The sequence below is a fragment of the Aliagarivorans taiwanensis DSM 22990 genome (assembly GCF_000429505.1).
GTDB classification, from domain to species: domain Bacteria; phylum Pseudomonadota; class Gammaproteobacteria; order Enterobacterales; family Celerinatantimonadaceae; genus Aliagarivorans; species Aliagarivorans taiwanensis.
In genome coordinates this window covers 288,358-329,024 of record NZ_AUBZ01000001.1, presented here as the reverse complement: position 1 = coordinate 329,024, position 40,667 = coordinate 288,358, and the positions used below count along the sequence as shown (strand labels likewise).

Below are 40,667 nucleotides of genomic sequence, written 5' to 3'. Positions count from 1 at the left end.
TTCGGCGTGCATATGCGGGTTGCCCAAGAAGCGGTTCATACGCTTGATGCTGTGTTTTACTTTGGTGTTGTTACCGATGTGCCTGCCCAGCGAGGTGAGCGTCAGCGTGTCGCTGCTTTGCAGCGCCTTGACAGCGGTTATAAGGGTATCGAGGCGCTTTTTGTGCAGCTCAGGGCAGTTCTGATAAAGCGCTTGATATACAATTCGCAACTCGTGCATCCCGTGAAGTCCTTGTATCTGCTGGTTTGGTTGCACATACCATTAGATCACTTCGCGGGTTGCACTCCAAGCGCAACACTCTGATTTATCGGCTAATTATGTGGGGATTCGTCAGAGCCAAACCACCAAGTGGGGAAGACCAACACCAGTGACTCGGCTGCTAACAGTTGCGAAATATCATCTTCGACATTGCTGCTGTCGTATGCATCGCCGTAGTAGCTTTGCCGCTCTTGAGCGGTTAGCGCGGGTTGAAACCCTCTGCGGTAGAGGTCGATAACCTTAATGGTGTAACCCTTATCTTTAAGGTGTTCGATGGTCTGTGTGCTCAGGTAGTGGCATAAGCTATCTTCGAGCGGATGGGCAACTACAACCAAACAGTTCATGAAGTTCTTCCTTGTGTGACAACGAGCCTTTATTAGAAGCTCTCACCGTATAGAGCTGACCAATATAGTAAGCAGAGAAAAATCAGAATGAAGCATGCAGGCAGAAGTAAGGCTCCCCACTTTTGATTTCTTGTCAGCTTTTGAGTCGTTATGTAAACCCAAAAGCCTGATGGTAACAAGGCGAAAGATAAGGGAAGTGCAATAGCGGAAACAAAGTAGCCCACAGTTTAAGCAATGTTATCTAACTTGAGAAACGCGTTACCAAATGGTTCTTACACTTGTGAAGTGTTTTCTCGCTCTTTGTTTTGAATGAGTGACGCAACTTTGGTCTTAGTTTTCGCGTCTTTAAAATATCTGTTAAAAGAGAAAGACTCATCTTTGTTTTGAGTCTCGATGACGAGCTCGGAAACATAGGATATGGCTAAAGGTACCAGCTTGATTGCCTCTTCGAAATTCAATCTGTCAATATTTCTCTCATCACAAATCTGACCTATTGCGAATAGAGTATGGTAGGCGCCATCTATGAGGAATAGATGGTCTAGCTCGAACTTCTCTTGCTTTCTAATAGATGACTGAAGTTTTTTCTTGATGCCCTCTATAACGTTAAGTATTTTTATTGAGCATAACAAATCGTCGGCGGTAAGTTCATCTGTGAATACTTGTTCATACAAGTCTGAGAATATTCTCCCTCGATCTTTTTTAGCTACTTCTGGCAGTTCTAGTCCATATGCCAAATGGGCTTGTCCCGCTGTCAACGCATCTATTCTGTAGGTTTTCGGTTTGTCTGAATGTTGATTTAGTTTACGTTCGTAGAACAGTCCCATTCCCTCAAAAGCTTCTTCAAGCTTCTTTTGAATATCATCGTTAGAACGCAAGTCACGACTCTTGATCGGTGTCTGGCTATTTGTCGATTCGGCGATGGCGAGGCTCACTGGCTGAGACTTTGTTTCAATTATACGTATAAGTATTAGTACGTCATCTAACTTTTCAGGTGCTATTTGGTTTGCTTCAAACAAAGCGTTAGATGTCTGTCCACCATTAACAATTTGGATGTTTTTTAACTCAACCATTGGTGCTCTTTTACCTTTAGGGTAAGAGAATGAATCACAGGTTATCGTGATCCCATTATTTAGGTACCAGAACAGTGGGTTGTCTTCAGATAGTGCAGTTTGAATTATTTTTCTGTTTATCTTGTTTGTTCTGCTTAAGTAAACTCTAACGTTGTCATTAAATATCTCTTTGTGCACGAGCTCTGGGTTTTCAGGATCGGTAATAACTCTAACAATTTCAGTAGCTTCCACTGTGCAGATGAGTCCACGAATACTGCCATCAGTTCGATCGAAATAGTCTTTGTCTACTACCTGTATCTGGTTGTTAATAACTGCAGACTTTTTATCAACAAACATTTCCACGATTGAATCTAAGCTGTGGTGATGAATGTTAAAGTATTTGAACTTGCCTAGAGATGAATCAGCTCTATCTTTCTCGTCATCTTGCATTGGTAACGTATTGCCGCAAAAGTGGACCTCAATAGATGGCTTAGGCTTATTGAGAGCAACCCACATCTCCTTTACTTTATTCCACAGTAATGGGTTGCAAGTTTTTTCCAGAGATTTATTCTCATCTAAAAGATCGTCAAAGAATGAAACTAGTTTGTCTATTTCCCCACTAGGAAAATTCTTTTTAGTATTCTCAAAATTATCGACGTACTTAAATTGAAACACATGAATTGAGTTGCGGCCATCTCTATCATCGACAAAAACGGCATCGACCCCTCGATCTTTTGAGCCATCTGTAATTGAATCTTCGGCCTCTTCGTCTGAAACACTCAACAATGAAGAAACCATCAAAACTGGAAAAGCTTTTTGCTCAGTATCTATGCCATTATCTGGGTCAAGGTATGCTTTAACTTTATGATCCAACGTGTTCCAATCTAGTAAATTTGCCATCCAAAGCCCTCTTTAAACAGAGTAGTTCTCAAGTATTCAACAATTGATGGATAGGTTATCACTTGGGTTAATCCATATTCAACAAAGGCTTATCTAGACAATTGAAAACTGTGAATGCGAAAGAAGGTATGGTCTCAGGTAAAAGGGATAGCTTCCCCGGCAAAAGCCTAAACCGGATGCGCCAACCACTGGCAATCGGTCAAGCTCATCTCAGTAAACGTCGCAGTAAACGATGAATCGGTGGGGCTGCAGGCATATACGCCAAAGCTCACTTTACTCTCAGCAGGCATTGGTGGGTTGCACTTACCCATCTCCGCGCTGGTTTCACCGAGTTTATGCAGGTGGAAGATACGCATCTGTTTAAACTCGATGCCATCGAAGGACGACTCAATCAGAAAGTCGGGGCCGCGGCGGCTTAGCCGGTACCAAATCGCTTGGGGTAGGGGAATATCGGCGGTGGCCCAGTCGGAGTAGCCCAGGTTTGTGACCACGCTGCCAAGGCGGGAGAACTGGGCGTTCTCGTACTCGATGGAGGCCTTAAACCAGTTCTCGTTATCGAGGTAGATAATCAGCCCACACTGATCGAATTGGGCTTGGTAGTCAAAGCTGACTTTGGCGGTAAAGGTGAAGTTATCGCTGGAGCGGATCTGCAGGGCTGGGGCATTGTCGTTGCGAAAGCCGTAGTAGGAGCGTTGCCAAAAATCGGTACCCGGCTCGGTGGTAATCGAGACGGCATCAGTGCTCACGTCAAACTGCTTGGGTGGGTTAATCCAACTGCCGCTACGAAAATCGACCATCTGCTTATCCTTGTTTCTTAGTAGTCATTACTTGGTGAAGCCAAAGAAAAACGCTCACCGAAAGCGCCAATATATCATCAGATATCGGGCTCTTAAGGGTGAGCGCTCACGCTTTATTAGGCTTTTTCAAGCTAGCGTTTAGAAACGCTCTGGACCTGCCGGTTTGTTCCCCAAGATCTCATCCACCTGCTGCCAAATCTCATCGCCGATCTGGCCTTTCAGGGTGAGCGCCTGCAGGTTGTCGTCTAGCTGCTCCAGCTTAGATACACCCAAAATCACACTGCTAACATGCGGTGTACGCAGGCACCAGTTAAGCGCTAAGTGGTGCAGCGGCATGCCCAGGCTTGCGGCCAGTTGGTTAAGTTGGGCAATCTGCTCAAGCTTGTTGTTCTCACCCATCAGCATATCGCGCAGCCATTCGTAGCCGGGCAGGCTCAGTCGGCTGTCCTCTGGAATGCCCTTCAGGTACTTACCGGTGAGTAGGCCGCTGGCCAGTGGTGAGAAGATGGTGGTGCCGAGGCCAGTCAGCGAGTACAGCGGTAGGTATTCGGCCTCCACTTTATCGCGGATTAGCATGTTGTACTGCGGCTGTTCCATCACTGGCGCGTGCAGGTTTTCGGCCTTGGCCACGGCCCACGCTTCGGTGATCTGCTGAGCGCTCCACTCAGAGGTGCCCCAGTACATCACCTTGCCTTGGCTGACCAAGTCGTGCATGGCGCGCACGGTTTCGTAGATCGGGGTGTCGATATCTGGGCGGTGGCAGTAGTACAGGTCGAGGTAGTCGACGCGCAGGCGCTTAAGGGCGGCGTGGCAGGCATCGAATACGTGCTTGCGGCTTAGGCCGCGCTGGGTGGGCTTGTCGCCGCCCCAGAACACCTTGCTCGATACCACGTAGCTGTCGCGGCTCCAGCCCAGCTCATCGATGGCCTGACCCATCAAGCGCTCGCTCTCACCGGCTTCGTAGCCCTCGGCATTATCGAAGAAGTTGATGCCCGCATCGTAGGCTTTGGTCATGATCTGCTTGGCGGCGCCCAAGTCGACCTGCTTGCCAAAGGTTACCCACGAACCCAGGCCCACTTCACTGACCTGAAGACCACTGTTTCCTAAGCGACGATATTCCATGTTTCACCTGTTAAGTATCAGAATTTACAGCAAAGTATACGCCGCTGCGGTGTGGGAAAAAGCCATTAAAAGTGAAAACACTGTTTGGTATAACAAACAAAAAAATTCGATTGTGTAGAATTGATGCGGGTATAGCAGGAAGGTATCGATGAGCAAACACCACAAAAAACTGGAACGGATGCTGCTGTTCTATGAAGTTGCCCAGCAGCTGAGTTTTTCCAAAGCCGCCGAGCAACTGGGCATCTCGCGCAGCTATTTGTCGCAGCAGATCCGCAGCCTGGAGCGCGACCTCAGCAGCCAGTTGCTGGTCAGAACCACCCGCAAGGTGCGGCTAACCACCGAGGGGCAAAAGGTACTGCTACAGGCGCAGGCCATGCACAGCGGCTTGGTAGAGCTGGAGCGCGAGCTGCAACACAGCGACCAAGATGTCGCTGGGGTGTTGCGTATCACCGCGCCCACGGTGTTTGCCCAAACCATATTGGTTAATGCCTGTCAGCAGTTTAAGCAGCGCTATCCGGAGGTGAGCTTCGAGATAGAGGTGGGTCATCAACTGGAAAACTTAAACCAGCGCAACTTCGACTTGGCGATTCGGGTTACCGAGCATCCGCCGCAGAACATGATTGCCCGCAAACTGATGCCCTATAGCCACTGGGTGGTGGCATCTCCCGAGTATCTGGCTGCCAACCCAGTTCCGCAGCGTCCGAGCGACCTAACAGAGCTGGAGTGCTTGGCCTTTCCCGAGTGGCGCGACTGGCAGTTCCAACGCTACGGCCAAACCGAGGTTATCGAGGCCCAAGGTTGGCTCTCGGTGGCCGATAACAACATCTTGCGCGCCGTCGCACTCAGCGGGCAAGGGGTGATCCGCATCCCCGAGCATCTGCTGTGGGACGATGTAAAAGAAGGCCGCTTGCAGCGGCTACTTAGCGACTATCAAATCGAGCCACGGCAGGTGTGGATGGTCTATCCACCTAAGATTGGTCATTCAACGCGCTTGCAGCTATTTGTGGAGTTTTTACAAGGGTATGTATCAACCCATGAGTCGGTTCGTTAGCCTTCTCGTATTCACAAGCTTGGCCGAGCATGGTCTTCCTGCTAGTTTGCCCAACCAACGAAAACAAGATTCTTTTGCCCCAATTTGCTCAGTTAAACTGGGGCTTCATTCCCTGCCATAACTGATCTCTAACTCATTGATATTAAATATGATCAATTAAAGTGCAGCAAATACTTTAATTGCATCAAAAATGAGCATTGTAGAGAAATGGCTGCTTGGTGCTGTGATGAAATAAATCTTATAAAACAACAAGATAACTTGATTGTATGCGTATGGGCATGCACTTTGTATACAATCTTGGGAGGAAAAACCTAACAAGGAAGAAACATGAAGAAGTTGCTTATTCTGGCGGGACTATTAGGCACCTGCTTGGTCAATGCCCATGCTGAAAATCGCGTTACCTGGACTGATAAAGCAGATATTCCCACACTAGATCCCTATGCTTTTGCATCTACTCAGGCGCTAGCGTTTCAAAACCATATCTATGAGGGATTGGTGGAATGGGACGAGAACTACAAGATAGCCCCTGCATTGGCCACCTCATGGCAGCAGGTGGATGAGCAAACCATCCAGTTTACCTTGCGCGAAGGGGTGCGTTTTCACAACGGCAATGCCTTTGATGCCGATGATGTGGTGGCTTCGATTGAGCGGGTAATCCATAAAGATTCAGGTATTCGCGGGAATGCGTCTTCTGTTACTGGCGCTACCAAGATCTCTGATTATGAAGTTGCCCTTACAACCGTCCCTTACTCGCCAATGGTACTAAATGAGCTAACCGGCATCTTGATGATGGATCTTGAATGGATGGTGGAAAATGGCGCACTGGCACCGAGCAGCATGAGCAACGGCACCGAGAGCTATGCCACCAACAACACCAATGGTACCGGGCCATTCAAGTTGGTATCGCGTCGCCGCGATGCTGGCATGACACTGGTGGTGAATGACGATTGGTGGAATAGCGCAGATAAGCAGCACAATATCGATCGGATTGATTTTAAGCCCATCGTTTCGGATGCCACCCGCTTGGCTGGATTAATCTCTGGTGAGTTTTCTCTTACCACTGATGTGCCATTGCAGGACATTCCTCGCTTGGAGCGTCAAAACAACATTGAGGTGATGATTCAGCCGTCGATGCGGGTCGATTTTATCACGCTAAATATGAGCGACTCGCTCATTGCTAGCAATACCTTTAATGAGAATCCACTTCAAGATGTACGCGTCAGACAGGCATTAATGCATGCTATCAACCGAGACCTGATCGTTGAGAAGATCATGCGGAAAATGACATCAGTTTCTAATGCGTATATCTCGCCATTGATCGCCGGTTATAACGCCGCCAACGATATTGCGCTCGACTATAACCCTGAAAAGGCCAAACAACTACTGGCTGAAGCGGGTTACCCAGATGGCTTCAACCTGGCTTTCGACTGCGTGCAAGGTGCTTATTTAAACGCTGAGCAATGGTGCGCTGCAGTTCAGAGCTTCTGGGCACGGGTGGGGGTAAATGCTGACTTGAACATGCATACTCGCAGCACCTACTCAGTGATCCGCGATCAAGGCAAAACAGATATCGGCGTATTGGGCTGGGCGAACCTGCCTTTGGTTGATGCTTACAGTATTACCCAGCAGCTTATTCACTCTAAAGATGGTGCGATTTTTGGTGCCTTTAACATCCCCAACTATAAAAATGCCATCGTCGATGAGTATATCGAGCAAGGCGTCCGGGAGTTGGATGAAGCCAAGCGGATTGGCCTGATGGAAAGCGCGTTGCAGTTAACCCAGCAAGATCTTCCCTACATCCCAATGCATTACGAGCCAGTTGTTTGGGTTGCAAGTGCCAACCTAGATGTCCCCCAGACCTCAGATAGTGTTGTTCGTTTATGGCGAGCAGCTGTCAAATAACACGCTAGAGGCGGTTAGGGTATGTTTGTATTTTTACTGAAAAGAGCAGCTCAAGCCATCGGCATCGTACTGGTGGTGGCATTCCTCTCCTTCGTGATGTTTCAGTTTGTCGGAGACCCCATCGAGGGGATGATCTCTGAAAACGCAACCCAGCAAGAACGGGATGAGCTAAGAGAGTCATTGGGTCTAAACGATGGGGTCATTGTTCAATACACCCGATTTGTTAAGAACATGGCTCAGGGCAACTTTGGGATCTCCTACTACAACAAATCTGATGTGTTATCGCTCATCATAGAGCGATTGCCTGCCACCCTGGAGTTGGTGTTTGTTGCGGTGGTGATATCGCTGGTGGTGGGCATTTTACTTGGAGTGTGGTCTGCCTATTCGCGCAATGGACTGATGAAAAACACGGTGCAGATCCTATCGTTGGTTGGGGTTTCCTTACCGAGTTTTGTTGCGGGGATCTTACTGATAGTGGTGTTCTCGGTATGGCTTAAGTGGCTCCCCTCCCATGGACGTGGTGAGATAGTCGAGTTCGGCTATTGGTCGTCTGGGCTGCTTACGCTATCCGGGCTGAAAGCGGTGCTGTTGCCCGCAATCTCTCTGTCTTTGTTCATGATAACCATGATCATGCGGCTGCTAAAAAGTGAAATACAAGAAACCATGCGTGCAGACTATATTCGGTTTGCCAAGGCGCGCGGCATATCTGAAAGAAGCATCAAGTACAAACATGTACTAAAGAACTCTATTCTACCTGTTGTGACAATCATTGGCCTGCAAGTTGGCGGTTTGATCGCCTTTGCGGTGGTCACGGAGACCATCTTCCAGTGGCCTGGGATGGGGTTGCTGTTTATCCAAGCGGTTAACTACGTAGATATCCCGGTGATATCGGCCTATCTGGTTATTGTCGCCATCATGTTTGTTGTCATTAACACCTTTGTCGATCTGATTTATCTGCTGGTAGACCCGCGGATAAAAGTCAGCTGAGGAGAAACTTATGAACGATTTGATAGCAACTCAAGAGCCTTCATTAAAGCGGCGCTGGGGCGCAAAAATGACGGACATTGTCTCCTCTGTGTGGGATAGCGATATTGTATACAGCCTACGCAATTCGAAGGTCACCATTGTTTCTTTCATTGTTATGGCGGTCATCCTTATCTTAGGTTTAGGCGCTGATTTGTTTGCGCCAACCAACCCCTTTGACCCCACTTCGTTTAGCTTGTTTGACTCGGAAATCCCGCCAGTTTGGACCGACAGCGGTGATAGCCGGTTCATTTTGGGTACCGATATCCAAGGGCGAGATGTTTACTCGCTGCTACTTTATGGCGTAAGAATTTCCTTGATGGTTGGCTTTGTCAGTGTGCTGCTGTCTCTGGTGTTGGGTGTGGTACTTGGGCTTATCAGTGGCTACTTTGGCGGTAAAGTTGATGCGCTCATTATGCGCATCGCCGATGCCATGTTGAGTTTTCCCACCATCATGTTTGCGTTGTTGGTTAGTGGTGTGGCGCGCGGTATTTTCCCTAAGGAAATGCACGGTGATATCTCGGTATATGTGATTATTTTCTCCATCACTGCAACAGGCTGGATGCAGTATGCTCGGACCGTTCGGGGAGCGGCATTGCTTGAGAGCGGTAAAGAGTATGTGCAAGCTGCGCGGGTTATGGGCAGTAGTTCGGCACGCATCATGTTCAAACACATCCTACCCAATACCATTAGTCCGGTTTTAGTGATTGGCACCTTACATATTGCTTTGGCGGTGCTAACCGAGGCCACGCTTTCGTTTCTGGGGGTTGGAATGCCGCCCAATCAGCCTTCGTTAGGCACCCTGATTAACGAGGGCAATCAGTATTTGTTCTCCGGCCAATGGTGGGTGGTGCTGTTTCCTGCGATGGTTCTGGTGGTGCTTGCGCTGTGTGTGAACCTGGTGGGTGATTGGATCCGCGATGTGTTAAACCCCAAATTGAGATAACAACATGGACGATAAACAAGTCATTTTATCGGTGAAGGGGCTGTGCTTAGAGTTCTCTCATCGTAAGGGCGCAATTAAGGCGCTGCGGGATATCAGCTTTGATATGTGTCAGGGTGAAATCCTTGGCGTTGTCGGCGAGTCGGGGGCGGGCAAGTCGCTCACGGGTTCGGCAATTATGGGGCTTTTGGATGACAGTGCTGCCATTACCGCTGGCGAGATTGTGTATCAAGGCCAACGCATCGACAACCTCGATGATGCCTCCCGACAGGCTTTGCGAGGCAAAGAGATCTCGGCCATTTTTCAAGACCCACTTACCAGCTTAAATCCTGTATTAACCATCGAAGAGCAGCTAACCGAGACTATTCTCACTCACTTACCTTTGAGTCAGTCTGAGGCGCTGGAAAAAGCTATTGCGCTGCTTGAAGAGGTCGGAATTGCGCAGGCAGCTGAACGTATTAAGCAATATCCCCATCAGTTCTCGGGCGGAATGAGACAGCGTATCGTGATTGCACTCGCGCTATGCGTGGATCCGTTCATTGTGATCGCCGATGAGCCTACAACGGCGCTGGATGTCTCGGTGCAGTCGCAAGTATTACAATTGCTAAAGAGGCTTTGTAAGCAACACGGCACCACCGTCATGCTGGTCACCCATGATATGGGAGTGATTGCAGAGGTGTGCGATCGAGTAGCGGTTATGTATGCCGGAGAGGTCGTGGAAATCGGCAAGGTGCACGATATCGTTAAACATCCTCAGCACCCCTATACCGTTGGATTGATGGACTCTATTCCTCGCATTGGTGTGAGGAAAAAGCGCTTATCGCAGATCAGTGGTTCCATGCCTCGGCTTACTGAGTTGCCCTGTGGCTGTAAGTTCCATCCCCGTTGTCAGTTCAAGCAGTTTGGCTGCGACACCACAACGCCTTGTTTAAAGCAAACCACAACTACCGCAGTTGCCTGCTTGCGCGACATAAGTATAGAGGAGCATATCTGATGGTTGAGAGTGTTGTCAGTGTTGAAAATCTTCAGATCAAGTTTGATGTCTCAGTGCCGCTCCTTTCTCGCTTGCTAAAGCGCAAGCCGAAAACCTATGTGCACGCGGTTAGAGGGGTAGATTTCAGTATCAAAAAGGGAGAGACATTCAGCTTAGTGGGAGAGTCAGGTTGCGGCAAATCTACGGTGGCTAAGCTTCTATCTGGTTTGCACAAGCCCTCTGATGGTTCGGTGGTGTTTAAAGGGCATGATTTGGTCTCACTTAGCCGCTCTAAACTTAAGGAGGTACGACGCGGCTTTCAGATGATCTTCCAAGATCCCTATGCCAGTTTAAACCCCCGTTGGAAGGTTGCCGATATTATCGGTGAGCCCATCGACCTGTTTGGTCTTGCCGACAGCAAGCAACACAAGCAAGCGATGGTTATTGAGCTGCTGCATCAGGTTGGTTTATCGGGGGAGGACCGTTTGAAGTATCCCCATGAGTTTTCTGGTGGCCAGCGGCAGCGCATTTCGATAGCTCGCGCACTGGCCAGCAAGCCTGAGTTTTTGATCTGTGATGAGCCCACCTCGGCACTAGATGTGTCGGTTCAAGCACAGGTGCTCAACATCATGAGCGAGCTTCAAGAGAAGTTGGGGCTTACTTACTTGTTTATCAGCCATGATATGTCGGTCGTGTCTCATTTCTCTGACCGGGTTGGCATCATGTATCTGGGAAGGCTAGTCGAAGTGGGAGAGGTGGCAGATATCTTTAATTCGCCCAAACATCCATATACCAAGATGCTGATGGAAGCCATTCCATCGATGGATGAGATCAACAAGGAGCGGACACCGGTCAGTGGCGAAGTGCCAAGTCCTCTAAACCCACCAAGCGGCTGTGCATTCCACCCCCGTTGCCCGAATGCAACCCATGCTTGCGCGAGTGAATCTCCAGTTCTGCGAGATTTAGGTGAGCGTTCTGTTGCCTGCCTCAACGTTTAGTTACATCGAGCTACCCGAGCAAGCTTCTTGAGGTTGTTTGGGTATAACTGCTTCGGGATTTCAAACGGTGAATAATCTCGAAGCACTTCCAAGTTAATTTGCGGTGAAGGGAGGGATTCCCTTCACTATCAATCAGGTAGTGATAATGAATAACGTGCTTTTTAAAGGGATTAAACTGCTGGAGGGTGAGCTGCCACGGGATGTGTTGGTAAAAGATGGAGTAATTGCACAGATTGCCCCGCAAATTCCCATCGATAATGCCACCGCACAGGTAGATGGCAGTGGCAAAGTGATGCTCCCTCGTTTTGTTGATGCCCACGCGCATTTAGATAAAACCCTATGGGGAATGGAGTGGTACCACAACGATGTGCCCAGCGATCTGCCAAGTATCATCGAAAATGAACGCCAGTATCGCGCTGAAAACGGCTTCGATAGCTATCGCCAATCTTCACAAATGATTGAGCAATACCTGTTAAATGGCACCGGTGCGGTGCGCAGCCATGTGGATGTGGATACCGAGATTGGTCTGGCGCACATCGAGGGGGTAATGGAAGCAGCTCGCACCTACAAGGACATGATAAACATTGAAACGGTCTGCTTTCCCCAAAGCGGGTTGCTGCAGCGAGCTGGCACCTTTGAGTTGATGGATCGCGCGATGCAGTTGGGTTGCGACTATGTTGGTGGAATCGACCCTTCCTCGTTCGATCGTGACCCAGTGCGCCACCTCGATCAGGTCTTTGGCTTAGCTGAGAAGCATGGCCGCGGCGTAGATTTGCACCTGCATGAGCCCGGGACGCTAGGCGCCTTTTCCGTGGAGTTGGTGATTGAGCGCACGCGCGCGTTGTCCATGCAGGGGAAGGTCACCATAAGCCATGGCTTTTGCTTAGGGGAGGTTGAAGCAGCTTATCAGCATCAGCTTGCTAAGCAACTGGGCGAGCAACAGATCCATATCGCTACAACCGCCCCAGCAAATCGCAGCGTGCCTCCTTTTGAATTACTCCGTTCTCATGGAGTGCATGTCGCCGCTGGTAACGATGGGATCCGTGATACGTGGAGCCCTTATGGTAGTGGCGATATGTTACAGCGCGCCATGTTCCTCGGCCTCAAGTATCGCTGGCGCAAAGATAAGCAGCTAGAGCACGCACTGTATGCCATTACCCAAGCCGGTTCTGTATTGCTGGGGTTAGAGGACTACGGGCTTGAGCAAGGTAAGTCGGCTGATTTTGTGATTGTCGATGCGCACAATTTTGTTGAAGCCATCGTGGCACAGCCGAAGCAACGGGAGGTTTACCGCAAAGGCGAGCGTATCGTGACCGGTGGTCGCTTGGAGGTGGCGCAATGATCACCAAGCTCTGCGGGAAGTGGGTTGTTGGCCACCAAGATGGCGCACACTGTCTGTTTGAAGACGGTGAAGTGGTATTTGAAGACGGTAAGGTAATCTTCGTTGGTTACGACTACGATGGTCACGTCGATAAAGTAGAGGAGCTGGGCAACGTTCTCATTGGCCCCGGATTTATCGACTTAGACGCCATTGTTGATTTGGACTCAACGGTACTGGGTTTTGATAACCATCCCGGCTGGAAGAAGGGGAGAGTGCCGTCGGCGCAGTGGGCTCGCCGAGAGACCTATAGCCCTGCGCAGCTCGCATTTAATAAACGTTATGCATTCAATATGTTGCTGTTAAATGGCATTACTACAGCGATGCCGATCACGTCGATTCTTTATCGTGAATGGGCAGAAACCTACGACGAGTTTATAGTCGCCGCCGATATTGCTGAAGAAACCGGGATCCGCGCATACCTTGGGCCTGCTTACATGTCGGGACATGCGGTTGTTAATCCAGACAAAAGCATCTCTATGAGGTTTGATGAAGCCAAAGGGATGGCGGGATTAAGCGATGCGATACGTTATGTCGAGCGGGTGCGCAGTGACTACTCTTCTCGAATCGATGGTTTCTTAGCACCGGATCGTATCGAAGGTTGCACGCCTGAGTTGCTCAAACGTACCGCCGAGGCTCAGCAACGCTTGGCATGCCCGGTCAGGTTGCATAGCTGTCAGGGGGAGCTAGAGGTTGAGATGATTACCAAGCTGCACGGTGGTATTAGCTCTATCGAATACATCCATAGAGCCGGGTTGATAAGCGATGGCTTGATCCTCCCGCACCTGCAGTTTTTGGGGGGCGCAGCGCCCACGGAGGCGAGCATAAAGCAAGATTTATCGCTGATTAGTCAAGGCGGAGCCAGCGCCCTGATTTGCCCCATTGTAGCTGGCCGACATGGCAAGTATTTTGATGGTGTATCGACGTTTAAGGAGTGGGGTATCAACCTCTCGCTGGGCACCGATACCTACCCGGTAGATATGATTCAAAATATGCATATCGGCTGCATTTTGAGCCGGGTTAGCAAAGGCGATATCGCGGAGGCGTCGGCGCTGGATTATTACAATATGGCGACACTGGGTGGCGCTCGCGCACTTGGCCGGGACGACCTAGGGCGCTTATGTGCCGGTGCTGCGGCAGATATCATAGTGTTTGATTTTGACAGCGTTTATACCGGGCAAAACTTCGACCCCATCACCGCTATGGTGATTAACGGTAATGGGCGCGATATCAAAGGGGTGATCGTTGATGGTGTAAAACGGGTTTGGGATGGGCAGCTGGTGAGTGGTGTTTCAATGCAAGAGTTACACCGCCAAGCACAGGCGCAGTTCAGCGAGTTTAAGGCCAGTTACCCTGAGCGGTGTTACGGTTCGCCAACCCTTGAAGACGTATTTCCTTTATCTTTGAACAAAGTAAGTAAGCAGTTGCCCTAGCCTCGAAGAGCCGGAGCGAGCACAAGCAGCTTTGGCTCCGTCCGGCTCATACACTCCTGTGTCTCGATTCTTCTATATGTTGATTCTTTTATTTGTGTTAGCTTTCGCATCCAGTGAAACATTCTTCAGGTAGCGGTAACAGCATTAGGCTGCCATCTAGAACAAACTCGCCTAAAGCCCAAATCTGTAACTGACCTGTCAGAGCTCAAAAGGAATAACGCGATGACGCAAATTACCCCTTTCACCATAGCGCTGGCGACCTTACTGGTGGCTGGGCAGAGCCTAGCTTGTGAGATCACAGAGCAAGATCCTCAGATGTGCGAAAACAACCCGAGCTACTGCCTACTTGCCGAGCAGCGAGACCAGGCCAAGTGTGCCTTGAAGGAGGTACGTGAGATCATCGAGGTGGGATTCGAGCATCAAGCTGTTTACCTCAGCGAAGAGGCGGCTATCGAGGCCCAGGCGACGCTGGCAAAGGCGGATCTGGACTGGCTGGCTTTTCGAGACAGCCATTGCCGCTCGGTATATCAGTCTGTCGGGGGACGAGGTGCACACAATGCGCAGATGGAGTGTGAGATTGCCCTGACCGAGCAACGTGCGGAGATACTCCAGTCCACCTGGAAGGTAAGCCACACCCAAATCCCCTGCCAAGTCGAAGAGTTGGCGCCGATACGACGACGCTTTCTGGAACAATACCAAGCGGGCGACTATCGAGCTGCACAGGCCATTCTCGAGGAGCCTTATGAACGTTGTGAGAGTCTGCCCTATGGGTTTAATCGGGAAGGCGAGAGCGAGAAGCTCAACGCCTACTACTGGTACATCAGTGATCTTATGTTGGCTCGCCGCCGCACTGGTGATCTGAAGGGTTGTATTGAGCTGGGAGATCAGATCTACCATCAATGGAGCTACTCCGCCTCAAGGCATTTCAGCGATCGTCTGGATAGCGCACTGAAAGCCAACCACAAGGCCTGTGAAAGTGCACTCGAAACCCAGTTGGCCGAGCAGTTTCCGTACAGCGTCCAGGCTTGTCCGATTGAGGGCTACGGAGGGTATTGGGCTTTACCCGAGCAATGGCGCAGTTTGGATGGGCTCTACCACGACTTGCTTTGTGTGCGCTTCCAAAGTGCGCTTAAACACGAGATCGATTTAGATGGGCCTCAACGCGAACCTTTGGGTCAGCCCTATAGCCCCTATTTTGATGCCCTCTACATCCGCCATATCGACCGCGATGGCCAGCGCCGTTATGAGACAACTCAGTTACATTGGGACTGGCATGGCTACTGCTTCGATCTGGCGCCGGAAGATCTGCGCTTTGGTACCGAGCCGGGTAGCCTGCGCATGAAGGTCAATGCCGGCGGATGCCGCTTCTCTCGCAGCGGCTATATGGGAGATGTTGAAGGTCAAATCAAGTTTCCCCGAGGCGTTGATATTGAAGAACAAGGCGCTCGGGCTTGGCGCTGATAGACGTAGAAAGAAGAGAAAGATGAACAATGCAGAGTTGTTTTTCCATGGCGACCCTCTGGCTATAGGTTTGCGCTGCCACTAATTGCTATTAAATCAACACTTTTCTCTCTTCGAGTCGCCAAAGCGTTGCGTTTTTTGGTTCGAGTGTCTCAGTGAGTCGCTTCGAGAGGCTCGGTGCCGCCTTTTTGAGCAAATACAGCGAACAGCGCTGCTGAACATGATGTAATGAATAAGAATTGACTGATATCAATACGGTTGATAATGATTCGCATTTAAATGCGGTGCTTATTCAGGTAGGCTAGCTGCCTGATTACCCATCCAACCACCTCCTAACTGATGAAAGAGCTGAAGGTAAAGCTGAAGGCAATGAAGCAAATAAAGTCTGCTGTGGTGCTCTGTGCACTAATGAGTTCTCCGATGTTGGCGGCTGAGCCGCTGGCGCTAAGTCAGCGTGTTGAAAGCCAGGCCATCGATGCCGCTAAGCGCTCGCAAGATACTATCGACCAAAGCTCCGATCGCGCCTTCGAGTTGCAGCGCGAGATCGAGATTCTGATGCAAGAAGTGGAGAGCTTGGAGGTTTACCGCGATCACCTAAGCCGGATGATCGACAGCCAGCAGTTGGAAATCGACAGCTTTCACCAGCAGCTTGATGAGATTGGCGCAACCCGCCAAGGCGTGGTGCCGTTGATGTACCGCATGCTAGCGGCCTTAGAGACGCACATCGAAAACGACCGCCCAATTCGCCCGGCGGCTCGTGCGCAGCGCCTGGAACAGCTTAACGCGATGATGGCACAAGCCGATGTGAGTGATGCCGAGAAGTATCGCCGTATCCTTGAGGCCTATCAGATTGAGCTGGATTACGGCAGCAAGCTCGGTAGCTATCAAGGTGAGCTGGAAGTCGCTGGCGAGCGCTTGCAGGTTGAACAGCTTTACTTAGGGCGCGCGGTATTGCTCGCTCGCAGCCTCGATCAGCAGCAACACTGGACCTGGGACCAAGCGAGCGGTCAGTGGCAAGCCATGGACCGCGCCGCAGGGCTTAAGGCCGACCAAGCCTACGCACTGGCGCGCCAAACCGCTGCGCCAAGCTTGCTGGAACTGCCAGTAAGCCTGAAGGAGGCGCAGCAATGATCTTTAAGCGAGCCTCTAAAGCCATCGCAAGCCTAGCACTTAGTGCTGTATTGGCCTTGCCTGCCGTCGCCGATAGCGACACAGATCTAAACGCCCAGCAACAAGCCGAAGCGCTACTAAAAACCACCGAGCAAGCCGCTCGTCAAACCGGCCAACAGAACAAACAGCGTGAACAAGGCTTTGCCAAGAGCGAAGCAGAATTGCAAGCCCAGTTAGATGCGCTACAAGCGCGCCAACAAGCGTTGGAAACCGAAACTGACCAGCTCTCTGAGCAGTTCAGTGCTAACGAGCAACGCTTAGCCGAGCTGGAGCAAAAACTGCAGCTAGAAACCGGCAGCCTAGGCGAGCTGTTTGGTGTGGTTCGCCAAGCCGCGCGTGAGCTGCAGGTCGAGGTGCATGATGCTATCACCAGTATCGAGCGCCCCGAGCAAAGCCAGTTACTCGACGAGATTGTGGCTGCCCGCGCATTGCCTTCATTGGCGCAATTGGAAGGGTTATGGCAGTTATTTGAGCGGCAGATCGAAGCCTCGCAGCAGCTATCTAGAGTGTGGGTGGTGGTCGCGAACGGTAGTGGCGAGCTTAGCAAAGACCGAGCCTATCGAGTGGGTTCTTTCGCCTTGGTTGGCCAGCAAGGCTTTTTAGATTGGGATGCGAATCAGCAGATCGCCAAGGTGTTGCCACGCCAACCCCAGTCGTGGCCAAAACAGGCTGAGCTTGAGCAGGTTACTCAGCAGCCAGTAAGTATGACGCTCGACCCAAGTCGCGGCGAACTGCTGCGTCAGTTAGGTGATACCCCAACCCTACAAGACCGGGTTCGCCAAGGCGGGGTAGTCGGCAAGATTATTCTCGCCTTGTTGGCCAGCGGCCTGTTGATTGCTGGCTATCGCGGCGTGCGCCTACTGGTGGCGCGTCGCCAGATCACTCAACAGCTCAAAACGCCCGAGCAGCCAGGGAATAACCCACTTGGTCGTATCCTGAAGGTGTATCACGAAGAGCAAGCCCCCAACGTGGAAGCCTTAGAGCTGCGCCTGCTGGAAGCTGTGATGGACGAGCAGCAGTCGCTGGAGCGTGGCCTGTCGATGCTCAAGCTGATGGCAGCGCTGGCCCCGATGCTTGGCCTGCTGGGTACCGTGACCGGTATGATTGATACCTTCCAGGTGATTACCCAGTTTGGTAACGCCGATCCTCGGGTGATGGCGGGCGGTATCTCGATGGCGCTGATTACCACTGTGCTTGGTCTGGTGGCGGCCATGCCACTGCTGCTGGCGCACAACCTGTTGAGCTCGCAAGCTGAAGGGGTGCGCAGCATCCTTGAGAAACAGGGCATTGGCTTGGTGGCAGCGCGCGCGGAGCAAGGCCTGCGTGGTGAGCATGAACTAGATCATGAGGCTAATGCTTAATGGACCTGCTTGTTGCTTGGCTCAGTCTGCCAGCGATAACCAACCTTAGCCAGTTTATGCATTTGGGCGGCCCGGTACTGTGGTGGCTGGCAGCCTTAGTGCTGGTGTTTTGGTGTCTCGCCTTTGAGCGGATCATCTACCTGTGGTGGCAGTTTCCTCGCCAGCAGCAACAATGGCTGAGCGCTTGGCGCAAGCGCAGTGACCACCTGAGTTGGTATGCTCGAGCCCAGCGGGACGCCGCGCTGGATGAAGCGCACCGAGCGCTGTTCAAACATGTCAGCGTGCTGAAGGTGATTGTGGCGCTGTTCCCGATGCTGGGGCTGCTCGGCACCGTAACCGGGATGATCTCGGTGTTTGATGTATTGGCCACCCAAGGCTCGGCGCAGCCGCGTTTGATGGCGTCTGGGATCTCGATGGCCACCTTGCCGACCATGGCCGGTATGGTGGCAGCGCTGGCCGGTATGTTCAGTTATTCACGCATTCAGCGCTGGGCCGATGCCCGCGAGCTGCATCTCGAAAAGCTAATGCGTAGTGAAAACGATGCGCGTCCTGCGAACGCAGAACTCGCTCAATCCAATCAAGAGAGGAACGAGAAATGAGGCTTGGCCAACGTCGTCGTATTCAAGATGAGGCCCAGGTCGATATGACCTCGATGCTCGATATCGTCTTTATCATGTTGATCTTCTTCATCGTCACCAGCTCGTTTGTGCGCGAGTCAGGGGTGGAGGTGAATCGCCCGGAGGCTAGCCATTCGGTGAGCCAAAAAGACGCGGGGATCTTTATTGCAGTTACCGCCAATAACGACATCTACATCGACAAGCGTTTGGTGGATGTGGAGCGGGTGCAGGCTAACCTGGAACGTTTGCTGTTGGAGCAGCCCGATCCCTCGTTGGTGATTCAAGCGGATTCATTCGCTTTTAATGGCACGGTCGTCGCGGTAATGGATGCCGCCAAGGGCGCAGGCATCAGCAAGATCGCCTTGGCCACGGAGCAGCCCTAATGGGACGCTTGTTGCTTGCCCTGCCACTAGCGACAGTCAGCTGTTTGGGACTGTTTGTGTTTATGTCCTGGATGGTGGATTTTGGGCGTGAAGGGGCACCAGAGCAGCTGGCGCCCGTGCGCTTTGACATGTTTATGATTGAGAACGAGCAAGCCTTGCAACGCCGTCAGCGCAGCGTGCCCGATCGCCCAGAGCCACCGATGACCCCGCCTGAGCCTCAGTCGGTCACCACCAGCATCAATCAGCAAGTGGCGCAATCAGCGATGCCTGACCTTCCATCCTTGGCGATGGATGCTGGCGTAAGTGGCTTAGCGATATCGTTGCCACCGGTGGCGGCAGTGGCGCAGAACCAGCAAGTGATGCCGTTGCAGCGCATTGAGCCGCGCTACCCACAGCGGGCGCTACAGCGCAATGTTGAGGGCTATGTAGTGCTGTCTTTCACCATCGATGAAAAAGGCTCGCCGACAGATATTCAGATTACTGAATCTGAACCGGGTAGGATTTTTGATCGCGAAGCGATCCGTGCCTTAGAGCGTTGGAAGTATCAACCCATGGTGGTGGATGGCGTAGCAACGCCACGGGTAGGCCAAACGGTGAAGTTGGAGTTTAAGATTCAGGCATGATTCAGTTAGTGACTCTTTATGTACGCCGCCAAGTTGCTCAGATTGCGATGTTGGTTGGGGCTTTACTGTTTGGCGCGAGTGTTTCGTTGCCATCACAGGCCAGCGAGTTAGCGGCCCCCGTGGCCAGAGCGGTGCATCGTGCGTATGAGCTAAATCAAGATGAAAAGCTCGACGAAGCGCTCAAGGTACTGGAAAGCTTGGCCCCCAGTCGCCAATACGACCAAGCATATGTACAACGCATGTTGGGCATTTTTTACTGGCAAGCGGAAAAGCCAGAGCAAGCTGCCGCGAGTTTGAAATTGGCAGCCGATGCGGGCGTGCTGGAAGGGGCAACCCAGCAGCAAACCTTGCAAGCCTTAGCAGATATCAGCCTGAATAATCGCGCTTACTCGCAAGCTGAGCGCTCCTATCAAGCACTGCTCGCTTGGCAAGGCGAGCCGGTGCCGACTCGCGAGCAACGCGCTAACTGGCAGTTGCGCCTGACCCAGGTGTTTTATCAGCAGGAAAAATGGAAAGCCTTACTCGCCAGTGTCGACGCCTACGAAACGCTGGTGGATTCACCAGACGATATCGCGCTGAACATGCGCCTGAATGCACAGATGCAACTCTCTCACTGGAAAGGGGCGCTCCAAACCTCGCAACGCTTGTTGGCTCGTCATCCCGATGAGATTGTATGGTGGCAGCAGCAAACCAGCCTCTATTTGCGGCTAAAGCAACCTAAGGCCGCGCTAGCTAGCTTGCAACAGATGGACCGGGCCGGGCACACACTTAGCGAACAAGAGCTGCGAAGCCTGAGTCAGCTCTACGCCAACCAGCGGATCCCCGAGCAGGCCGCCAAGGTGCTGGCTCGTTTGCCAGACGCTGACAGCGATATCGAATTGATCGTGAGCCAAGCGCGCTATTGGCAGCAGGCCCGTGAATGGGACAAGGCCTTGGCGTTTTGGCAGCGCGCCAGTGATAAGGACGTTAGCTACGCCTGGGACTATGGCCGTTTGCTGGCCCAGCAGAATCATTATCAGCAAGCGCTTGCTGCCTTAGAACGATTGCCAGAGCCGACAGCAGAGCAACTGCTGGCCAAGGTGCAGGTACTGTTCCGGCTGGAGCATTTTGAATCGGCCAAAAGCGTGGCCGAGCAGGCCCATCGGCTCAAGCCTTCGGACTCCTCTGCGAGCTGGCTGCAGTATCTGAGCAGCCTGGGTCACTAAGTTTTTCCAAACGCCCATCTATTTACTATTCTGTCATTATCAGCCCAGCCATGCTGGGCTGACCTTTTTTCAGCGAACCGCGTTAAGGAGAACAGGATGTTTTCATTGGGGACCCGCAAGATTGAATCCGCTCTGCAAGATATAGTGAACGACCAGCCGGTGAATCCGTCCTCCTCTAGTGACGGGCGAATGGCTGGGCTGTTGGGCGAGATCCAAGCCAAGTTTCAGCGTCTGCAACAGCAGCTTAGCTCCACGCAAGACCACCAAGAGCAGCTCGAGCTTTATCAAAACCACGCCGGTGTAGGGCTGTGGGATTGTGTCATTATCGATGCCGACGCGCTGCATCCGCAGAGCCGCTGGACTTGGTCAAACGAGTTCCGCCGCTTACTCGGTTACCGGGATGAAGCGGACTTTCCCAATCGGGTAGATAGCTGGTCTTCGCTGCTACATCCCGATGATGTGGATGCCACCGTTAACGCCTTTAAGGCGCATGTGGCCGATCGCTCTGGCACGGTGGCCTACGACATTAGCTACCGCTGCATGCACAAGACTTTGGGTTGGCGTTGGTATCGGGCGGTGGGCGGCACCAAGCGAGATGCGCTGGGCACGCCTCTGCGGGTCGCAGGCTCGTTGATCGACATAGACGAAGCCAAGACCCAAGAGTTAGAGATGCAGGCGGTGCGTCAGCATCAAGCTGAGATGATCGAGGCCGTCAGAGCCGGTATTGCCGAGGTTAATCACACCGCCGGTGAGATCCAGGGGCAAACCAGCGAGCTACAGCAGCGCGCCAGTAATGCCCAGCAAAAAGCCGAGCAGGGGGCCAGCTCGTTGGAGCAGATGCAGGCGCTGTTTAATATCGTTGCGACCATCAGCCAAGGCATCGACCAAGAAGTGGTGGAGATCCAAGGCATCGCCAATCAGACTAATCTGCTGGCACTCAATGCCACTATTGAAGCGGCCAGAGCCGGTGAGGCGGGGCGCGGTTTCTCGGTGGTGGCGGAGCAGGTGAAGGTGCTGGCCAATACCTCCTCAGAAGCGGCAGAGAAGATCACCGGGCAGGTGGCCGAGGTGATGGACGAACTGGGTAAATCTAAGGTCGCCATCGATGCGCTGCTTAGCACCATGGTTGAAACGGTGGAAACTGCCGAAGCCACCAAGAGCGGCATGAACAGCGTGGCCGGGCAGCTTGATATTCAGCATCAAGCGCTGGGCGAGCTGATGGAGCAGGTGCACAGTTAGCGCGTTGTGTTCCGCCTAGCCGCCGCGGTGTAGCCAACATGGCATTCGCACCTCGGCGGGCCGGCAAAGAAAATGGCGGAAACGAAGAGATTCGAACTCTTGGGGCGCAATGCGCCCAACTCCTTAGCAGGGAGTCACCTTCGACCACTCGGCCACGTTTCCAAATTTGGCGCCCACTCAAGGATTCGAACCTTGGACCCGGGGATTAGAAATCCCTTGCGCTATCCACTGCGCTTTCTGTTGCAAAGGGCGGGCTGATAAAAGAAAACGGCTTATCAGTTCCCCAATAAGCCGCTTATCGCAAAGAGTGTTGGGGACGATCCCCTCGTATCAAGAAGATCTAAGCCTGTCTGTGAGTCGACTACTCAACACGCGACTCGCCCTGAGATGTGGGTGAGTACAATCAAGCATGTAGGTGGTGGTTGAGTGCGTCATAACAAGTGCCTGGTTCGCTGTTGCTTCGTCTGAATGTGTTTTTACCTTAGATACCAAGAACACGCTCTGTCAAGCGGTATCATGAAATTAAATTCAATAAAAACAATAATTTAAGGTTATTTTGGGTGAGTGATTCCCTACCGAGAGAAAGGCATAAAAAAAGCTTCTTGGTTCCCCAAAAAGCCTCTTCACGCGCAGCTTAGAATGACCTTTCGGGGAGGCCCCCGAAATAGCCGAAGACCTAGTGATTCAAACTGAACCTTCTACTACTGAAAGCATCGGCAATAGCAAACCCGCAAGTTGGCCAAGCGTTGAGGTTGCGATTCAGTGGGTAGGTCATGCTGTTTCCTTGGTTGGCGTGATTGCCTGAGACTCACTATAGCGAGAGTCGTTCAAAAAAGCAGCTTGTTTCAATGCCATAGAAAATGAATCTAGCGAAAACGAATCTGTGATACCGACTGCAACTTTGCATCTACGCCAGTGCGGAGGCAGCGAGATTTGTTGCTGCGCAATAACTGTATATCCGCTCCCTGATATCTATTGATAACGATGCCTGCCGTTTGGCATCGGATCAGCAGACAAGGAGTGCACAAGGATGGTCATTAAAGTATTCGCTGTAAGTGTCATGGTGGTAGGCCTAAGGTTTCGTGAGCTGCTTGCCGCTATTACCCCGCCACTGCTGATCTTGATGCTGTGCTGGTTGCCCTCGGTGATGGGCTTTCAGTACCCGTTCTTCGTATGGGTTCAATCTCTGGTAGGCAGTATCTACGCGCCCGCCGTGCTGTTCGTGAATTGCGCCTGCTTGCTGCTCGGTTTGTCGCAGCCGACCTTACGCGCTAACCAAGGGCTATATATACGCGCCGCGCTGATTATGGTGCTCTACTCCCTGATGTCGGTGGCGGTGACCATCCCGGTTGCAGGCGTGTTAGCAGGCTCTGGGCTGGCCGAGGTACTTTACTGGGGCAAAGGCCAAGGCCTGACCGTACTAAGCGGCCTATTCACCCGTAGCGTAATGTTCCCCTTGCTGCTCACCGTGCCCTATTTAGTGGAACACGGCGATATCGATAACGAACAAGTAAAACGGATGATCTACGCCTACCTATTGCCACTGTGGGGCATCGGCCTGTGCTTTGAGGCCGGGCGTTTGCTGTTAGGTGTGCTGGCTCCTGAGGCCAGTAACCCCTCAATGAAAGTGTTGGCGGTATTCGTTAACCACCTGTTTTCCAGCTTTAGCGCACTGTTGGTCGGAGCGGCTTATCTTGGGGTGAAGAAGGGTGCAGCGCTAGAGCAGGGGAGTTCGGATAAGGTGTGAGTTGACACCGGCTCGCTTTACCCACTCTGCAACCAGCGTTTGGCCGCTCCCATACCACGGATGCGCTGCTGCTGATGACAGGCCTTATAGCGCAGCAGGCTGGTATCTCGCCCCACAACTGCACCAAAGTGCTGCTCAAGGCCTGTGGTTAACTGCAACCAGCACTCACTGTCGATGCTCAGGCGCTGCAGAATAGGACTGGTCGCTGGGTCGATGGCACCGCGCTTGTCTTCGCGAATCACCCGTCCGGTCATATCGACTAAGGACAGGTAGTCGGCAAGGGCAAAAGGCAGACCATCAGGCATATCGCGTCGCGGATTGCCCACAAATGGACACAGGGATTTAGGCTGCTTGCCTTCTCTGGCCAGCTCAATGCGTCGCTTCACACTGGTATGGGCAGAGGTCTCAGGGGTGGTAGCTATCTTGGCCCGAATTGGGTTTAAGTCTACATAGGCCATACAGGCGGCTAAAGCGGCTTCATCCAAGAGTGCCTGAGACTTAAATCGTCCCTCCCAAAAGCGCCCGGTGCAGTTATCTTCCTTGTTTGCCTGACGGGCAATAGTTTCGTTAAGGTGGCGCATAAACCAACTGATATCAAACAGGCGCTGGCGATATACCTCGGCGGTTTCCTCAGCCGTAGCCTGCTGAGCGCTATCCATAGCCGCGCGTTTCTCGGGGTCCACATAGCGCTGCGTGAGCAACGTCCCTTTGTGCAATTGATGCCAGCGCGCCAACACCTCCTCAATTGACCAACCTAGCGCCCTTGCTTGGTTTACATGCAGGACCACATGACTGTGGTTGCTCATCACCGCATAGGCACACACCTCAATGGAAAAGACCTCGGCTAAGCGCACCAACTGCTCTTCAACCCACTGACGCCGGTGCTCATAACTTTGCCCAGTTACCGCATCTTCGCCACATAGATAAGCGCGTCGCACGCAGCGCGAGATGCAGTGATAATAGGGCGTATCCGACAAACTGACTTGCTGGTTTCTAGCGCGAGGCATGGCAATCACTCGATGATTAAGGCTTTCACCAAGCGTAGAAGAAGGAGAGGAATTCTTCCATTATTATGGGTGTCTTATTAGCTTATTCACGGTTTTCCCTTGGTTAAACAGTATCCCCAAGCTAATGGAGGGTTACTGGACAGCTACTGCTTATTTGAAGTTATTATGGATGTCCTTTTTATTCCCAAAGTTATTATGGATGTCCTTTTTATTTTTTTATTTTATTATGGATGTCCTTTTTATTTTTTAGGCCGGTGGGACACTCTTATGCCTGTAACAACAGTTGTTCTCGATAATAAGCTCTTTATTCTTTATCGCTTCATTAAGCATTCTGAGTAATGAAAATTGCAACTGATGTCTAAGTGAATTATTACAAGGGCACTCGTCTTGATGGTCGACTCGCTTCCAGACATTATGATTATTTTTGTAGACCCAGCCAACATTAGTGCCCACACCAGTAACAACATTACTTGGATGAGAGACAACTAACCCAGATACCGAAATATACCCATCTTCATCAACTGAAACATGTATTCCTTTCTCATAAATATATTCCTCTTGCACCTCCACTATTTTCACTAAGCCATCAATCTCAACAACAAAGTCACCATGCCTTTTGAGAGCGTCACTAACAAGACCTAAATCAAATTCTTCATTGGTATTAGCATAATATGAGATTTGCGGGAGTTTATAAAAAGTCAGTCCCTTAAATGGATTGTCCGAATCATTTCTATTATCAGAAACCCAGAAATTTTCGTATAGAGTAACATTTGGAGGAAGATGTTTTATAAAGTTATCTTCATAATCTGGGATTTCCAAGCCTCTTCGAAACGTAGATATCGGGCTATCTACATTCATTTTTTCCCACGGCAAACTTAAAAGTGTTTTTAATACAAAGTCTTTATCGCTTGATGGGAATACATCCGAGACATCGTGTATTGAATTTTTGTCACAATAGTCTTTCAACACACTGCTCGGAACTTCAATGTGTGACGCAATAACTTGAGGGGGCAGCCGGTCATTCAAGTTCCCAACTAAACACGCTTGCTGAGCATCGAATCTAAGCCTTCCTTCATTGCCCTGCATTAAAGTGAGATCATGAATTTTAATACCCAAGGTATCTAATGCTAAACAATCGATTATATAGATATGACCGTTTCCTTTAGATTGACTATATTTGGCATCTTTGTGAACCAGCCATACTGGGTTCTCATGTATGTCTTCACTCATATGAATAGACTTAGATTCTTCATATGCATTTGATGCAAACCAACATGCTATTGAAGAAGACTTAGTTAAATCTACAAAGAATGATCTCCAACCATAATGTTGCAGTATTGCTTGAGACAACTCTAAGTCTATATCAAAGTAGTCGACGCCAGAGTAACCACGAATCATCGCTTTAGCATAATGAGTCCACTTGAACATAACATCAGGAATACAGCCATGTCTGCTGAAAGATGTAGGAATATTTGTGTGTCCTTTACAATCCACAAAATGCTTTACTTGTCCGCGATATAAGTAACCCTTCTTATACTTTGAAAAATGAGCCTCTAACTCATTTACGTTTTTAATAAAAGTAGTCATAACACTCCATTTCGCCGGCCTAACAGATAATTCCATACATCACCCTAATGACTCTAAAGTTAACATCTCCAATATTACCGTTCAATCAGGCAGTTAGCAGATTCATCAATTTACTAGCCTGCGCGAAAGGTGGATCGGTCATGCGGATACATGGAAACGGCAAGGGCAGGGTTTATAACCCGTGGTTTTGCAGGTATCTCTAACACGCTTTAGGGCAGAACCAATCTAGAGCCAATGCTCTGCTCTTGTCACTCAACGTAAGACCGTCAAACACCGGAACTCTAACCCTAGGCGTTTTATTGCCTCAACCGCTTCCTAAAAAACAACTTACTATGCCCAAGATGAAACTCAGGCAGCTCTGCAAACTGCTGATAACCCAGTTGTCGATAAAACTCAGGGGCTTGAAAGGCGAGGGTGGTGAGATAGCAATGTTTGCAGCCACGCTTGATGGCTTCTTGTTCTAGGCGAGTAACAAGGTTGCGGCCGATCCCTTGTCCGCGTTGTTGTTCATTTACCCACAAGCCAGTGATATAGAGCCAACCTGAGATGTTGTAGTGCGCGCGAATGCCCGCGATTAGCTCAGCTTGCTCGTTCCTAACCACTAAGGCTAAAGGGCGATTGTTGGTGCTGCTGCCAACCATTGCGACATTGTGCTCGTCCAAGCCGTCGCCAATTCGCTCTAAATCAGCGTGGCTAGGAGAATCTTCACAGCTTATCTGGAACGGGCGAGTTTGCAGGTCACTATGGCTCATTTGGGGAACTGATAACTCCTTGCAATCTCCACCACCTCTACCCGGTAGTCTTTATACCAACTGGCTTGGCCTTGCTGTTGGGCGTGTTGGTGGCGTGGGTCTTCTCGCCAGCGGCGAATATCTTGCTGGTTTTGCCAGTAGGAGATGGCGATCTCTTGGTCGCCTTCGGTGATGGCGACAAACTCGAGGCAGCCGTATTCGTTAATGGCGATCTCGCGCATTGCTTGCGCGGTGTCGAAGTAGCTCTGGTCTTGCTCGCCTACCGTGGCGCGAAAGATAACGGCATACATGGGGGACATTCCTTTGTGTCTTAGAAAAACGATGCTAAATCAGGTGCCTATAACTCTCAACCGTTGGTTTTCTCATGGGTATCAGCAATCTGCAATTTCGTTCAATACCCGCTGTGGCTTGGTCGCTAAGCTGGGGGCTTGTTGTGATAACTGAGATGGCGTTATGTGGGTATTTGCATCGATGGTGGCCTTTGGCTTGGTGGGGGCGGCGACACCCGGGCCGGTGAATCTGATAGCGGCCAGTAATGCGGTGGGCTATGGCTATCGTGGGACCTTACGCTTTGTTGCTGGGGCGAGCGTTGCCTACGCGTTGGTGGTGGCGTGCTCTGCCAGTGCGCTGGAGCTGATTGGTCAGCAGCTGCCGATGCTGACGTTTTGGCTAAGGCTGGCGGGCGCTGGGCTGCTGCTGTATATGGCGTGGCAGATCTTTCAAAGCGCTCAGCTCGATGAGTCGGCAAAACAGCAGATGCAGGCGGGATTTTGGCAAGGTGCGTTGCTGCAGGTGCGTAACCCTAAGGCGTGGACAGTGGCTGCATCCGGGGTTAGCCTGTTTGTATTGGGTAGAGAGCCTGCGGTTGTTTACGCGGCGGCGTTTACCCTTATCTCGCTGACTGTGTGCTTTATGGGAGTGTCGGTATGGGCGGGCGCCGGGCATTGGCTGCGCCCTTATCTGAGCCGCCGCGAGTATTACCGGCAGTTTAGTCGGGCCAGTGCGCTGCTGTTGGCATCGCTGGTAGTGGTGATGATACATGGCGAGTTTTTGCCAAACTAAATCGCAGCGCATTACTCATAAATGACAGCCCATGTTCAACAAGGTTGATGAACCACAGCTCAAGGAGGGCAAGCATGAAGCCGGACAAACATAGCCACTTTCAGCGCAGCGCTTGCCTACCTCAGGTTGAGTTGCGGGTGAGCCGCGATTCGTCGGCCTGCTATCAGGCGCATACTCACGATGAGTTCTCATTCGGCGCGATTGATAAAGGGGCGGCCTCCTACAGGAATCAACGCATCAGCTATCAAACCGGTCGGGGCGATTTGGTGACCATTAACCCCGGCGATGTGCATGCTTGCAACCCAGAGCGGGGAGCTTGGTCCTATCGGATGGTGTTTGTCGATTCACTATGGCTCGGCAAGGCCCAGAGTGAGGCAGGGCTGAGCGCGCAGGATTATCTGTGCTTTGCCCAAGACCAGCTGCGCTCAAGGCAGTCACTAAATGACTTTAATCGCTTATTCGTACAGTTAGCCGATAGCGATGGGGCGCTGGATGCCGAGAGTCAGCTATTGGATTTTGTGTTGCAGTTGAGCACCGGCGCCCAGCGTTTGCCCGCGCTTAACCGCGCGCCTGAGCAAAGCTTACTGCGGGTGCGTGAACAGTTGCTGGACCAGCTCGATAGCCGTTTGTCCTTGGCGGAGCTGGCTGAAGAGGCCCAACTCAGCCGCTATCAACTACTGCGCAGCTTTGCCCGCCACTATGGTTTGTCGCCCGCGGCGATGCAGATGGATGCCCGTATCAATCAGGCTAAGCAGCTACTGCGTAGTGGTAGTTCGCTGGCCGAGACGGCCGTTAGTCTGGGATTTGCCGATCAGGCCCACTTTCAACGGCACTTCAAGAAACGGGTGGCGCTCACTCCCGGGCAATATCAGGCGGGTGTGGCCTCGGGGCGTTAACTCTTAAGCCTGCGTGCGGCTACTCGCGCTCACTGATGGCGATATCAAAGCGCCAAGTTGTGCGCTCTCCGGGCTGCAACACCTTACAGGTTCCCCTCTCGTGCGCTCTCGCGGTGGAATCGTAGATCCCGGAGCAGGGCTCAAGGGCAAAGTTATATTCCCCCTTAAAGCCTCCTTGGTTCTTCCACACCCCCAGATAGGGGATCTGCTGATGATCAACGCGCATCTCCACCTCGCAGTAGCGATTGCGAAAGCCAAAGCTGTCGCCCGCTTGTAGGGGGCTGTTGAAGTAGTACTTCTCGCAGTTGCCCGCCTGCTGGGGTTCGATAAGCGATAGATCCAGCGGCGCTTGGTCGTTCCTTGCCAGCAGAGGGTAGCGGTGGATGGCGGCAAACTCGCCGAGATACTCACTGCCGCCAAACACGTTGTAGATGCTATCCATATGCGCAGGGATAAGCAGCTCGGTGTCTGGGTGCACCGCAAACAGCGCATGTGGGGTCCAGATATAGGGCAGGGCTGGGGCGTCGCTGTCTAGCTCGACACAGTACTCCGAGCGCAGGCCCTGCTCATCCAAGATGAGGGTTTTACTGAGGGTGTAACCAAAGCTGGCGCTATACACGCTAAAGCGCAGCGCTTGCCTGCTGAGGGTCTCTACCTGCCAAGGCATGGCCCATACCTCGCCATGATCGGGCATTAGGCGAGTTACGTTGCCTTGGGCTGATTCGCTAACCAACTGGCACTCTTCGATGGTCGGAAAGCACTCATCAAAACCGCTGGTGTCGTAATCGGCAAAGCATGCGCCAAGACTCGGTAGCTGAAGTTTCTGCAGCGAGGACTGAGAGAGCAGCTCTAGCGGCGCTTGATGATGCTTGAGCACTAAGGAGGCGAGCTTAGCCACACACTCGGGTAGCCACTCGGCCCGTAGCCGAGCGTTCTCCAGCACGATTGAGGGAAGCCCTTTGTAGTGACTGCTGCAGACCTTGGTTGTCATAACTACACCTTAATGATGGGGTAACTGGGGTAGAGTTTGCTAGCAAGATTACCCGAATTACATCGCCAATTTTATGATTAATGCTATGAAAACTAAGATCTTTTATCGGATGTGTTGAAGCTGATAAGTCACCGTTGAATTGGTAAAAAAAAAGCGCAGGACTAGCCTGCGCTTCTACTCGATAGGGAGGGCTTACTTGCTGATAAGTGCCAGTTCCATATCGGTTTGAGCGATGGTCCACCAACGGCCATCATCCACTTGGCTGTCGTAGCCTACGATGGCTTGGTCAGCACACTCTTGGGCTACTGCTGGTGGGGCGATGGTGTAGTCCTCATCCCAAGGTAGATCCAACACACACTCGGCGCTCGCCAAAGGTAGCCATTCGCCGTTTTGCTTGGCTGCTAGCAGTAGGTTAGACGCGTTTGCCAGATTTTCTGTGGTGAACTCGATACCGAAGGGTGAGGATTTGATTTGCTCTACGTTCCAGTTCTGAGTAGCGTAATCAGGAAGCTCAACCGGGGCTTTAGCCGAACCGTCAGGCTGAGAGCCGTGATAGCCTTGATGCTTTTCGATGTTCTTCCATTTACCGTAAGCGCTTTGGTATACACCACCGTGGATCTGTACCCCGCTTACCAGCAGTACATCAGAAGCCGTCGCAGGCTCTTTAGGTAGCCAGCTTAGGGTCACGTGTTTCTTCATATCGATGGTGGTGGCTGGTATGACTACGTTACCGGTTTTTGCGCCGGTCTCATCTTCGCCCTGAGAACCCGGGATAATCCGGTTGTTACCGTTGAGGTTGACGTCCCAGCTCGCATGTTTGGTGAACAGGAACTGCCAAGACAGGCGCATCAGGTCGTTCATGCTCTCGGCGCGCTTAAAGCCTTCATGGAAGGACAGGCTGCGCTCGGTGGTATCAACCCGGTTGAATACGTCGTTGGTACCGCCAATCAGACGAGCAGAACTGCCATCATCGGCAACACAGTCGTTGGTTTTAAACTCAACGATATGGTTGAGGATCGGGCGCTGTCCTTCAGGGATGGAGTTGGGATATACCAAAGACTCACAGCGGTTGGTGGTGCGTGAGAACTGATCGATCAAGGTCCATTGCGGGTCTGCCAGCTCTTTAGGACCTTCTTCGTTGCTGTTAATGGTGTGCGGCGCTGAGAAGGCCAGATAGTCAACACGCTGGTCGTTGAAGTGCAGCACCGACGCGTTGGCATCGTAGTGCTCCGAGCCATCCTTCATGGTGTCCATTTTATGTAGGATCACATCTTGGATGAGTTCACGCTCACCATAGCGGTACTCGTAGCCCTTGTAGGAGGCGTTACCACTGATGATTTGGGTGTATGAAGGCATGCGGTAGTTGCCGCCGCTTGGGGTAGAGGCCAGCGGCTCTGCGTTACGACCGCCGGGATCGTTAGAGCCAAGTACACGGGCGTGAACTTGCGAGCGCTGGTACATGTGCTCGTGGCCTTGAACCCAGATAACATCGTGTTCGGCAAAGGTCTCACGGATCTCTTTGTGGATGTCGAACAGGCGGTTGTCGTCCTTGGTGCCTTCAACGATCTGCTCACGGGTTTGGCCGTACTTAGCACCGATCAAACCATCGTGACTGGCGATAACCACGTGGTCGAACTCACCCTCATGCTGGGCCAGAACGTCTTGGATCCAACCAAATGCAATCGGCAGGTTGTAGTAGGCCAGGCCAATCATCAACACGTTCTCACGGATGATGTAGTAGTTCAGCCACTCTGCGCTTGGCATATGCACCGCATCCTCTGGGATGTAGTGACGCATGTTATCGATCCATTCTACGGTGTAGGCCCAGCTGGTTTCGTGGTTACCCATCACAGGCAGGAATTCCATCCCCATTTCCCGGTACTTATCAGCAACCTCTCGCCACTGACGCCACTCTTCTGTAGAGCCGTTGTCGGTGAGATCGCCCACTGGGATAACAACGTCTACGCCTTGCTCCTGATGCTTGGCGAGTACTGCTTCCATGGGGTGCATAGCTACCGCCCAACCACCGCCTTGGGTGTCGGGAAGCAGACCAATGGAGACTGGCGAGTGAGCAGGGTCTTGTTCACGGTCATTACTCGAGCTTGATGAGCTATTACAGGCACTAAGCAGTGAGGTGATTGCCAGTGCGCAAGCGGAGACTTTCAAAGAGTGCGAAAGACGCGTTTTCATGTTGTATTTCCTAACGTGATATTGGTGTATACCAGTCGCGGGAGTTTCTAGGAGAAACATGACAGCTGTGTGACGGAAAAATTAAAGTTATTACTTTTATATGCTGTCATCTCACTGTCATTTAAGCGCGTTACAACAGCGGCTTTTTGATTGACGAGAAAGACGGTGAAGGTTTCAAAAGGGTTATTCGGCGCAGCCATGCTGGCGTGTTTTACCGCCCATGCGCAAGTTGATACTGCGGTGATGATGTTTGAGCTGCATGAGGCTGCATCCTGTAAGGCCGCGGCAAGTTACTTGAAGAAAGAAGCGCGCTTGGCGGTGCACGAAGACGATTGGCAAGCGCTACTTGACGAGTACCAAGTGCCTGAAGAGGTGGCCAGCAGCATCATTCGCTACAACGAGCGGCAGTATCACCGTTTTCTGGAGCGCTACGATGAGCGTTATCCGGACTTGGACAAGCAGGTAGTACTGACCTCAGCCTACACCCATCGCTGCTACTTTATGAATGACCACGAGAGCCGCCGGGCAGCTGCGATTGCGGCTGAGGTTACCGAGTAGTGTAGCGAAAATCAGCGCTTTCAAGTAAAGCAAAAGGAGGGCTGAGCCCTCCTTTTTAGTGATTAGCGCTCAGCTCTAAATAGCTGGAGCGTATCAAGCTTACTGCTGCGCCTTATACGCCAGCGAGTAGAACAGCTTGCCTTTTTCGGTTTGCAGCTTGCTCAGGGTCTTGGCCTTAAACTCTTTCATTTGCCCCATCTCTACGGCACTTAAGCCCGAGCCACCCAAGTTGTCGGTGTCGAGGTTGAGGATGATGTCGGCCGCGTCGGTAATCGCTTGTACGTAGCTGTCCATATTGCTCAGGTCATAGTTGCCCAGGTCAATCAGTGGCTTTAGCTCTTTCGCCCAGTAGAACTCGAGGAACGGCACCGGCTGCTTTGGCTTGGCCCAGCTTACCTTGCGGCTGAAGTACATCAGCGAGCGGTAGGCGTCGTTGGTGAAGTTTTCCATACCCAGTGAGGCGGGCAGTTGCTCGGCGGCGATCGCTTGGTTGTTAAGATCGAAAAGCCACACATTGCCGTCTTGCTGCATCGCTTGCCAGAAGGATTGCATATCTGCCAGCTCGCGGTAGTCGTGAGTCACCACCACATGGATTGGGAAGTCACTGCCGCCACCTTGCATATGCCAGAAGGTGTTAAAGGTGTGATGGCCGTCGGTGAGGTAGTAGTTGTTGTCGGGGGCTAGCACCACGGTTTTCATCTCGTTGGCGCGGCTACCGATGGCCTCTTTACAGCTAAAGCTGCTGCTGTCAGCTTGCACCGATTGCTCGTTGAAGCTCTCCAGGCCTTTCTGGCCGTTAGCTTCGCAGATTTCATCAAACTGCTTTTTCAGGTCAACTTGAAAGCGACCCAGCTTGTAGAACACCTGATCGTAGCCGATGGAAGGCTGGGTCGGGTTAAGCTGGCTTAGCTGCACTTCGATAACATCACCCACTTGGGTGTTGGCTGGGATATCAGCAAAGGCCAAGCTGCTAAGAGCCATCAGCAGTAAAGCAAAAACTAAAGAGTTGGTACGTTCCATCAAGAATCAATCCTTCGTTGTTGGTATAGCTTAGCTCTTTAGGTCTGTAGAGAGCTAGAAAGTGGCATACACAGTAGAGTGGGATTGTGACAATAGTTCAGCGCCTATCTAAAACGTTTATCTCCTTTATATATATGAGCTCGCCCTCTGTGGAGTTGAAGGTGCAGGTGGGGTTCGATAACTCCTACCTATTTGCCGTGACGCGCTCCTAGCCTCCCCGGTTTTTGTTGGTGAACGCGACTACTCCGTCATGAGTTACCACCTTCCAACTCTGTCATTAACGAGTGCTTTGCTTGAGTTTTTCGACAAGCTCCGCCGCTGTTTTTAGTCATTTCATCCATATGGGTGATGAGCGTAAATTCTTGCTGCTGTTTAATTGAAACGACACATGGAGTGAGGGAGGTGGTATGAGGTTGAGCAGGATAAGTCTTTGTTTGGGGGGCATCTTGAGCGCAGCGCTGTTGGCCGGATGCGGCGACGGCTCTGTTGAAGATTCAACAGCACAGATGCGAATTACGGCATTAGATGGTTATTTACAAGGCGCGATGGTATGGCTCGATCTCGATGGTGATTTTGAGCTAGACCAGGGAGAACCGTCAGCGACGACCGATGAGAACGGCTTGTTTTTGCTTGATGTAGCAGAGCCAAGTGATGCTGCTTGCGTGGTGGTAAAGGTGATCCCAGGTGAAACCATCGATATGGATCAACCTAGCACACCCGTTAGGCAGAGCTATTTGTTAACTGCTCCGCCGGGGGGAGTGGTGGTTAGCCCTTTGACCACGTTGGTTGAGTTGGAGCGTCAACAGCAACCCGGTATCACAACCGAACAAGCGATCTTATTAGTGGCCAACCGGATCGGCGCGTTACCCGAAGAGATCACGCAGGATTACTTGGAGCGAGAGCAAACTCAGCTAGCCAATCAAGCGCGCAGCTTGGTGGCGGTCGGTTTGGTTCCCAGCGACGCAGAACAGGCTTTGGATGGTGCTGAGTTGCTGGCAATGGTGACTCAAGTTGAAGATCTCATACTGCAACTGACCGAGGATGAGACTCTGATTTGGAGCGGCGATGAGTTGGTCGTGGTAGTGAATGATGACGATGACGATGATGACGGGGTTGCTGATGACTTGGATGCCTTTCCTAATGATAGCGCTGAGTCAGCCGACAGCGATGGCGATGGCGTTGGCGACAATGCCGATGCCTTTCCGCTAGACCCAGCAGAAACCTTAGACAGCGATAGCGATGGTGTTGGCGACAATGCCGATGCCTTCCCGCTAGACCCAGCAGAAACCTTAGACAGCGATAGCGATGGTGTTGGCGACAATGCCGATGCCTTTCCGCTAGACCCAGCAGAAACCTTAGACAGCGATGGCGACGGCGTTGGTGACAATGCCGATGCCTTGCCGCTAGACCCGGCAGAAACCTTAGACAGCGATAGCGATGGCGTTGGCGACAATGCCGATGCGTTTCCGCTAGACCCAGCAGAAACCTTAGACAGCGATAGCGATGGTGTTGGCGACAATGCCGATACCTTTCCGCTAGACCCTGCAGAAACCCTAGACAGCGATGGCGATGGTGTTGGTGACAATGCCGATGCTTTTCCGTTAGACCCGCAAGAAACTGCGGACAGCGATGGTGATGGCATTGGGAACAACAGCGACGCTTTCCCTGACGACCCGAATGAGACCGTTGACAGTGATGGTGACGGAGTTGGCGATAATGCTGATGCCTACCCTCAGGATCCTGAACAGTCTGTGATTGCCGCCAGCTATGATACTAGCCGGTTTGATACCGCCCAATGGCAATAGCGATTTAACCTAACTAATCATCAAGGAAGGACACAATGGACAGTGCAATTAAGATTGCCGCAGTTTTAAAGATCGCCGCAGCATTAGCAATCGGTGGGTACGTTTTAAGCCATCATGTGAAAGCGGAGGAGCAGTTAGTTAGCTTTTCCGCGGGTGGGCTCATCAAGGCGCAGGAGATGAATCACAACTTTAGTTTGCTGCAGGACCGCATACTTGCTGGAACGGTAGATACTCATTTTTATGAGCTGGATATCGATTGTGACAGCGATCCTAAGGCTCTACATAACTACTTTCAAAGTCCTGGCTTGCAGCGTTATGTCTGGCTGAATGTAACGGGAGTTTGCGAGGGCAATGACGACGGCATTTTGGAGCCGACCCGCGACAATCTCTGGGTAAATGGCGGCAGTATTGACGCTCAGGTACTTGTTCGAGGTATACAGAATGCCGCCTTTGGTGGTGTTGAATTCGTAGCCGCTGTAGAGCCACTCATTTGGGTGGATAGCCTAGGGGCGATCTATATGCCCGATAACGTCTATCCCGCAGGGGCGAGGATGCAGGTATCAGCCCAGTCTTCGTTGGTGTTGGAAGGCGAGGTCGGTGACTTGGACTTACTGATTGACCAAAGTTCGCGGGCTTTTATTGGGCGCCCGCAAGGGAATATGGCCAGAATCGATGCGAATGCCGGGAATGTGTTTGCCGACTGGAGCAGCACATTGAATGTGTCCGAGTTTATTCTACGCAATGGTGCCAACGCTGATTTGGGGACGTTAGTTAGCGATAACCTGCACGTGGATGGTAGCGCCAGTTTAGTTGGTGGAACCATCAACGTAAGCCAACACCTAAGTGTTACCACTGCCGCTTCGGTTCAGGCGCAGCAGGTTAACACCGATGAGCTATACATGTTTGGGGCATCCACTATATCCAGTGAGTCTATTGCGACCAACTCACTAGAGCTTTCCAGTGCATCAAGCGTGCATAGCGCTAATCTAGAGATAAACGGGCACTTGTTTATGCGTCAAGCGAGCATTTATGCCACTAACAGCTTTAGTGTTGGTAGTGCCGATGTAGGTTCTTTTAGTTACCTCGAGCTCGCTTATCCGCTGGCCTCGATGTGTAGCGGTTTTAATTGGCAGGCGGTAGAAGCGTGGTCATACAGCGACCTTCAGGGATTTCCGTTTGACTGCCCTTAACTGGTTTTGGGTGGAGACCTGAGTGAGCGGTTGACCGGTGACGGTTGACCGCTCTTGCGTGGTCAAGAAAACATCACCGCGTGGTGATCTTTTGATATGCTAATAGTTAATATATGTACTTTATCTAGTTAGTATGGACGCGACCACCAATATCCCTGAATCACTGCTGAGTCAAATCTACGACGCGGCGCTACAACCTGAGTCTTGGCCAACTTTGTTAGAGGGTTTGTCGCACTATTTAGTCGAATTAAGTCAGCAGGATGTTGCCCAGGTGGTAGGCGGGGAGGCGTTGGCTTCGGGGAGCGCAAGCTCCGTAGTTCTGCGTGGACTAACGGAACATGTCCGGCGCAGCGCCATTATCGGTGAGCGACTTGGCGTTGAGCAAACCGGGCAAACACTGTTGCAGCAACTACTTGAGCAACTGCCGCTGCCAGCACTACTGCTCGACCAGCAAGTGCAACTGCAAGCGTTGAATCGGCGAGCGAGAACGCTACTGGAGTCGGGGCGTTTAGCTGGTTCACTCAAGCATCGTGTATCTTTCCCCAAAAGGGCGATGCAACAACAGCTACAACAGGCGATGGACACACTGTTTTCCCCTGCAGAAACGCTTAGTGAGTGCAGCTTTGCCAGTACCAGTGAGATACAGCCTCCCTATAGTGTTTCGCTAATTAAGGTGTTAACAGATGGTGCTTATGCCAATCAGGTGCTGATGTTAATTGCTGACTTTAGTGACAGCTATGTGGCTGATATTGACAAAATGACCCTCGCTTTTGACTTGACTCGAGCAGAGCAGCAGTTGGTCACGCGCTTGGTTGCAGGAGACAAATTACATGAGATTGCTGAGCATGGTGGCGTGTCGATCAACACCGTTAGGACGCAGTTAAAGGCAGTGTTTGGCAAGACTGGCTGCCATAGCCAGAGTGAGCTGATGCGTATCGCTATGCTCAACCCAAGGACCTATCAAGCAGCCCAAGACCCCTTAGCCTCGTTAACCCAACGGCATAATATGAGCGCCGCCAGTTTTCACTGCAAAGTGAGTTTACGCGATGGGCGCACACTGGGTTATAGCGATATTGGTCGGCCGGATGACCCGGTGCTAGTGATGTTTCCTCCTTCGACGGGGTCGCGTTTGCAGCATCATCCTTGTCGGCAGTGGCTATTTGATTACGGGGTACGCGTCATCGTCGTCGATCGGCCCGGCTATGGTTTATCGTCTCCTTTGCCTGAGCGAAGCTTGTTAGACCATGGCAATGATATCGCCGAGTTGGCCGAGCAATTAGCATTGGATGAGTTCGTCGTGGCGGGATTTTGCGGTGGTGGCGCTTATGCCTTGGCCGCCTGTGAGGTTTTGAGCAGCCGGATCCGCCATGCTCATTTGATAAGCTCCGTCACTCCCTATGAAGCAATCAGCCTGTTTCACGGCGTGAAGTCCAGCAATAAGCTCCTAGCCTATCTAGTGCTAAATGCTCCACAAATTGCTAATCCTCTAATTGCATTGATGAGTAAGGTCATCATTCGTCAACCGAATAGCTATTTTGATCAGGTTTACGCCAGCTTGGGGGAGAGTGATAAACAGGCCCTCAACGAACCCGCTTTGCTGGATAATTTCGTACTGGCGTTAAGTGAGGCCCTGCGGCAGGGGCCACAAGCCTTAGCCCAAGACCTACGAGTACTTGCCCAACCTTGGCCAATGAAGCTGGCTGATCTGACCACCCCGCTGACTCTGTGGCATGGGGAACAGGATCAGCATGTGCCCATCCGTTTTGCACGCTTGTTGGCTCAAGCGCTACCAGAGCTAGAGTTTCGCAGCTATGCCGAACACGGGCACCTGCTTATCTATCACTGCTGGAATGAGTTATTGGCTTGTGTGGCGGAGTGTTAAAGGTTGTTTGGTTGACTCGGTACTTTCGGCAGTTTCAGGAGCAAGTGACTGAAGAACCTAGGGCAAAAGGCCCCAGGTTCCCTCTAACTACTTGTTATTGTTCCAGAGCGGTTTGAATGGCTGGGCCAATCTGGCGTTTACGCGAGGTTATACCGTCGAGGCTCAGCATGTCTTGGCCTTGCACGCTTTGGAAGGCGCGCTCGACAATTTGCTGGTCGCTTGGGTCAACCCACAGCAGGTTGGCGCGTTTGTGCTTGGTGTCGGTAATCGAGAAGAACAAGTGGTCCAGCCCCTGTTCTTTCTTGTAGCTTTGCATTGCTAGCAGTAGCTCAGGTTTGCGGTCGATCAGCTGCTGGGCGTTAAGGGTTTCGGCTACACCGATACCGACTTTCTTGCCGCCAAACTCGAAGTTTTTGTAATCCATGGTCAGGATGGTGGCCGCATCGATATGGCTAAGATCTGATTTTGCGATCAGCATTTGCTCGCCGAACTCGTTGATGTCGTTGAGCCCCGCTTGCGCGCTGTAGGCATCTACCAACTGGTGGTCAAAACCGGTGGTGGTCGGCGACTGGAATACTACGGTATCTGACAGCACGGCGCCGATGGCGGCACAAGCAAGCTCTTGCGGCAGTTCGACATTGAGCTGTTTGGCGCGGTCCATCAACATGGTTGCTGTGGAGCCCCAAGGGCGGATATCCAGCGTGACGATCTGGCTGGTGTTCACCGGGTTACCGCCAATGGCGTGGTGGTCGATAATCGCAACAATGTTGGCTTCATTCATGCCGGGGGCTAGCTGAGTTTGTTGGTTGAAGTCCACCAGACCCAAACGCTTGCCTTGGTAGTTATCGAGGTACACAGGGGCGTCCGCGCCACATTGTTCCAGCACAAACTTGCTCTCTGGGTTGAGCTCACCCGGCACAGTTGCGGTGCCGCCGTAGATATGGGCTGCAAGCAGGGCTGATACCACGGTATCGGTGTCGGGGCTGATGTGTCCGGACCATACTAAGTTGCTGGTATCGTTCAAACTCGGTTGCATCAGATCGAAAGCGTGGGCGTGCAGGCCAGCGCTTAGCGCTGCAATGGCGATAAGTGACTTTTTCATGGTACCTCCTGTAATTATCGCAGCGAGCTTAAAGCGTGTTTGTGACAAACAGGTGGCGGAAAAATCTAATCAATCTCAATCTGCATCAAGAAAATATCTGGAGATTCTGCACGGCAGGCGTTGGAGCGATATTAGGAAGGTTGGTATTGTTGAGGCTTATGGCAAAGCGGCTACTTACTTACCTGTAAGCGCAGGTATTTTAAGCGGAGCTTTGTCACGCTATATGATTGTAAAACTTTGAAGGTAAACGATTTAATTTCATTCGCTCATTGGCAAAGTATGATCCATCTAGAATTAATCGCGGTCGCTACTTGGTTTTTTCCTATTTCTTGACAATCTAGTCAGAGAATCGTGACTTAGGGATAGATAATGCATTTGGCAGCGCTGTTTCGCGGGGTCCTCGACGCCGGCTCTCGTCCGCCTGTAAGGGTGGCCAGTTATACCTTGGAGGTATTGGAAGAGTTAGCAAGCGCTGGCATTGCCTCCAACAGCAGCGACTGCGCCTTGGTACTGGGTTATGTGCCCTCTTGCCTTGATTTCGAGCAAGTTCACCGGCTACTCAAGCGACGCTACAACGCCCCCTGTATATTGACCTCTACCGCTGGCGAACTCAGCTCCAGTGGAAAGGGCCTGTATGTTAGCAATGAG

At 51.7% G+C, this 40,667-nt stretch carries 37 protein-coding genes, 2 tRNA genes and 1 pseudogene (1 of these 40 running past the window's edge); 25 read left to right on the top strand and 15 right to left on the bottom strand.

Translation table 11 applies throughout. The features are described from left to right. The 5 genes and pseudogenes from G462_RS0101525 to G462_RS0101505 form a co-directional block, all read right to left on the bottom strand. Nucleotides 1-219, bottom strand: a pseudogene (locus G462_RS0101525) (IS4 family transposase); the annotation flags it as partial. A 92-nt stretch (nucleotides 220-311) separates the two neighbouring features. Next, nucleotides 312-602 (bottom strand): NAD(P)H-dependent oxidoreductase, encoded by a 291-nt coding sequence (locus tag G462_RS21430; RefSeq protein ID WP_051326448.1) that lies wholly within the window; start codon nucleotides 600-602, stop codon nucleotides 312-314. 272 nt (nucleotides 603-874) lie between these two features. Beyond that, entirely contained in the window at nucleotides 875-2,551 is a 1,677-nt protein-coding gene (locus tag G462_RS0101515; RefSeq protein ID WP_026957411.1) for an AIPR family protein, read from the bottom strand. Between the two features lie 167 nt (nucleotides 2,552-2,718). After that, nucleotides 2,719-3,348 carry a DUF1349 domain-containing protein gene (locus G462_RS0101510; RefSeq protein WP_026957410.1) on the bottom strand — a complete coding sequence of 210 codons (630 nt, stop codon included), beginning with the start codon at nucleotides 3,346-3,348 and terminating at the stop codon, nucleotides 2,719-2,721. A 138-nt stretch (nucleotides 3,349-3,486) separates the two neighbouring features. Continuing rightward, nucleotides 3,487-4,470, bottom strand: coding sequence for a potassium channel beta subunit family protein (locus tag G462_RS0101505; protein ID WP_026957409.1), 984 nt, complete (start codon nucleotides 4,468-4,470; stop codon nucleotides 3,487-3,489). A 148-nt stretch (nucleotides 4,471-4,618) separates the two neighbouring features. Here G462_RS0101505 and G462_RS0101500 point away from each other — a divergent pair, with 148 nt between their 5' ends. The 16 genes from G462_RS0101500 (at nucleotide 4,619) to G462_RS24730 (ending at nucleotide 22,230) form a co-directional block, all read left to right on the top strand. After that, nucleotides 4,619-5,521: a LysR family transcriptional regulator gene (locus tag G462_RS0101500; RefSeq protein WP_026957408.1), complete on the top strand. Its 903-nt coding sequence runs from the start codon at nucleotides 4,619-4,621 to the stop codon at nucleotides 5,519-5,521. Between the two features lie 327 nt (nucleotides 5,522-5,848). After that, complete coding sequence (locus G462_RS0101495) at nucleotides 5,849-7,423, top strand: ABC transporter substrate-binding protein (RefSeq protein WP_026957407.1); 1,575 nt, start codon at nucleotides 5,849-5,851, stop codon at nucleotides 7,421-7,423. A 21-nt stretch (nucleotides 7,424-7,444) separates the two neighbouring features. Beyond that, a complete protein-coding gene (locus G462_RS0101490; protein WP_026957406.1) occupies nucleotides 7,445-8,410 on the top strand; it encodes an ABC transporter permease in 966 nt (321 codons plus the stop codon). Between the two features lie 10 nt (nucleotides 8,411-8,420). Continuing rightward, nucleotides 8,421-9,392 (top strand): ABC transporter permease, encoded by a 972-nt coding sequence (locus G462_RS0101485; protein WP_245579509.1) that lies wholly within the window; start codon nucleotides 8,421-8,423, stop codon nucleotides 9,390-9,392. Nucleotides 9,393-9,396: 4 nt separating this feature from the next. After that, nucleotides 9,397-10,383 carry an ABC transporter ATP-binding protein gene (locus G462_RS0101480; RefSeq protein WP_026957404.1) on the top strand — a complete coding sequence of 329 codons (987 nt, stop codon included), beginning with the start codon at nucleotides 9,397-9,399 and terminating at the stop codon, nucleotides 10,381-10,383. Beyond that, nucleotides 10,383-11,360, top strand: coding sequence for an ABC transporter ATP-binding protein (locus tag G462_RS21425; RefSeq protein WP_035476271.1), 978 nt, complete (start codon nucleotides 10,383-10,385; stop codon nucleotides 11,358-11,360). The genes G462_RS0101480 and G462_RS21425 overlap by 1 nt, the downstream gene beginning before the upstream one ends. A 145-nt stretch (nucleotides 11,361-11,505) precedes the next feature. Beyond that, nucleotides 11,506-12,702, top strand: a complete 1,197-nt coding sequence (locus G462_RS0101470; protein ID WP_026957403.1) for an amidohydrolase family protein — start codon at nucleotides 11,506-11,508, stop codon at nucleotides 12,700-12,702. Next, a complete protein-coding gene (locus tag G462_RS0101465) occupies nucleotides 12,699-14,171 on the top strand; it encodes a chlorohydrolase family protein (RefSeq protein WP_026957402.1) in 1,473 nt (490 codons plus the stop codon). Before G462_RS0101470 ends, G462_RS0101465 begins: the two co-directional genes overlap by 4 nt. Before the next feature lie 222 nt (nucleotides 14,172-14,393). After that, the gene (locus tag G462_RS0101460; RefSeq protein WP_026957401.1) at nucleotides 14,394-15,632 is read left to right on the top strand and encodes a lysozyme inhibitor LprI family protein; all 1,239 of its coding nucleotides are present in this window, start codon (nucleotides 14,394-14,396) and stop codon (nucleotides 15,630-15,632) included. 369 nt (nucleotides 15,633-16,001) lie between these two features. Next, on the top strand, nucleotides 16,002-16,763 hold the full coding sequence (locus tag G462_RS0101455; RefSeq protein WP_026957400.1) for a DUF3450 domain-containing protein: 762 nt from the start codon (nucleotides 16,002-16,004) through the stop codon (nucleotides 16,761-16,763). Then, nucleotides 16,760-18,163 (top strand): MotA/TolQ/ExbB proton channel family protein, encoded by a 1,404-nt coding sequence (locus G462_RS21420; RefSeq protein WP_051326447.1) that lies wholly within the window; start codon nucleotides 16,760-16,762, stop codon nucleotides 18,161-18,163. Before G462_RS0101455 ends, G462_RS21420 begins: the two co-directional genes overlap by 4 nt. Beyond that, the gene (locus G462_RS21415; protein ID WP_051326446.1) at nucleotides 18,163-18,762 is read left to right on the top strand and encodes a MotA/TolQ/ExbB proton channel family protein; all 600 of its coding nucleotides are present in this window, start codon (nucleotides 18,163-18,165) and stop codon (nucleotides 18,760-18,762) included. The genes G462_RS21420 and G462_RS21415 overlap by 1 nt, the downstream gene beginning before the upstream one ends. Then, a complete protein-coding gene (locus tag G462_RS0101440) occupies nucleotides 18,759-19,163 on the top strand; it encodes an ExbD/TolR family protein (RefSeq protein WP_026957399.1) in 405 nt (134 codons plus the stop codon). The genes G462_RS21415 and G462_RS0101440 overlap by 4 nt, the downstream gene beginning before the upstream one ends. Beyond that, complete coding sequence (locus G462_RS0101435; RefSeq protein WP_026957398.1) at nucleotides 19,163-19,786, top strand: energy transducer TonB; 624 nt, start codon at nucleotides 19,163-19,165, stop codon at nucleotides 19,784-19,786. Before G462_RS0101440 ends, G462_RS0101435 begins: the two co-directional genes overlap by 1 nt. Then, nucleotides 19,783-20,991, top strand: a complete 1,209-nt coding sequence (locus tag G462_RS0101430) for a tetratricopeptide repeat protein (protein ID WP_051326445.1) — start codon at nucleotides 19,783-19,785, stop codon at nucleotides 20,989-20,991. The genes G462_RS0101435 and G462_RS0101430 overlap by 4 nt, the downstream gene beginning before the upstream one ends. Before the next feature lie 96 nt (nucleotides 20,992-21,087). Further along, complete coding sequence (locus tag G462_RS24730; RefSeq protein ID WP_051326444.1) at nucleotides 21,088-22,230, top strand: methyl-accepting chemotaxis protein; 1,143 nt, start codon at nucleotides 21,088-21,090, stop codon at nucleotides 22,228-22,230. A 73-nt stretch (nucleotides 22,231-22,303) separates the two neighbouring features. On the opposite strand, the gene G462_RS0101420 is transcribed toward G462_RS24730, so the two are convergent. Together G462_RS0101420 and G462_RS0101415 are read right to left on the bottom strand one after the other, a co-directional pair. Beyond that, nucleotides 22,304-22,392: transfer RNA gene (locus G462_RS0101420), tRNA-Ser, on the bottom strand. 5 nt (nucleotides 22,393-22,397) lie between these two features. Continuing rightward, nucleotides 22,398-22,465 (bottom strand) — tRNA-Arg (locus G462_RS0101415). A gap of 795 nt (nucleotides 22,466-23,260) precedes the next feature. Between G462_RS0101415 and G462_RS0101410 the strand changes: the two genes are divergently transcribed. Further along, nucleotides 23,261-23,977, top strand: coding sequence for a hypothetical protein (locus G462_RS0101410; RefSeq protein WP_026957396.1), 717 nt, complete (start codon nucleotides 23,261-23,263; stop codon nucleotides 23,975-23,977). Nucleotides 23,978-23,994: 17 nt separating this feature from the next. Here G462_RS0101410 and G462_RS0101405 read toward each other — a convergent pair whose 3' ends face one another. The 4 genes from G462_RS0101405 to G462_RS0101390 form a co-directional block, all read right to left on the bottom strand. Continuing rightward, a complete protein-coding gene (locus tag G462_RS0101405; RefSeq protein WP_026957395.1) occupies nucleotides 23,995-24,984 on the bottom strand; it encodes a transposase in 990 nt (329 codons plus the stop codon). 246 nt (nucleotides 24,985-25,230) lie between these two features. After that, nucleotides 25,231-26,571, bottom strand: a complete 1,341-nt coding sequence (locus tag G462_RS0101400) for a hypothetical protein (RefSeq protein WP_026957394.1) — start codon at nucleotides 26,569-26,571, stop codon at nucleotides 25,231-25,233. 296 nt (nucleotides 26,572-26,867) lie between these two features. Next, complete coding sequence (locus G462_RS0101395) at nucleotides 26,868-27,323, bottom strand: GNAT family N-acetyltransferase (RefSeq protein WP_026957393.1); 456 nt, start codon at nucleotides 27,321-27,323, stop codon at nucleotides 26,868-26,870. Continuing rightward, nucleotides 27,320-27,613, bottom strand: a complete 294-nt coding sequence (locus G462_RS0101390; protein WP_026957392.1) for an antibiotic biosynthesis monooxygenase family protein — start codon at nucleotides 27,611-27,613, stop codon at nucleotides 27,320-27,322. The genes G462_RS0101395 and G462_RS0101390 overlap by 4 nt, the downstream gene beginning before the upstream one ends. Nucleotides 27,614-27,776: 163 nt before the next feature. Here G462_RS0101390 and G462_RS0101385 point away from each other — a divergent pair, with 163 nt between their 5' ends. Further along, nucleotides 27,777-28,385: a LysE family translocator gene (locus G462_RS0101385; protein ID WP_026957391.1), complete on the top strand. Its 609-nt coding sequence runs from the start codon at nucleotides 27,777-27,779 to the stop codon at nucleotides 28,383-28,385. A gap of 74 nt (nucleotides 28,386-28,459) precedes the next feature. Next, nucleotides 28,460-29,281: a helix-turn-helix domain-containing protein gene (locus tag G462_RS0101380; RefSeq protein WP_026957390.1), complete on the top strand. Its 822-nt coding sequence runs from the start codon at nucleotides 28,460-28,462 to the stop codon at nucleotides 29,279-29,281. A gap of 19 nt (nucleotides 29,282-29,300) precedes the next feature. On the opposite strand, the gene G462_RS21405 is transcribed toward G462_RS0101380, so the two are convergent. After that, nucleotides 29,301-30,272 (bottom strand): aldose epimerase family protein, encoded by a 972-nt coding sequence (locus G462_RS21405; protein ID WP_051326443.1) that lies wholly within the window; start codon nucleotides 30,270-30,272, stop codon nucleotides 29,301-29,303. Between the two features lie 192 nt (nucleotides 30,273-30,464). Further along, nucleotides 30,465-32,462: a metallophosphoesterase family protein gene (locus tag G462_RS0101370; protein ID WP_026957389.1), complete on the bottom strand. Its 1,998-nt coding sequence runs from the start codon at nucleotides 32,460-32,462 to the stop codon at nucleotides 30,465-30,467. 165 nt (nucleotides 32,463-32,627) lie between these two features. On the opposite strand from G462_RS0101370, the gene G462_RS0101365 reads away from it, so the two are divergent. Further along, nucleotides 32,628-33,020: a hypothetical protein gene (locus G462_RS0101365; protein WP_157378527.1), complete on the top strand. Its 393-nt coding sequence runs from the start codon at nucleotides 32,628-32,630 to the stop codon at nucleotides 33,018-33,020. Between the two features lie 99 nt (nucleotides 33,021-33,119). Here the strand turns inward: G462_RS0101365 and G462_RS0101360 are convergent, their stop codons facing one another. Beyond that, nucleotides 33,120-34,040: a ParB/Srx family N-terminal domain-containing protein gene (locus G462_RS0101360; protein ID WP_026957387.1), complete on the bottom strand. Its 921-nt coding sequence runs from the start codon at nucleotides 34,038-34,040 to the stop codon at nucleotides 33,120-33,122. A gap of 434 nt (nucleotides 34,041-34,474) precedes the next feature. On the opposite strand from G462_RS0101360, the gene G462_RS25030 reads away from it, so the two are divergent. From G462_RS25030 to G462_RS0101345, 3 genes are all read left to right on the top strand, one after another. Further along, nucleotides 34,475-35,845, top strand: a complete 1,371-nt coding sequence (locus G462_RS25030; RefSeq protein ID WP_084404880.1) for a hypothetical protein — start codon at nucleotides 34,475-34,477, stop codon at nucleotides 35,843-35,845. Between the two features lie 35 nt (nucleotides 35,846-35,880). Beyond that, a complete protein-coding gene (locus tag G462_RS0101350; RefSeq protein WP_026957386.1) occupies nucleotides 35,881-37,035 on the top strand; it encodes a hypothetical protein in 1,155 nt (384 codons plus the stop codon). 133 nt (nucleotides 37,036-37,168) lie between these two features. Further along, nucleotides 37,169-38,917: a bifunctional helix-turn-helix transcriptional regulator/alpha/beta hydrolase gene (locus tag G462_RS0101345; RefSeq protein WP_026957385.1), complete on the top strand. Its 1,749-nt coding sequence runs from the start codon at nucleotides 37,169-37,171 to the stop codon at nucleotides 38,915-38,917. 94 nt (nucleotides 38,918-39,011) lie between these two features. On the opposite strand, the gene G462_RS0101340 is transcribed toward G462_RS0101345, so the two are convergent. Next, nucleotides 39,012-40,019: a manganese-dependent inorganic pyrophosphatase gene (locus G462_RS0101340; protein ID WP_026957384.1), complete on the bottom strand. Its 1,008-nt coding sequence runs from the start codon at nucleotides 40,017-40,019 to the stop codon at nucleotides 39,012-39,014. Here G462_RS0101340 and G462_RS24425 point away from each other — a divergent pair. Next, nucleotides 40,018-40,260 (top strand): hypothetical protein, encoded by a 243-nt coding sequence (locus G462_RS24425; protein ID WP_157378525.1) that lies wholly within the window; start codon nucleotides 40,018-40,020, stop codon nucleotides 40,258-40,260. The two genes, G462_RS0101340 and G462_RS24425, sit on opposite strands and share 2 nt — an antisense overlap. A 128-nt stretch (nucleotides 40,261-40,388) precedes the next feature. After that, nucleotides 40,389-40,667: the 5' end (the start) of an FIST signal transduction protein gene (locus G462_RS0101335; RefSeq protein ID WP_026957383.1), read on the top strand. The gene runs 1,068 nt beyond the window's last position; the window shows 279 of its 1,347 coding nt (coding positions 1-279); the start codon lies at nucleotides 40,389-40,391; the stop codon falls past the right edge of the window.

Coding starts and splice junctions, on each gene's coding strand:
- G462_RS21430 (WP_051326448.1), bottom strand. CDS start 602: ATGAACTGTTTGGTTGTAGTTGCCCATCCGCTCGAAGATAGCTTATGC.
- G462_RS0101515 (WP_026957411.1), bottom strand. CDS start 2,551: ATGGCAAATTTACTAGATTGGAACACGTTGGATCATAAAGTTAAAGCA.
- G462_RS0101510 (WP_026957410.1), bottom strand. CDS start 3,348: ATGGTCGATTTTCGTAGCGGCAGTTGGATTAACCCACCCAAGCAGTTT.
- G462_RS0101505 (WP_026957409.1), bottom strand. CDS start 4,470: ATGGAATATCGTCGCTTAGGAAACAGTGGTCTTCAGGTCAGTGAAGTG.
- G462_RS0101500 (WP_026957408.1), top strand. CDS start 4,619: ATGAGCAAACACCACAAAAAACTGGAACGGATGCTGCTGTTCTATGAA.
- G462_RS0101495 (WP_026957407.1), top strand. CDS start 5,849: ATGAAGAAGTTGCTTATTCTGGCGGGACTATTAGGCACCTGCTTGGTC.
- G462_RS0101490 (WP_026957406.1), top strand. CDS start 7,445: ATGTTTGTATTTTTACTGAAAAGAGCAGCTCAAGCCATCGGCATCGTA.
- G462_RS0101485 (WP_245579509.1), top strand. CDS start 8,421: ATGAACGATTTGATAGCAACTCAAGAGCCTTCATTAAAGCGGCGCTGG.
- G462_RS0101480 (WP_026957404.1), top strand. CDS start 9,397: ATGGACGATAAACAAGTCATTTTATCGGTGAAGGGGCTGTGCTTAGAG.
- G462_RS21425 (WP_035476271.1), top strand. CDS start 10,383: ATGGTTGAGAGTGTTGTCAGTGTTGAAAATCTTCAGATCAAGTTTGAT.
- G462_RS0101470 (WP_026957403.1), top strand. CDS start 11,506: ATGAATAACGTGCTTTTTAAAGGGATTAAACTGCTGGAGGGTGAGCTG.
- G462_RS0101465 (WP_026957402.1), top strand. CDS start 12,699: ATGATCACCAAGCTCTGCGGGAAGTGGGTTGTTGGCCACCAAGATGGC.
- G462_RS0101460 (WP_026957401.1), top strand. CDS start 14,394: ATGACGCAAATTACCCCTTTCACCATAGCGCTGGCGACCTTACTGGTG.
- G462_RS0101455 (WP_026957400.1), top strand. CDS start 16,002: ATGAAGCAAATAAAGTCTGCTGTGGTGCTCTGTGCACTAATGAGTTCT.
- G462_RS21420 (WP_051326447.1), top strand. CDS start 16,760: ATGATCTTTAAGCGAGCCTCTAAAGCCATCGCAAGCCTAGCACTTAGT.
- G462_RS21415 (WP_051326446.1), top strand. CDS start 18,163: ATGGACCTGCTTGTTGCTTGGCTCAGTCTGCCAGCGATAACCAACCTT.
- G462_RS0101440 (WP_026957399.1), top strand. CDS start 18,759: ATGAGGCTTGGCCAACGTCGTCGTATTCAAGATGAGGCCCAGGTCGAT.
- G462_RS0101435 (WP_026957398.1), top strand. CDS start 19,163: ATGGGACGCTTGTTGCTTGCCCTGCCACTAGCGACAGTCAGCTGTTTG.
- G462_RS0101430 (WP_051326445.1), top strand. CDS start 19,783: ATGATTCAGTTAGTGACTCTTTATGTACGCCGCCAAGTTGCTCAGATT.
- G462_RS24730 (WP_051326444.1), top strand. CDS start 21,088: ATGTTTTCATTGGGGACCCGCAAGATTGAATCCGCTCTGCAAGATATA.
- G462_RS0101410 (WP_026957396.1), top strand. CDS start 23,261: ATGGTCATTAAAGTATTCGCTGTAAGTGTCATGGTGGTAGGCCTAAGG.
- G462_RS0101405 (WP_026957395.1), bottom strand. CDS start 24,984: ATGCCTCGCGCTAGAAACCAGCAAGTCAGTTTGTCGGATACGCCCTAT.
- G462_RS0101400 (WP_026957394.1), bottom strand. CDS start 26,571: ATGACTACTTTTATTAAAAACGTAAATGAGTTAGAGGCTCATTTTTCA.
- G462_RS0101395 (WP_026957393.1), bottom strand. CDS start 27,323: ATGAGCCATAGTGACCTGCAAACTCGCCCGTTCCAGATAAGCTGTGAA.
- G462_RS0101390 (WP_026957392.1), bottom strand. CDS start 27,613: ATGTATGCCGTTATCTTTCGCGCCACGGTAGGCGAGCAAGACCAGAGC.
- G462_RS0101385 (WP_026957391.1), top strand. CDS start 27,777: ATGTGGGTATTTGCATCGATGGTGGCCTTTGGCTTGGTGGGGGCGGCG.
- G462_RS0101380 (WP_026957390.1), top strand. CDS start 28,460: ATGAAGCCGGACAAACATAGCCACTTTCAGCGCAGCGCTTGCCTACCT.
- G462_RS21405 (WP_051326443.1), bottom strand. CDS start 30,272: ATGACAACCAAGGTCTGCAGCAGTCACTACAAAGGGCTTCCCTCAATC.
- G462_RS0101370 (WP_026957389.1), bottom strand. CDS start 32,462: ATGAAAACGCGTCTTTCGCACTCTTTGAAAGTCTCCGCTTGCGCACTG.
- G462_RS0101360 (WP_026957387.1), bottom strand. CDS start 34,040: ATGGAACGTACCAACTCTTTAGTTTTTGCTTTACTGCTGATGGCTCTT.
- G462_RS0101350 (WP_026957386.1), top strand. CDS start 35,881: ATGGACAGTGCAATTAAGATTGCCGCAGTTTTAAAGATCGCCGCAGCA.
- G462_RS0101345 (WP_026957385.1), top strand. CDS start 37,169: ATGGACGCGACCACCAATATCCCTGAATCACTGCTGAGTCAAATCTAC.
- G462_RS24425 (WP_157378525.1), top strand. CDS start 40,018: ATGGTACCTCCTGTAATTATCGCAGCGAGCTTAAAGCGTGTTTGTGAC.
- G462_RS0101340 (WP_026957384.1), bottom strand. CDS start 40,019: ATGAAAAAGTCACTTATCGCCATTGCAGCGCTAAGCGCTGGCCTGCAC.